Consider the following 57,671-nt stretch of genomic DNA (forward strand, 5'->3'; position numbering starts at 1 on the left):
AAATTCGAAGTGCATTCGGCTGGGCGCATATTCACCGGTCCGGACAACAAGAGCAGCCCGCTCGCGCTCGACGCCCCGGAATTGCCGGAAAACCTGCACTTCACGCTTGGCGCGCTACCTGGGGCCGCGAACCGGTACGTGGACGAGCCGTACGAATTGTTCAAGGGAACCGCAAAGATCGGAGAAGGTGTGACCGACGAGTTCGGGCGCGTGATCGTCATGAATCATCAGCCGGGAACAAGCGCGTATCGCGTCAAACTCAGCAACGGCGGTGAGTTCAATCTTAAGGTGCGCGATGCGCTTAATCACGATCCCGAGCATGTCGATCTGCGCTCGAATCGTGGCGAACGCGTGTGACGTGTGCTCGAAACGCTACGGGACAACTATATGGCCGACGACATCAAGACGCACAATCCAGTTGATATTGCAATCGACGAAGCTGGGCGTAGGGCGCAAGGCACCGTGCAATGGCTGCTGGAAAAGCGCGAGAAGAATCCGATTACCTACGGTAACTCATTGGATTTCTTTGTATGTGGCCGTGAAGGCTTCGAAAGAATCGAGAAGGACATCCGTGACGCCAAGGCAACCGTGGATATTGTCTGCTGGGGGTTCGATCCGGCGATGGAACTCGTCCGCTCTGGGGCGAAATGGAAGCGTGGGAAAACATACGGTGAGTTGCTGCATGAAGTCACTACTAGATCGCGGAATCCCGTTCGCGTTCGCTTGCTGATTTGGTATGACTTGCTCGCATCGACCAAGCAGAACAACATGCCTGGTTACACCGATGCGAAACACGGACCACTTGGATCGCCATACGCAAATCATGCTCGTCACGATTACTGCGTGAAGTGGTGGCAGGATCATCTCCCTTCGTCGCAAAGGGCGCAAGGAAGGAATCCGAATCTGCAGATTGTTTTGCGAAGTATTTCCAGATCAGATGTCAAGGCTTTAATCGATCAGGCTCCAAAGGAGCAAGATCCACCCGCGTTCGAATGGTATAACCCCGTAGACGAGGCCGGGCTTCTGTGGAATTTTCCGACGCATCACCAGAAGCCGATACTGATTGATTACGAGCATGAAGGAGGCCTTCATGCCATTGGATATGTCATGGGCCTCAACTCCGTGACGGACTACTGGGACAGCGAAAACCATCGAATCGACGACTCGTTGCGCGAGACTTGGTCGGCAAAAAATGTCGATGGCGAGCACGCGCAAGCACAAGCTACGCAGAATCCCGGAAATCGAACTGGTACGGGGCAATACAAGCATGCGAGGCCACTGCAAGATTACGCTTGCCGGGTGGTCGGGCCGGCACTCAAGCGTCTGCACCAGAATTTTGAGCAAGGCTGGAATTTGTTCGCGCCCAAAGCGTGGAAGACGAACGAGTTGGCAGCGTTGCCACCTCGGATCCCCACCTTGCCGAAAAATTCACGACAGGCTGTACAGATAGTTCGGACTCAGGCTCACGAGCGGGAAAAAAGCATCAAGGAGCTGTATTTCCAGGCGACAAGCTACGCACGTAACTACATCTATATCGAAAATCAGTACTTTTATTACCCGGAATTCGCGCGTCATTTGAAGGATCAGCGAGAAAAGTTCTGTGATGCTTGGGATCGCCTGTCCAAGAAGCCGATTGCCGAAGTCCCTAGGCTCCATCTGTTCATTGTCATTCCACATCCAGAGGACGACGGAATGGTGCCGCGTACCTTTGACACATTGACGGAACTCGGTCACGGAAAAGCGATGCCGAATCAGGCCGATTTGGTGGATTCTGGAAAGATGAGTCAGAACTATAAAAGAGCAAAGTATGTTCAATACGACCTGAATCTCAAGGATGAACACGGAAATCCGCTCAAGGTCAAGGCAAGGCACAAGGTGCTCGATCGTCCGAGCGTGGAGGCGTTGGAGGGCACGCTTGGCCTGAAAGTAAGCGTGGCGCGACTGCGCACAAGCGGGATGGTGGGAGGGAAGATGGCGTATCGCGAGATTTATATTCACTCGAAGCTGATGCTGATCGATGACGTATTCGTGACGCTCGGGAGCGCCAACCTGAATCAACGAAGTATGTCGGTGGATAGCGAAATCAATATTGCTGCGACTGGGGAGGAGTGGGCTGCGAAGTTGCGTGAGCGGGTGTTTGGATTGCAATCGGGGGGGAGGGTAAGTGGGGCAGGAGAGCGTGGACTTATTTCAGATGCTTTTGATGATTGGGTGAAGCAAATGGATGGAAATCGTCTTTTGATGAAAAATGGTATGGGGCTTAGAGGTTTTTTGCTGGATTTCGAGGATTATCGGGCCACTACAACAATGCATGCCTCAGTTACCGTTCCATCTAGTAGCGGAGTGGTAACTGTATGAGTGGAGTTTCTTATGATTTCTATGAATTTCGTTGTGTGTTTTTTATTTGTTTCCCTGTCAATTCAAGCGATCAACGTGTATGCCGGACTATTGACTCCCTTGACTAATAAACTGACTGATGCCATGTCTGACCAGCCTCGCTACGAAAAACTTCCGTTGTTTAATCCGCACCGCAAGGAATTCAAGTGCGTGTATCAGGATCAGCACGTGCCGCCGATCGATCCACAGGCAGAGCTTTGGTTCCAGCAGGCGTTGGCGCTCGACGATCCGGACGTGTACTACAAGCGGCGCGACTACGCGAAGATTTACCAACTATACGAACAGGCGGCGGGACGCAACCACTGGAAAGCGATGCTCAATCTTGCGGCGTTGATCTTGAGCAGCTATCCGGGCGTGCCCGAGCACAATCCGGAAGTGGCGATCCGTTGGGTGGAGAAGGCGATGATGCTAGGTGTGCCGGATGCGTACGATCAGATGGGTGTGTACCACCAGAGGGGGTTGGTCAAAGGTGGAAGCGCCACTAGTGCTTATGCGTTCTTCCAGAAAGCAGCGGATATGGGAAGTCCGTCGGCCATGACTTTCCTTGGCGACAAGCTGGGAGGTACCTATGATTCGCCGGACGGTGATTTTTGGGGTAATCGCCCAATTGCCATAGAGATGTTGCAATGCGCAATGGTCCAAGGGTATGGAAATGCCGCTTATGAGTTAGGTTTTTATCAGCAAAGTGGCTATTCTGCTGAGGTGAAAGTGCGAGCGTTGAGAACCTTCCATGAGGGTGTGAAATTGGGATGTGCCAAATGCGCTAATAATCTCGCATCAGAATTCCGCGGGTTTGGGTTGATTGATGGTGAAAATTTAATTGGATATGTAGATCGGTTTCGTGCTCAACGATACAAAGTGATCGGTAATGCGCTCGAGCACTATCAAGGCCGTTTAAAGCTGCCAAATCTCGACAAAGTTTTACCGCTCCCCCCGGCACCATTGCCGAAATGGGATGGTGACGTCAAGACGCTGATCGATGGAGCCAAGGCGGTGACACCTCCTCCCGAAAAAGACCCGGCATCCAAATTGGAAGGTCGAGCCCGCATGCCTGACGGGCAGGGTGTCATGTCGCTAGCGCAAAGTCCCTATGCCGTGAGCGGTGAAAAGGTGGTGCCGGAAAGCGGCTACTGGCTCGCGCTCTACGGCTTGTCGACCATGCGTAAGGACCAACTGAAATTTGCCCGCAGTGGTCACCCCGAACGCTATCGGGCCGGCGAGCGTTTCGACCCGCCGCACGTCAACTGGCTGGAAGCCGAACAGGTGCAGTGGCATTACCTGGGCGAATCTCGACCAGTGCCGCCGAGTCGATCGGTATTTCTGGCGCAACTGCGTGATGCCGGATTTTTGCGTCAACTTGAGACGCAGCCTGAGAAGTTGTCGTGCCACGGATTGGAGCGATGCCCGCACACGGGTATTTGGGAGGCAAGCGTCGGAGTGAATCATCCGCTCGCGGCCTTGTACAACCGCTGGGATCAGCAAGCATTCGTGCTGGAGGGACAGCCGTTTCCGAAACCAGTTGATCGTCACCTGGAGATTGACCCAGTGCATGTGCAGTGGACCTTCATGGGTAGCCCCAATGCACGGACGGACGACGGTTTCCAAAGGATTTCGCTGTGAGCAAATCCGGAACGAGCGTGGTCGGGCGGAGCTTGTGCGTTGTGGTCATGAGCCTTTGCCTGTTCGCGGTCAGCGTGCAGGCGGGGCCGCTAACTACCGTGACCAACAAATTGACTGCCGCGATGTCTGACCAGCCTCGCTACGAAAAACTTCCGTTGTTCAATCCGCACCGCAAGGAATTCAAGTGCGTGTATCAGGGTCAGCACGTGCCGCCGATCGATCCACAGGCAGAGATTTGGTTCCAGCAGGCGTTGGCGCTCGACGATCCGGACGTTTACTACAAGCGGCGCGACTACGCGAAGATTTATCGACTATATGAGCAGGCGGCTGAGCGCGGTCACTGGAAGGCGATGCTCAATCTCGCGGCATTGATTCTGAGTGGCTATCCCGGCGTGCCTGAACGCAATCCGGAAGTGGCGATTCGTTGGGTAGAGACGGCGATGACGCTGGGTGTGCCGGATGCATACGATCAGATGGGTGTGTACCACCAGAGGGGGCTGGTCAAAAGCGGAAACGCCACCAGTGCTTATGCGTTCTTCCAGAGAGCAGCGGATATGGGAAGTCCGTCGGCCATGACGTTTCTGGCCAGCAAGCTAGCCGGAACGTATGACGATCCGGGGGGCGAGTTCTGGGGGAATGTGACCGTTGCGACACAGATGCTTGAGTGTGCTTTGGCACAAGGGTATGGAGACGCTGCCCATAAGCTTAGCTACATTTATGCACGATCGGAAACGCCGCCGGCCAGGCGGCGTGCGCTAGAGACATTGCATGAGGGTGTAAAGTTCGGAAGTGCAAAATGTGCAAATGCGATTTTCACTCAGTTCGATGGATTCAACTTGGTGGAGGGGCGTAATCTTGCCGGCTATATTGATGTGGCTCGTGCCGAGCGTTACAGCAAGATTGCCGATATCTTGGAGCATTATCAAGGTCGCCTGAAACTCCCGAACCTAGACAAGATCCTTCCTCTCCCCCCGACACCATTGCCGAAATGGGATGGTGATGTCAAGACGCTGATCGATGCAGCCAAGGCGGTGACACTGCCTTCGAAGAAAGAACTATCCAAATTGGAAGATCGAGCGCGCATGCCCGAGGGGCAAGGTGTCATGTCGCTCGCGCAAAGTCCCTATGCCGTGAGCGGTGAAAAGGTGGTGCCGGAAAGCGGCTACTGGCTCGCGCTCTACGGCTTGTCGACCATGCGTAAGGACCAACTGAAATTTGCCCGCAGTGGTCACCCCGAACGCTATCGGGCCGGCGAGCGTTTCGACCCGCCGCACGTAAACTGGCTGGAAGCCGAACAGGTGCAGTGGCATTACCTGGGCGAATCTCGACCAGTGCCGCCGAGTCGATCGGTATTTCTGGCGCAACTGCGTGATGCCGGATTTTTGCGTCAACTTGAGACGCAGCCTGAGAAGTTGTCGTGCCACGGATTGGAGCGATGCCCGCAAACGGGTATTTGGGAGGCAAGCGTCGGAGTGAATCATCCGCTCGCGGCCTTGTACAACCGCTGGGATCAGCAAGCATTCGTACTGGAGGGACAGCCGTTTCCGAAACCAGTTGATCGTCACCTGGAGATTGACCCAGTGCATGTGCAGTGGACCTTCATGGGTAGCCCCAATGCACGGACGGACGACGGTTTCGAAAGGATTGCGCTGTGAGCAAACCTGGAATGAGTGTGGTCGGGCGGAGCTTGTGCGTTGCGGTCATGAGCCTTTGCCTGTTCGCGGTCAGCGTGCAGGCGGGGCCGTTAACTACCGTGACCAACAAATTGACTGCCGCGATGTCTGACCAGCCTCGCTACGAAAAACTTCCGCTGTTTAATCCACACCGCAAGGAATTCAAGTGCGTGTATCAGGATCAGCACGTGCCGCCGATCGATCCACAGGCAGAGCAATGGTTCCAGCAGGCGTTGGCGCTCGACGATCCGGACGTTTACTACAAGCGGCGCGACTACGCGAAGATTTATCGACTATATGAGCAGGCGGCTGAGCGCGGTCACTGGAAGGCGATGCTCAATCTCGCGGCATTGATTCTGAGTGGCTATCCCGGCGTGCTTGAGCGCAATCCGGAAGTAGCGATTCGTTGGGTGGAGAAGGCGATGACGCTGGGTGTGCCGGATGCATACGATCAGATGGGTGTGTACCACCAGAGGGGGCTGGTCAAGGGGGGGAATGCAACCAGTGCCTATACGTTCTTCCAGAGAGCGGCAGATATGGGAAGTCCGTCGGCCATGACTTTCCTTGGCGACAAGCTGGGAGGTACCTATGATTCCCCAGATGGCGATTTTTGGGGAAATCGGCCAATCGCTATGAAAATGTTGCAGTGTGCGGTTGCGCAGGGATATGGTGATGCTGCCTATGAGTTAGGATTTTTGCAATCGAGTGGGTATTCTGACGCGTCAAAAAGACTCGCACTGAAAACATTTCATGACGGCGTAAGGGTTGGTAGTGCGAAATGTTCAAATAAACTATCTGTCGAGTTCAATGGAACGTACCTAAAGAATGGGAAAAGTCTTGCGGAACGTGTCGACAAAGACCGCGTGGAACGTTATAGCAAGATTGGCGATGCCCTGGAGCACTATCAAGGCCGCTTGAAGCTGCCAAATCTCGACAAAGTTCTACCTCTCCCCCCGGCACCATTACCGAAATGGAACGGAGACATCAAGACACTGATCGATGCGGCCAAGGCGACGACACCATCGTCCACGAAGAACGCGGTGCCGCCTCCTGACGTTCGAGGACATATATCGCGGGACGTCGACGCATTACCGTTCGATCACGGTCTTGATGCCATATCAACGATTTATGTACTTTCCGCAGTCGATCGATTTCTTGTCTCTAATTGATTTAAATGGAGAAAAACATGTCCAGGCAGATCATTGTGGTCAGTGACACGCTGGCACCTCATGGCGGCGAGATATTAACGGGAAGTAGTTCGGATAGTATTGAAGGAAAAGCCATTGCGCGTAAATTCGATCTCGTCCGTTGCGCAGAGCACGGAGTGAATCGAATCGAGGAAGGGGACGAAACTTTCCTGGTCGATGGAGTGCCGGTTGCTCTCGAAGCACATCATGCTGGTTGCGGATGTGTGCTGGTGAGTCGATTGGAAACCATATCGGTATCGTGAATTAAATAAATTCGCATTGTTATGTAAATGTTATTAAAAATCGATGTTTCTTTATGACTAACCAATCAAGCGAGGCCTTGGCGCCCCTCGTCGATCAAATGCCATCACCGGATAATCGGCAAGAAGCTCCGGGAGCCATGGCGATCCCGTTGCCGAAAAGGCTGTTGGCGGTCCAGAGCGCACAAAACCGGTTGCTTGAAGCAGCAAGTGCACTCCTGCGTGCGCAGGCGGATATGCCGGAACATCTTGAACCTGAGCAGATACTTGCATTACACATGCTCCTCGATCAGGAAGTGCGCGTATTCGAGAAACTCTGCGAACAGGCAAACATCCGGCGAGATCACATGATCGGCGCGAGCTACTGTCTGTGCACGGCACTGGACGAAGCCGCAACACAAACCGCGTGGGGCAAGAAGGGCTCGTCGGCAATCGAATGGATCCAAGGAGGGCTTGCGACCACTTTTCACGGGGACCTCAAGGGCGGCGACAAGGTCTACCTGTTGATCGGCCGCTTGCTGGAGGACCCTCACGAGCATCGTGACCTCCTGGAAGTAATTTACCGGATTCTCAGCCTCGGTTTCGAAGGTCGCTACCGAGGCGTGACCGACGGCAAGCGCAAGCACGACGCGATTCGTCAGCGGCTCTACAACGTGATCACGTCGCAGCGCGAACCGGTGCCGCTGGCGCTATCGCCTCACTGGCAATCGACCGCGAAAGGCAAGCACCTGTCATTCACCGATTTTCCGGTATGGATCACCGTCACCGTCCTGGCGGTGATCCTGCTCGGATTGTTCGGCTGGTTCAAGTACGAACTGGTCAGCCGTAGCGCGGACGTTCAGAAACAAATTGCCGACATCGCCCGCATGACGCCGCCTCCCGCGCCGCCGCAACTGCACCTCAAGCAATTGCTCCAGGATGAAATCGCCGCCGGCACCGTCAGTGTCGACGAAGACGCTCGCCACAGCGCCGTCACGTTCCGCGGAGACGCGATGTTCAAGCCCGGCGGCGCTTCGGTTCAGGCATCGATGAATCCGCTGATTGCGAAGATCGCCGCCGAGATCGCCAAGGTGCCGGGCAAGGTAACGATCATCGGCTATACGGACAGCGTGCCGATTCGCAGCCGGCATTTCGCATCGAACCTGGCGCTGTCGGAAGAGCGGGCTATCCAGATCATGCAAATGCTGCAAACCGCCGGGGTGCCGACAAACCGGCTCGAAGCCGCCGGCAAGGGCGATGCCGATCCAGTCGGCGACAACCGCACCGCGCAGGGGCGCGCGCAAAACCGCCGCGTCGAGATCGACGTCGCACGCTAAGCCAGATCCGTTTCCGGAATACCACATGAAGAAGTTCCAGTTCCTGTCGTTTCTGGCCTCGCGCCAGTTCCTCGCGTTCCTCGCACTGATCGTCGTTGCACTGGTGATCTGGTTCGTCGGCCCGTTTTTCGCGTTCGGTGGGCTCAAGCCGCTCGCTGGCGCCGGTATGCGCGTGCTGCTGATCGCGCTGTTGCTTGCCGGCGTGCTGCTCTGGCTCGTGGGCTGGTCGACGAGCGTCGTGTTCGCCGCATTGCTTTGCTTGCTGCTCTGGTACGCCGCGCCGCTGCTCTCGTTCGGTCACGTGGCGCCATTCGAGCCGGTGTCGGCCCGACTCACCGCGATCGCGCTGGTGATGGCCGTTTTCGTTCTTTTCGGGATGTTTCGCCTGTGGCGGAAAATGCGCGAAGACGATGCGTTCCTGAAGAAGATGCTGCGCATGGATCGCGGCGAGAATGAATCGCCTGCCGCACCACGCTTGCGGAAAATCGAAGCGGTCGTGACGAGCGCGCTCGCGCGCCTCAAATCGATGCGTACCGGCGCGCGCGGTCTTGGCAAGCTGTTCCAGGGCAAGCGCTATTTGTACGAGCTGCCTTGGTACATCACGCTCGGCTCGCAAGGGGCCGGCAAGACCAGCGTACTGATGAACGGCGGATTGGCGTTTCCCGTTGCCGAGCAGATGCAGCGTGCGGCCGGGGCGCCGGCCGGCGATGCTGCCGCGGTGGACTGGTGGCTGACCAATGACGCGGTGCTGATCGACACGGCCGGCTACTACACGCATCATGGCATGTCGACGGCCGAGGACGTCGATGCGCCCGTCTCGGACACGGGAAAGCCGGCCACCGGCGTTCCGGGCAAGGACGGCGCCGATGCCCAGCCGGCTGCGAAAAGCGCTGAAGACGATACGAAGCGGAATGAGGCGTCGCAATCGAAAGCCGCCGCCGTGTCGACAGCCGGCGGTCCAGTCGTTCGGCCCGGTCACGGTGCGGGCGAACGCCGACAGAAGGTCGATCGCGCGGAATGGCTTGGATTTCTGGGCATGCTGCGCCGGCATCGGCCTCGCGCGCCGATCAACGGCGCGTTGCTGACGATCGATCTTGCCACGTTGGCCGGTGCCGACGAACAGGCGCGTGTGGCTGAGGCTGCCACGTTGCGCGCGCGGCTGGCCGAACTGAGGCAGGAGCTGGGTATTCGTTTCCCTGTCTATGTAATGGTCACGAAGATGGACCGTCTGACGGGTTTCGCCGAGTATTTCGGGGGGCTGACGGCCGAGGGGAGGGCGCAGGCATGGGGCTTCACGCTTCCGTATGGTAAGGAAACGGTTGCAAAGGAAGGGCTGCGTGCCCGCTGCCACGCGGAACTTGCCGAACTCGCGCAAAGGCTTGGCGCTTCGATCGATACGCACTTGCAGGATGAGTACGATGCGCTCAAGCGCCGGTCGCTTGCGGCGCTGCCCGAGGAGTTTGCTGCGCTGCTCGGACCACTGCTCGACCTGATAGACCGGGTGTTTCTCGATTCACGGTACGACGATACCCAGCTCCATTCGACGTTGCGCGGCGTGTATTTCACGAGTGCCCGACAACGGGACAGCGAGATAGTCGTGGAGCGCGGTACAGTCGTTCAACGTCTTCTGTCGACTCAGGACCACGCCCCCGTTTCACCGGCGCGAGCCGAGGGCAACCAAGGGTTCTTCCTACACGATCTGCTGACCCGTGTCGTGTTCCCGGAAGCGCATCTGGTGAGCCCCAACCTGCGGTGGGAATACCGCTACCGACTCTTGCGCCTGATCGGCCACACATTGGCGCTGCTGTTGTTCGTGTGGCTGGCGATCGGCTTGCGCGTGAGCTTCGGCCACAACGGGGACTATCTCGCCACGATTGGCCGAAAGGTACAGGCGCTTACGGCCCGCGTCACGGAGTTGTACAAGACGCCGAAACTGCAAGCCGTGCCCGATACGCTGACAGACGCGCGTTATTTGCCGACCTTCCCGGGACTCGACCTGTCCGATCCGGACAGCGCGTGGCGCTTCGGTCTCTACACGCCGCCGGACATTGCAACCGAAAGCCACCGCACCTACGACGCACTCGAAGACAACCTGCTGTTGCCGCAGATCGTGCATCGTCTGGAGAACGTCATGTCCGGCGCGATTGCGAGCAAGGATCCGAAGGCCGCCTACGATGCGCTGCGCGTGTACCTGATGCTGTACGACAAGGCGAAGTTCAATGCCGCCGACGTCAAGGCCTGGGTGCTCGACGACTGGGCTAAGACCGATAGCGCGGCGGCTTTCGGTGGAAGGGCGTCGATGATCGACCACGTGCAACAGCTTTTCTCCGGAGAGCGCGTGGTGCAGTCTCCGGTGATCCGCAATGACGCGCTGGTGCAGCAGGCGCGCGCTTTTCTCGAGGGTAGCAATGCCACCGACCGCCTTTACCAGCGCGCAAAGGCGGCCATGCTGAAGGAAGCGCCCGACGAGTTTACGTTGCTGCGCGCGGTAGGCCCGCAAGCCGGCACGGTATTCACGCGAGCAAGCGATGCACCGTTGTCGCGCGGCGTGTCGGGGCTCTTCACGTTCGATGGCTATCGGAATCTGTTCGACAAACGGCTGCCCGAGTTCGTGCAGATCGCGCGCGACGACGACGCATGGGTGATGGGGCGCTCATACCTGGGGGAGGCTCAAAAAAAAACGGCTGAGATCGTGAGCAACGCCGCCGGCGCGGACGATGCGTTGACCGACGCGGTGCGCCGCGAATATCTGATGGAATATGCCCAGCAGTGGGACGCGTTTCTCAACGACATCCGGACGGTAAGCGGCACGAGCCTTGCGTTCAATCTGAAGGTGCTGCGCAGCTTCGCGGCACCTGATTCGCCGCTCGTGCGGCTTGTCCGCGTAGCCGTGCACGAGACGACGCTCGCGCAGCCGATGACGGTGTCGGACGGTTCGCTGCTGCAGCGGGCCGCCGACCAGATCAATCAGAAGGCGGACAAGGCGCTGGGTATCCGGGCGTCGGAGCGCGTTGAACGGGAACTCGTCGACAATCACTTTGCGGCGCTGCGCGAGGTCGTTACCGGGAGCGTGGATGCGCAATCCGATACGCAACGTGCTGCCACACAGGCGGACAAGACGGGGCTGGATGGCGTTACCAACTTGCTGAACGACTATTACACGGCGCTCACCGTTGCCGACAATGCGTTGTCGAACAACAGCATGCCACCGGCGAGCGACGTAGCTGCGAAACTGAAAATGATGGCCGACACGATGCCGGCACCGTTTCGCGCCGTATTGCTGCAGCTTGCCGCCGATGGTTCGCGAGAAGTCAATCAGGGGATCGGCCAACTGCTGTCGCGCCAGATGCAGGCGGTGGTCGGCGACGCTTGCCGGCTGACGATCGAAGGAAATTACCCGTTTTCGCCCGACAGCAAGCGCGACGTCGGTATCGACGACTTCACGCGCGTGTTTGCGCAGGGCGGCGTGATCGATGATTTCTTCGTGAAGACGCTGGCACCGTTCGTCGATACGTCCGCGAAGCCATGGCGCTATCGGACGCTGCCAGGCGCGACCGAGCCCGTACAGGGGCCGGACCTGGAGCCGTTCGAGCATGCGAAGGCAATCCGCGACATCTTTTTCAACGATCCCGGCCACAAGCAACTGACCTGGAGGGCTGACATCCGAATTCCCGAACTCGACCCGACGATCATGAGTCTGTCGCTCGACATCGATGGACAGACTACGCTCTATCAACATGGCCCGGTCGCGCCTTTCACGGTCACGTGGCCGGGACCGCGTGGCGGCGTCCACACGGAAATCACGGCCAGCCCGCGCATCCGGCCGGACACGTCGACGATTTCAACCGATGGCCCTTGGGCGTTGATGCGCCTGCTCGAGAAAGGTCGCGTGACGGAGACGGCGACGCCGGGCCGCACGCGCGTCGCGTTCAGTTTCGACGGGCGTCAAGCGGCGCTCGACGTCGCGAGCGCCGGGAGTGTCGCGAATCCGCTGACGAGCGACGTGCTGAAGACGTTCCGGTGCCCCAGCACGATGTCGGCGTTCAACCTGCCGGATAGCGGCCCGCCGCCGGGGTTGCCGCGAGGCATGTTGCCGGGGAGCGCGGGAAGCGCTTCCCGCTGAACCGGGAGGGATCGATCAAGATGACTCTTTCGACAACCGATCCGCTGGGCCACGCAGGCGCCGTGGCGTCGCCGCCTGTTGCCGCGCGGCTCACGGCCGCGGAGCAGGCGATCAACCCGCTGCTCGAAGCGTCGCGCGTTCTGTTGCAGGCATTGGCCGATACGCCCGAAATGCTCGATGCCGACGCTATTACACGGTGGCATCGATGGCTGGGGCAGGAAGTTCGTCTCTTCACCCGGATCTCCGGTGAACTCCAGCTCCGCCCCGAGCATGTCCGGCGCGCAAGCTATTGTCTGTGCTCCGCGCTCGACGAGGCGGCGATGCAGACGTCGTGGGGAAAGGGCGAAACAACCGGCGTCGAATGGCAGGACAACAGTCTGGCGAGTGTGTCGGGGCATGATCGTCAGGGCGGCGACCGTGTTTTCCAGCTGATCGACGAGGCAATGCGCGATCCGCGCGAGAACCTCGATCTGATTGAGTTGTACCAAAACGTACTCGATCTCGGGTTTCGTGGGCGATACCGATTTGAAGCAGGCGGTCACAAGCGCTTGCAGGTCATTCGCGAACACGTGCACGACGCGGTTATGACGGGTGGGCTGAGCGTGAATCGCGTCAGCGAGCCGCCGAAACGTACGCGACAGACGGTCGATCCGTGGGTACGTCCGGTGGCGGTGCGTCGATCGCGAGCGAGGTTCGTGGGAGGTCTCGCTGTTGCGTTATTGCTGGGGGCCGGGGGCTACGCCGCGGCGGACCGTTGGGTGCGCACGAAAGAGACCCCCCGGGCTTTGCCGCTTGATGCGCTCGCTCGAAACCTGGAACAGCGGCTTCGCGACGAGGTTGCCGCGGGGAATGTCGAACTGATCCGCGCTCCCGGGAGCGATACGTTGACGCTGCGGTTTGGCGGCCTGTTTGCGCCTGGTGATGCGGCGGTGGCGCCGTGGGGGGCTTCTGTCGTGGCTTCGGCCGGGCGGGAAATCGCGGTGCTGACCGGCAGTGCAACCGTGCATGTGGCGGGTTACGCGGACAGCACGTCGGCCCGTTCGACACGCCAAGCGTCTAACCAGGCGCTTTCCGAAGCGCGTGCCCGGCACGTGGCCCAGATTCTCGTTTCGGCTGGCGTATCGGCGCCGCGTATCAGTGTCGAGGGAAATGGCGAGGCCGATTCGCTGGCGGACAACGGAACCGCGGCGGGAAGGGCGAGAAATCGCCGCGTCGAAGTGACCATCACGGATTGACGTTCGATTGCGGGTAATCATCGCTGCGCGTCGTGTTCGCGCAGCCGTTGATGTTCTATCGGAATATCGCCGGCGACTGGCATCGCGATGGCACGCGCGATCACGACATCACGGAGGGCAGCAACGTACTGAACGTGCTGTTGACCTGGACGGAGGATTTCCACGACCATCAGTTGCGCCAGCTCGGCGGCAAATGGCGTCAGACGTTTCGCTGGTCTGCGGGCGATGGCGAGTATCAGCCGCGCGCTTCGAACCTGACGCAGGAATCCGACATGCAGGTATTCAACGGCGGCATCGCCATGCGGATCGGCACGGTTCTGTGATCTTTATAGTCTTCGATTACCGGGCGGATGGCGCGACGCTCGCGAATTCGTCGACGACGGCTTCGATCACCGCCTGCACACGTGCGGTCTTGTACAGATCGGCATGCGCGACGAGCCACACGTCGAAATGATTGCATCGTCGGGGCATGAGGCGCACCAGTTCCGGCTCGGTTTCGGCGCGAAAGCACGGCAGCTCCGCGATGCCGAGCCCCGCAAGTGCGGCTTCGACCAGCATCATCGTCGACGATGTCTGGAACATCACGCGGCCGCGCGACGTCGATTCGCCGCACAGGGCGTCCCACATCGTGGGCACCACCGGCTGCTGGTACATCACCAGATCGTGTCCTTCGAACGCGCTGCCCGCGGCCGGTTCGCCACGCTCGGCCAGGTAGCGGCGCGATGCGTAGATGCCCGTTTCGAGATGCCCGAGCCGCCTGACGATCAGGTCCGGTGATTCCGGCCGCAACGTGCGAATCGCGAGATCCGCTTCGCGGCGCGTGAGATTGGCGATCTCGGCCGACGTCACGCACACGACGTCGATGCCGGCATGCCTGCGCCGCAAGCTGGCGATGGCGGGAATCACGAAGCGCTTGCCGAGCGTGTCGGTCGTGGCGATTCGCACGGACCCGGCAAGCTGCTCGTCGAGGCCCATCACGCGCCGCTCGATCGTGAGCGACGCCCGTTCCATCGTTTCGGCGGGCTCGAGCAACGCTTCGCCGGCGGTCGTCAGCACATAGAGGGCCGGCGTTCGGAGAAACAGGCGGGCCGAGAGTTCGTCTTCGAGCGCGGCGATCCGACGCCCCACCGTCGCCTGATCGACGTTCAGTTGCGCCGCGGCGCCGCGCAGCGTGCCGGTGCGCGCGAGGGCCAGGAAGAAGCGGGCGTTGTCCCAGTTCATGCGGGTCGGTAGTGTCATCGGGCAGGGTGGCGGCAGACAGTGGAGATGCATATCTGCATCAGGCAAATGCGAAATTATCACTTTTCTGCATCGCGTGCCGTTTCTAGACTCCCGGCATCTGCCTGGAGGTTTCATGCCCGATTGCAATCCTGTTTCCCTTCCCGTATCCATCACGGCAGCGGGCCGCCCGACGGCCCGCGAACGCCGCTTCACGCTTGCGCTCGTCGCGATCGGAATGTTCATGGCGGTACTCGATACGACGATCGTCAACGTTGCGCTGCCAGCGATGCGCGCGAGTCTCGGTGCGACGGTCGCGGAGCTCGCGTGGATCGTCGACGCGTACACGCTCAGCTTCGCCGCGCTGATTCTCGCGGGCGGCGCGCTGTCCGACCGGTTCGGCGCCAAGCACGTCTACCTCGCGGGGCTGGCGCTGTTCGTCGCCGCATCGGCGGGATGCGGCTTCGCATCGTCCGTGGCCATTCTCGTGGCCGCGCGATTCGTGCAGGGCATGGGCGCCGCGCTCTTTTTGCCCGCGTCTCTCGCGGTCGTGCGCAGCACCTTCGACGTGCCTGCCGAGCGGGCGCGGGCGATTGCGGTATGGGCGGGCATCGCGTCGGTTGCGGTGGCCGTGGGGCCGGTGCTGGGCGGTATCCTCGTGGACGATTTCGGCTGGCGCAGCGCGTTCCTGATCAATGTGCCGACCGGCGCGGTCGCGTTTGCCGGGGCGGCCGTACTCGTCCGGGCGTCGGTCGCGCGGCAAACGCGCCACTTCGATTGGGCCGGCCAGTGTGTCGGTGCGATGGCGCTCGGCGCGCTGTGTTTCGCCGTGATCGAACTGCCGACGCGCGGCCCGGGCGCGGCGGAAGTCCGGTGCGCGCTTCTGGTCGCCGGACTCGCCGCAGCCGCGCTGGTCGTCATCGAGCGGCGTGCTCGCGATCCGATGGTTCCGCTGGCGTGGTTTCGCAATCGCACCTTCGTCGCGATGAACCTGATGGGCAGCCTCGTCTATGTCGGCTACTTCGGCTTGCTGTTCGTGCTGAGCCTGTACCTGCACGGGCGCTTCGGCATGAGCGCGCGGCAGACGGGGCTGACGCTGTTGCCGTTCGCGCTGAGCCTGTCGCTCGGCAATCTGTTGTCCGGAAAATTGCAGGGCCGGGTGCACCCGGTCCGGCTGATGGCGAACGGTCTCGGGATGGCGGCGCTGGCCATTCCGGCACTCGCGGCCGCGCTTGCGCTGCGCGCGCCGTGGCCGGTGGCCTGGACGGCGATGGCCGCATTCGGCACCGGGACCGCGCTGTCCGTGGCGCCGATGATCTCGACCGTACTCGAACAGGTGCCCGCGGACGCGGCGGGTGTGGCGTCAGGATTCCTCAATGCGGCGCGACAGGCAGGAAGCCTGTTCGGCGTGGCCATCGCCAGCGCCGCGACGATGCTGTTGCCGAATCCGACCGCCGCGCTGTGGGCGATCGCGGTGGTCGGTGGTGTCGCCTATGCGACGGCCGCCCTTGCCGCGCGGACGGCAGGCACGGCGAAAACCGCGCAGCGAAGCCGCTGACGCGCGAATCGCGTGGTCTGCACGGTGGTACGGCGGCACGCAGGCCACCGCGCAGGCACGTGCGGCCGCGCGACTGGACGCCGCACGGAATGTGGAGGACCATTTCATCGACATGCCGCGAACGCGCGTGCGTCATCGCTGCCCGTTCGTGCCGCCCCCAATCCTGCCGAACCCGTCGAGCGAAACATCATGGAACCCGATCAACAGACTGCCGAGCCGATCCTGTTGCGCGAGGTGCGCGACGGCGTCGTCATGCTGCGGCTGAACCGGCCGCAGCAGTTCAACGCGTTGTCCGAAGCGATGCTCGCGAGCCTGTACGACGCGTTCGGTGCGCTGGCGGCCGATCCGCACGTGCGCTGCGTCGTGCTGGCCGCGCAAGGCAAGGCGTTCTGCGCCGGCCACGACCTGCGGCAGATGCGCGGCAAGCCGGAACTCGACTACTACCGCTCGCTGTTCGCGCAGTGCAGCCGCGTGATGCTCGCGATGCGCGCATTGCCGGTGCCGGTGATCGCGCGTGTGCAGGGCATCGCGACGGCCGCCGGCTGCCAGCTCGTCGCCGCGTGCGACCTGGCCATCGCGGCCGACACCGCGCGCTTCGCGGTATCGGGCATCAACGTCGGGCTGTTCTGTTCGACGCCGGCCGTCGCGTTGAGCCGCAACGTCACGGCGAAGCGCGCGTTCGACATGCTCGTGACCGGGCGCTTCGTCGATGCGGCGACGGCCGCCGCGTGGGGGCTCGTCAACGAGGCCGTGCCCGAGGACGCGCTCGACGCGGCCGTCGCGCGCAAGGTCGCGGAGATCGTCGCGAAGAGCCCGGCCGCGGTGCGCTACGGCAAGCAGATGTTCTATCGCCAGCGCGAGTTGCCGCTCGACGAAGCGTATGCGTATGCGGGCGACGTGATGGCGCGCAACATGATGGAAGAGGATGCCGGCGAAGGGATCGACGCGTTCCTCGAGAAGCGGAAGCCGACGTGGCGCTCGTAGTACCTCGCCGGATCGGCCGGTCGAGCGGAGCGGAAGGGCTGTAACAAACGCGTATTCCCCGGCTCCGGTTTCCCGTCCGCCGGCACGTAAACGGACCGCCCGAGGCGGCCCGCAAGTGAAGCGGCACGCGCGGCGGCGCGGTAGTGTGCGCCGCAGCATCGACCTCGGTCAGTGCCCGTAGCTCCCGGTCCGCAGCGCCGGCTGCGCGGTCGACGCGCCGGGCGGCACGATCACGACCGGCACGCGGCGCGCGAGCGCGCACATCAGCTCGTAGCCGATCGTGCCGCTGGCTTCCGCGACATCGTCCACCTTCACCTGGTCGCCCCACAGCTCGACGCTCGATCCGATGCCCGCGTCCGGGCACGGCGTCAGGTCGACGGTCAGCATGTCCATCGACACGCGGCCGACGACGCGCGTCATCACGCCGTCCACCGCGATCGGCGTGTCGGTCGGCGCATGGCGCGGATAGCCGTCCGCGTAGCCGCACGCGACGACGCCGATCCGCATCGGCCGGTCGGCCGTGAAGCGGCGGCCGTAGCCGACGGTTTCGTCCGGCGACAGCGTCTGCACGCCGATGATCCTGCTCGTCAGCGTCATCGCGGCCATCAGCGGCGTGTCGGCGATATGCCGCGCCGAGCCGGTCGGCGACGCGCCGTACAGGATCGTGCCGGGCCGCACCCAGTCGCGGTGCGCGCGCGGATGCCACAGCACGGCCGCCGAATTCGATACCGAGCGTTCGCCCGGAATCCCGGCCGTGGTCGCGTCGAATCGATCGAGCTGCCAGTCGACCTCGCCTTCGTCCGCGTTCGCAAAATGCATCATCAGCGTGATCCTGCCGATCGACGGTGCGCTCGCCGCGCGTTCCCACGCAGCGCGGAACGCGGCGGGCCGGTAGCCGAGCCGGTTCATCCCGGAATTCATCTTGAGCTGGATGTCGATCGGCTGCTGCGGCTTCGCGGCGATCAGCAGGTCGAGCTGCTCGTCGCAGTGCACGGCCACCGTCAGCCGATGGCGATCGGCCAGTTCGATGTCGGCCGGCTCGAAGATCCCTTCGAGCAGCAGCACGGGCTTGTCCCAGCCGAGCTCGCGCACGCGCACGGCTTCGTCGAGATCGAGCAGCCCGATGCCGTCGGCGGCCGCGAGGCCCGGGTAGATCCGTTCGATGCCGTGGCCGTATGCGTTGGCCTTGATGATGGCCCACACGCGCGACTGCGCAGCGGTGCGGCGGATGAAGTCGAGGTTGTGGCGGACGGCGTCGGGGCGGATATGGGCGACGATGGGACGGGGCATGGCGATGGCTCGGGTCGGATGTCGTTCGGCGCGCGGCGGCGCGCCCGGATCGGCAGGCTGGCGCGGTTATGCGCCAAGCCAGTGTTGAGCGCTATCTTATTGGTGTTCGACCAGTTTTAATTAACGTATTTGTGGATGATTTGGTGGAAATTGGGGTGGCGGACTACGCTGACCGCAGCCGTCGGCGGCACGTGCAGCCGAGTCTCCCGTCTAGAAAACCGGTGCGTGAACAGCGTGGCGCGATGCTAAGCTCTCGACGATTTTGTCATTGAGCAATGTAATCATCATAAAGGAGGAGACTTTGATGACGACGTCCCAGCTGTGCCTGTTCATCGTGGCGCTGTTGCCGTTCCCGCTGACGTTCCTGGCCAAGGCTCGCAAGGGCTACGACAACCGTACGCCGCGCGACTACCTGGCGAAACTCGAAGGCTGGCGTGCGCGGGCGCAGGCCGCGCACCAGAACGCGTGGGAAGCGCTTGCGCTGTTCACGGCCGCGCTGGTGGTCGCGTGGCACAACGGCGCGAACGCGCATCACGTCGACCAGCTCGCGATGGGTTTCGTTGCGATCCGCATCGTCTATCCGCTGATGTACCTGCTGAACTGGGCGTCGCTGCGTTCGCTCGTGTGGTTCGCCGGGATGGCGTGCGTCGTCGCGCTGTTCTTCGCCGCGCCGTGACCGGCCGTTGAAAGGCGGTGCCGGCCTCGCGTGCCGGCGCTGTTACGCGCCGCCCGCGCCGCGCGCGTGACTGTCGTTGGATGCGGGCGCAACGATCTTGGCGACGAACGGCGGCGCATCCGCTTCGCGGCGCAGGAATGCGATCAACGGATCGAGCAGCCGGTGCCGCGTCGACGGATGGCGGCGCAGCACGAAGCGCCATGACGCGTCGCGCTGGAGGCCCGGCACCAGCGGCACCAGACGTCCGCTGCGCAGTTCGGGCTCGATGAGCGGCACGCGGCCGAGCGCGTAAGCCGATCCGCGGGTGGCAGCGATGGCGCCATCGTCATCCTGCCGCCCGCATTGCACGGGGCGGCCGTCGTGCCGGCCCGCCGCCGCCGCCGCGATCTTCCCTTCAAGTTTCCGCCTTACGCCCGTCCGCGCGGCGCGCTTCGGCCCGAGCATTCCGCGCCGCCCATCTCCTCAGTTTCCTCCGATCTATCCGGCCCGCGCGGCCCGCGTTTGTCTCGATGCATTTTTCCGTTGCGCACTTTTTTGTTGTCGTAGTATCGCCATTGACAACACATGTTGCACTACGGTCTAATTCGACATCGCATGTTGCGGTGCGGCTTGATGTCGTCGTTCCCGCCGGCCGGCTGGCCGGCTACATCGCTCAATCATGCGGAGAGAAACCATGAGTCGCCGTTCCTTCCTGAAAGCCGTCGCGGTCGTTGCCGCGCTCGGCGCAAGCCTCGCGCACGCGGATACCAGGACGCTCGTCGTCGGGACCGATACGTCGTTCATGCCGTTCGAGTTCAAGCAGGGCGACAAGTACGTCGGCTTCGATCTCGATCTGTGGGCGGAGATCGCGAAGGACCAGGGCTGGAAATACACGATCCAGCCGATGGATTTCGCGGGCCTGATCCCGGCGCTGCAGACGCAGAACATCGACGTCGCGCTGTCGGGGATGACGATCAAGGAGGAGCGCAAGAAGGCGATCGACTTCTCCGCGCCGTACTACGACAGCGGCCTCGCGGCGATGGTGCAGGTCGGCAACACGACGATCAAGTCGATCGACGACCTGAACGGCAAGGTGATCGCCGCGAAGACGGGCACCGCGACGATCGACTGGATCAAGGCGCACCTGAAGCCGAAGGAGATCCGCCAGTTCCCGAACATTGACCAGGCCTACCTCGCGCTTGAAGCCGGCCGTGTCGACGCGGCGATGCACGATACGCCGAACGTGCTGTTCTTCGTGAACAACGAAGGCAAGGGCAAGGTGCAGGTCGCGGGGCAGCCGGTCAGCGGCGACAAGTACGGGATGGGTTTTCCGAAGGGCAGCGCGCTCGTGCCGAAGGTCAACGCGTCGCTCGTGAAGATCAAGGCCGACGGCCGCTACGCGCAGATCTACAGGAAGTGGTTCGGCGCCGAGCCGCCGAAGATGTGAGCGTGACGGCGCAACAGCGCGCGGCCGTGCGGCCGCGCCGGTCTTGAATCGAACGGGGAGCGACAAGTGAATTTCGATTGGTCGGCGATCTGGGCGGCGTTGCCGGACCTGATGGACGGGGTCCGGTTGACGGTGTTCATCGCACTTTTCGGGCTGGTGGGCGGCTTCATCGTCGGGATGATCGCGGGCATGTTCCGCGCATACGGACCGAAGGCGATGAACGTGCTCGCACAGGTCTACATTGAACTGATTCGCGGCACGCCGATCGTCGTGCAGGTGATGTTCCTGTATTTCGCGCTGCCGTTGCTCGCGCACATCCGCATCGATGGCCTGACGGCCGCGATCATCGCGATCACGGTGAATTCCGGTGCGTATCTCGCGGAAGTGGTGCGCGGCGCGCTGCTGTCGATCCCGAAGGGGCTGACGGAAGCGGGGCTCGCGATGGGCTTGTCGATGCCGCGCGTGCTGCTGAAGGTGGTCGGGCCGCTGGCGTTCCGGCGGCTGATTCCGCCGCTTGGCAACCAGTGCATCGTGAGCCTGAAGGACACGTCGCTGTTCATCGTGATCGGCGTCGGCGAACTGACGCGCAAGGGGCAGGAAATCATCGCGGGCAATTTCCAGGCGGTCGAGATCTGGAGCGCGGTGGCTGTCATCTACCTGATGCTGACCGGTGCGATGACGCTGACGCTGCGGCTCGTCGAAAAGCGGATGAGGATCCTTTGAGCATGATCGAATTCCAGAACGTGTCGAAGAGCTTCGGCCACGTGCCGGTGCTGAAGCACATCGACCTGAAGATCGACGCGGGCGAGGTGGTGGTCGTGATCGGCCCGTCGGGCTCGGGCAAATCGACGATGCTGCGCTGTATCAACGCGCTCGAGAAAATCACCGGCGGCGAACTGCTCGTCGACGGCCAGAGCGTGCGCGGCAACGCGACCACGATCCGCAACATCCGGCTCGAAGCCGGCATGGTGTTCCAGCAGTTCAACCTGTTTCCGCAAATGACCGCGCTCGAGAATGTGATGTTCGGGCCGATCCAGGTGCGCGGCGCATCGCGCGCCGACGCGCGCGACCAGGCGATGGCGCTGCTCGACAAGGTCGGCCTCGAATCGCGCGCGAATCATTACCCGTCCGAGCTGTCGGGCGGCCAGCAGCAGCGCGTCGCGATCGCGCGCGCGCTCGCGATCCGGCCGCGGCTGATGCTGTTCGACGAGCCGACGTCGGCGCTCGATCCGGAATTGCGCCACGAAGTGCTGAAAGTGATGCAGGATCTTGCAACCGAAGGGATGACGATGATCGTCGTCACGCACGAGATCGGCTTCGCGAAGCGGGTCGGCACGCGCCTGCTGTTCATGGATCAGGGCGGGATTGCCGAGGACGGCCATCCGGTCGACCTGATCGACCGGCCGCCGACGCCGCGCCTGAAGGAGTTCCTGAAACACGTGTCCTGAACGAAACCGATACATTCGACATGCCGCTTTCCCTTTCCCCCGTCATCGCCGGCGCGCCGTTCGATATCGGCGTGCGCCTCGGCGAACTCGCCCGTCCCGTGTTCGATGCGTACATGCAGCAGAGCAGCGCATGGCAGGCCGTGCGCCGCTGGCGCGGCCATCCGTTCGTCGGCGCGCTGCGGCAGGCCGCGCTGGCCGCATACCCCGATCTCGTCGCGGAACTGGACGGGATCGCGGCGGGCATCGGCTGGCCGGCCGAGGACATCTTCCTCTGGAACTGCCGCGGCGAGCTGATCCACAACGCGCCGGACGGCTGCACGACGTTCGCCGCGCGCGACGCGGACGGCACGCGCTGGATCGCGCACAACGAGGACGGCGACCCGTTCCTGCGCGAGCGCTGCCTGCTCGTCGACGTGCAGCCTGCAGGCAAGCCGGGCTTCATCAGTTTCTACTACCCCGGTTCGCTGCCGGGCCATACGTTTGCCGCGAACCGCGCGGGTATCGCGCAGGCGATCAACAACCTGCGGATTCGCACGCCGGCACCGGGCGTGCCGCGGATGATCCTCGCGCGTGCCGTGCTCGACGCGACGTCGCTCGACGCGGCGGCCGACGTGCTGCGCCTGCATGCCCGCGCGAGCGGTTTTCATCACACGCTCGGCGCGACCGGCGATGCGCGGCTGCTGAGCATCGAAGCGAGTGCCGCGCGTTGTTCGGTGATCGACGTCGCACGGCTCGCGGGCCATGCGAACCATCTCGTGCATCCCGGCTGCGAAGCAGAGGCGCAGATCGTCACGCAATCGTCGGCCGACCGCCAGCGGCGCGTCGACGCGCTGACGCCCGGCATCGACGCGATCGACGAAGCCGCGCTGCTGCGCGTGCTCGGCGATCGCGCGCCGGAAGGGCTGCCGATCTACCGCGACGACCCGGCCGACCCCGACGACGAGAACACGCTCGCGACCGCGGTGTTCGCGATCGGCGCGGCGGCGATCGATTTCATCATTCACCAGCACGGCACGCAGCGCTTCGCGACGCGCATCGTGCCGTCCGGGCGCGCGCACGGCGCGTCCTGATCCATGAGGCAACGCATGACGACCGTTTTCCATCGCGCCCCGCGCGCGACCTTGCCCGTCGCCGTCGCAGGCGACGGCATCGAGATCATCGACTCGACCGGCAAACGCTATATCGACGCATGCGGCGGCGCGGCCGTCTCGTGTCTCGGCCACAGCAACCAGCGCGTGATCGACGCGATCAAGCGGCAGGCGCAGCAACTGCCGTACGCGCATACGTCGTTCTTCACGACCGACGTGGCCGAGGAACTGGCCGACCGGCTCGTCGACGCCGCGCCGGCCGGCCTCGAACACGTGTATTTCGTATCGGGCGGCTCCGAGGCGATCGAGGCCGCGCTGAAGCTCGCGCGCCAGTATTTCGTCGAGAAAGGCGAGCCGCAGCGCCGCCATTTCATCGCGCGGCGCCAGAGCTATCACGGCAACACGCTCGGCGCGCTCGCGATCGGCGGCAATGCGTGGCGGCGCGAGCCGTTTCTGCCGCTACTGATCGAAGCGCATCACGTGAGCCCGTGTTATGCGTATCGCGACCAGCAGGCGGGAGAAACCGACGAAGCGTATGCGCAGCGCCTGGCGGACGAGCTCGAGCAGAAGATCGTCGAACTCGGCGCGGAAAACGTCGCGGCATTCGTCGCGGAAACGGTGGTGGGCGCAACGGCCGGCGCGGTGCCGCCGGTACGCATGTACCTGAAGAAGATTCGCGCGGTGTGCGACAAGTACGGTGTACTGCTGATCCTCGATGAGATCATGTCGGGGATGGGGCGCACGGGCTACCTGTACGCGTGCGATGAAGACGGCGTCGCGCCCGATCTGCTGACGATCGCGAAAGGGCTCGGAGCGGGCTACCAGCCGATCGGCGCGACGCTCGTCAGCGACCGCATCTACCGGACGATCGTCGACGGGTCGGGCTTCTTCCAGCACGGTCACACGTACCTCGGCCACGCGACAGCGTGCGCGGCCGCGCTCGAGGTGCAGCGCGTGATCGCCGACGAGACGCTGCTCGACAACGTGAAGGCGCGCGGCGAGCAGTTGCGCGCATCTTTGCGCGAGCATTACGGCGCACATCCGCATATCGGCGACGTGCGCGGCCGTGGGCTGTTCGTCGGCGTCGAGCTGGTGCGCGATCGTGACAGCAAGGCGACGTTCGATCCCGCGCTGAAGCTGCATGCGGCGGTCAAGCGCGAAGCGATGCAGCGCGGCTTGATGGTGTATCCGATGGGCGGGACGATCGACGGTGTCCACGGCGATCACATCCTGATCGCGCCGCCGTTCATCTGCACCGCGCAGCAGATCGATACGATCGTCGAGCGGCTGTCGGGCGCGATCGACGCGGCGCTTGCTGCGGCCGGCGCGTGACGGCATCGATGCACTGAACCCTTACCGGAATCACCATGACAGACAGACTGCCACCCTTCGACCCTGCGTCGGCCACCGACGCACAGAAAGCCGTGCTGGCCGATATTCTCAGCGGCCCGCGCGGCAACCTGAACGGGCCGTTTCTCGGCTGGATCGCGAGCCCCGAGCTGGCCCAGCACGCGCAGAAGCTCGGCGCATTCTGCCGCTATCGCACGGGTCTGCCGCTGCGGCTGTCGGAACTCGCGATTCTCGTGACGGCCGCGCGCTGGCGCTCGCAGGCCGAGTGGCACATCCACCATCCGATCGCGCTCGACGCGGGTGTACCGGCCGCGACCGCCGATGCGATCCGGCGCGGCGTCGAACCGGCATTCGAGTCGGACGACGACGCGTTGATCCATGCGTTCGCGAGCGAGCTGTACGATACGCGGCGCGTCAGCGACGCGACGTTCGCGCGTGCGCAGGCCCGCTTCGGTCACGAAACCGTCGTGAATCTCGTCGCGCTGCTCGGCTACTACGCGCTCGTCGCGATGACGCTGAACACGTTCGGCATGCGTGCGGACGGGCAAACCGATTTGCCGTTTCCGGAGTAATCGCCGTGCAAGTGGCCGCGCATTGATCGTGCCGGAACGGCGGCCACGATACGTCTGACGATCGCGCCGCCGGCATCAATGCAACCAAATGTATTCATGCGGGATCAACGGCCGATGGCCGCGTATCATGGCTTGTTCACGTCGATATGATCGGTGAGCAAGCATGACGAGTACCCGCAAGACCTTGATGATCGCCGGAGGGCTCCTGGTAGCCGCAGCCGGCACAGCATACGTGATGCTCCTGCGCGCGGACCACCGTGCGATCGAAGACGCCGGCATCGGCGATTCGGCCGCGCCGGTTGCCACGGCGCCAGCGAACAACGATCACGCGGTGCAGGGCGCCATCGCGCCGCCGGCACCGGCTGCCGCGACGGCAGCCCATCCCGATACGGCACCGAAACAGGCGGCTGTTCCGCCGCCTCCACCCGCACCGGTGACCGCGCCGGCGCCTGCACCGGCAGCACCCGCGCGCGTCAGCGCCGCACCTGCATCTGTCCCCGCCGTTCCGGTTGTCAGCGAGAAAGCGCAGCCGGTGACGAAACCGAGCGCGCCGCCGCCGAAGGTCAACGTCGTGACGGTCGATGCGCAGGATTCGACCCCGCCGGCTGCACAGCAGGCGCAACCGGCTCAGCCGGCCGCCCCGGCGCAGGTCACGCAACGCGCGCCGCGCAAGCGCGACGGCCTCGAACGCCACGCGGCCGCTGCGCCTGCCGCAACAAAATCCGCAACGAAAGCCGAAACGCCGGAGACGGCCGAACTCGTCAGGGAATCGGCGAAGCTCGATCCGTCGTTGCCGCCGCCGCCGATGTCGTCGATGTCGTCGACTTCCGGTTCGTATCGGCAGGGCGGTTCGTCGTCGGGCGCGAATCCGGTTGCCGCCGCGATGACCGAGCAACTGGTCAGGCAGTCGAGTAGTTTGAAGTCGACGACGCCAGTGCCGGCGAACGGCGATTCAACCGCGACCAAGTAACCACGCGTTCGGCTTCCGAATAAAAAGGACCCCGCACGCCGACCAAGGCATGCGGGGCCAAGAGAGACAAACCGTTGCGACGATGCGCTGAGGTGCGTTACGCGGCGACCGCTTCCTCGGCCTGCGGCTGAGCGGCTGCCGCCGGCGTCACGTCCTGCCGGATCAGGTGGTCGAACGCGCCGAGCGATGCCTTCGCGCCTTCGCCGACCGCGATCACGATCTGCTTGAACGGCACCGTCGTCACGTCGCCGGCCGCGAACACGCCGGGCACCGACGTCGCGCCGCGCGCATCGACGACGATCTCGCCGTGCTTCGACAGTTCGACCGTGCCCTTCAACCATTCGGTGTTCGGCACGAGACCGATCTGCACGAACACGCCTTCGAGATCGATGCGCTGCGTTTCGCCCGAGCGCAGATCCTTGTAGACGAGCCCGTTCAGCTTGCTGCCGTCGCCGGTCAGCTCGGTCGTCTGCGCCTGCGTGACGATCGTCACGTTCGGCAGGCTGCGCAGCTTGCGCTGCAGCACTTCGTCCGCGCGCAGTTGCGCGCCGTATTCGATCAGCGTGACTTCCTTCACGATGCCTGCGAGGTCGATCGCGGCCTCGACGCCCGAGTTGCCGCCGCCGACCACCGCGACGCGCTTGCCCTTGAACAGCGGGCCGTCGCAGTGCGGGCAGTACGCGACACCGCGATTGCGGTATTCGCGCTCGCCCGGCACGTTGATTTCGCGCCAGCGCGCGCCGGTGGCGAGCACGATCGTCTTCGCCTTCAGCACCGCGCCGTTCGCGAGGCGGATCTGGTGCACGTCGCCCGGGATCAGCGCGTCGGCGCGCTGCACGTCCATGATGTCGACGTCGTATTGCTTCACGTGCTGCTCGAGCGCGGTCGCGAATTTCGGCCCTTCGGTTTCCTGCACCGACACGAAGTTCTCGATCGCCATCGTGTCGAGCACCTGGCCGCCGAAACGCTCGGCGACGACGCCCGTCGCGATGCCCTTGCGCGCCGAGTAGATGGCCGCGGCCGCGCCTGCCGGGCCGCCGCCGACGATCAGCGTATCGAACACCGGCTTGTTCTCGAGCGACTTCGCGGCACGCTCGCTCGCACCCGTATCGAGCTTCGCGAGGATTTCCTTCACGCTGCTGCGGCCCTGGCCGAACGATGCGCCGTTCAGGAACATGGTCGGCACCGCCATGATCTGGCGCGACTCGACTTCATTCTGGAACAGCGCGCCGTCGATCGCGACGTGACGGATGCGCGGGTTGATCAGCGACATCACGTTCAGCGCCTGCACGACTTCCGGGCAGTTCTGGCACGACAGCGAGAAATACGTCTCGAACGCGTAGTCGCCGTCGAGCGCGCGGATCTGTTCGATCACGTCGTCGTCGAGCTTGATCGGGTGGCCGCCCGTCTGCAGCAGCGCAAGCACGAGCGACGTGAATTCATGGCCCATCGGGATGCCGGCGAAGCGGATGCCGGCCGGCTTGCCGGGCTCGCCGATCGAGAACGACGGCTTGCGCTCGGCGTCGTCGCGGCGTTCGGCAACGGTCACGCGATCCGTCAGCGACGCAATCTCGTTCAGCAGCGCCAGCAGTTCCTGCGATTTCGCGCTGTCGTCGAGCGAGGCGACGAGTTCGATCGGGCGCGTGATTTTTTCGAGGTACGCTTTCAGTTGGTTCTTGAGATTGGCGTCGAGCATGGCGTTTCGGATTCCGTATTAATGATCATGGTCGGGCACGTCGTGCCGGAGGAGGGCGCGGGCCGCGCGATGCGGCGGCCCGCCGTCGCGCGCCTCGTGCGAGGCGCGCGGCGCGATCGTCAGATCTTGCCGATCAGGTCGAGCGACGGGGTCAGCGTTTCCGCACCCGGCGTCCACTTGGCCGGGCACACTTCACCCGGGTGAGCCGCGATGTATTGCGCAGCCTGCACCTTGCGCAGCAGCTCGCCCGCGTCGCGGCCGATGCCGTTGTCGTGGATCTCGCACAGCTTGATCTCGCCTTCCGGGTTGATCACGAACGTGCCGCGCAGCGCCATCCCTTCTTCCTCGATCAGCACGTCGAAGTTGCGCGACAGCGTGAGCGTCGGGTCGCCGATCATCGGGTACTTGATCTTGCCGATCGTGTCCGACGTGTCGTGCCATGCCTTGTGCGTGAAGTGCGTGTCGGTCGACACGCCGTAGATTTCGACACCCAGCTTCTGGAATTCCGCGTAGCGGTCGGCGAGGTCGCCCAGCTCGGTCGGGCAGACGAACGTGAAGTCGGCCGGGTAGAACACGACGACGGACCACTTGCCCTTGAAGTTCTCTTCGGAGACGGGCACGAACTCGCCGTTGTGGTATGCGGTTGCCTTGAACGGCTTGATTTGGGTGTTGATGATCGGCATCTGGTGGTTTCCTTTGCGTCAGTGGTGAGTGGAGTGTTGCCAGTATCCGGGTTCACCCTGATTTTGGGAAATTGCTTGTTTCAATCCGGGGCATCGGGAATTTCTATCTGCTTCCGGCCCTTGATTGGGTGGGGTGGGTGCGGGTCGGGTGCCCGCTCGGTGAGAACGTGGGGGAATGTGTCCTTCGGGTTGAATCGGCATGTTTGCCGCGGCGGTGCGGGCGGGAAGGCATCAAACGACGCATGCGATGGCGGATCGAGTCCGGGCCCGCAGATCGCCGATCGGACAGTCGGCGCTTCTTTACCACTCGGCGCGCAAGCTCTCTTGACTGGCGACCGGACGGCCCTTCCATAGACCGAACACGTCGTCGACAGATGTCCTCGCGTGCTGCGCGATATAGGCATCGATTGCGTCGCGAATGATCTCGGTTTGGGAACTGCCTTTGATCGCCGCGATGGTGGTCAACGCGGCATGCTGGTCATCCGATAGATCGACCGGAATTCTGCTCATTGCAACCTCCGTTACGTGACTCGCGCATCATGACTATCCGGTTGGGCAAGCGCAAGGTTGCGGCGTAGCCGATGCGCGTGCAGCCTCCCTGATCAGTCGACCGACGGCGCAGCGGCGGCCGGGCCCGCTCAAATCCCCGCCATCTTCCGCAACCACTCCGCCAGCCGCCGCGCCCCGTCCGGCATGTCCGCGTCCTCGCGCGTGCACAGGTAGTAGTCGCGCCCGTCGTCGAGCGCGTGATCGAACAGCTTCACGAGTTCGCCGTTCGCCAGTTCGCGCTCGACCAGCGGCGCGCGCAGCAACGCGGCGCCGAGATCCGCCCGCGCGGCGCTCAGCGTCAATTGGCCATCTTCGAACATCGGCCCCACCGCATGCGACACATGCCGCACGCCGGCGCCCTGCAGCCAGTTGACCCACGTGCTGCGATCCTCGTCGTGCACGAGCGGCGCGCGCGAGAGATCGGCCGGCGTGCGGAACGGCCCGTGGCGCTTCAGGAACGACGGGCTGCACATCGGCACCATCGCGCCCGGCAGCAGCCGCTCGCAGCGGTAGCCGGGCCAGTCGCCGGTGCCGAAGCGGATCGACAGGTCCGACGCATCGCTTCGGTAATTGCGGTGATGCGCGTACAGCACGGTCACGTCGACATCCGTGTTGTCGGCCAGGAACGAATGCAACCGCGGAATGAACCAGCCGATGCCGAGCAGCGGAATCAGGCTGACGGTGATCTGCCGCAGCGACGAACGATCGCGCACGAAGCGCGTCGCGCTGCGCAGCACCGAGAACGCGGCGCTGATCGAGCGGTAGTAGTCGCGCCCTTCGTCGGTGAGCGCGAGCAGCCGGCCCTCGCGCACCGTCAGCGGCGTCTGGATGAACGCTTCGAGCAGTTGCAGTTGATGGCTGACCGCCGACGGCGTGATGTCGAGTTCGCCCGCCGCCGCGGTGACCGACCCGAGGCGTGCAAACGCTTCGAACGCACGCACCGCGCGCAACGGCGGATCGTGCGGCAATTGTTCGATATTTTTCATGTATCGAATTTTATCGAAAAGTCAGGGTAAGCGACAACAATAAAATGTCGTGTATTTACAATGTGTTGAGTTAATGTGTCGAGAGCGGCATAAGCATCCAACAATTGGATATTTGGGGTTTGGGTGCTGAATATTTAATATTTTTCATGTTTTGATTCGAGTCACCGATCCCCGCACATGAAAATCGCCTTCCTTCACGCCAGCCTCGTTTTCTCGGCGGCCGCCCTGGTCGCATCCGTTCCCGCGTTCGCGCAGTCCGCGCCGCAGACGGTCCTGATCGGTCTCGCCGCGCCGCTCACCGGCCCGTCCGCACGTATCGGCAAGGACTTGCAGAACGGCGCGCAACTCGCGATCGACGACGCGAACGCGAAGCATCCGACCATCGGCGGCAAGCCGGTGGTCTACAAGCTCGTCGCGGCCGACGACCAGTCCGATCCGCGCACGGCCGTCGCGGTCGCGCAGCAGCTCGTCGACCAGCACGTGATCGGCGTCGTCGGTCACTGGAACACCGGCTGCAGCGTGCCGGCGTCGCGTGTCTACCGCGACGCGGGCATTCCGCAGATCGCGCCGGCTTCCACCGGCCATCAATACACGCAGCAGGGCTACGCGACGGCCTTCCGCATCATGGGTCACGACGATGCGGGCGGCAACTTCACCGGCGCGTATGCGGTGAAGACGCTGAAGGCGAAGCGCATCGCGGTGATCGACGATCGCACGTCGTTCGGCGCGGGGCTGGCCGACCAGTTCATCAAGGGCGTGCAGGCGAACGGCGGCGCGATCGTCGATCGCCAGTACGTGAACGACAAGACGACCGACTTCAGCGGCGTGCTGACCGCGATCAAGGGCAAGCGCGCGGATCTCGTGTTCTTCGGCGGCCTCGATGCGCAGGCCGCGCCGATCGCGCGCCGGATGCGCCAGCTCGGCGTGAACGCGCCGCTGCTCGGCGCGGGCGGCTTCGTGAGCCAGACCTTCCTGTCGCTCGCGGGCAAGGACGGCGACGGCGTCACGGCGCTCGAACCGGGCCTGCCGCTCGACCGGATGCCGGGCGGCAACGCGTTCGACACGCAGTATCAGGCGCGCTTCCGCGCGCCGATCGAACTGCATGCGCCGTTCGCGTACGACGCGGCGGCCACGCTGATCGCGGCCGCGCAGAAGGCCGGCACGACGCAGCCGGCGAAGCTGGTCGCGGCGGTTCGCGCGATCGACCGGCCCGGCGTGACAGGCCGGATCGCGTTCGACGGCGAAGGCAACCTGAAGGACCCGGCGTTCACGATCTACCAGGTGCGTGGCGGCAAGTGGAGCGTCGTGGACGTGCTCGGCGGCTCGCGCACCGCAACGAAATAAACGACGCAAGGAGACGACCCCATGACCGACCCGATCCAGGCATCCGCCGCCGCACCCGAGGACACGCGCCTCGGAATCCTCGCGCGGCGCCGCATCGAAGCGGAAATCATCAAGCCGATCTACGAGATCATGAAGCGCGAGTTCGGCGCCGAGCGCGCGCAGGCCGTGATCGCGGAAGCCGTGCGCGGCGCGGCCGTCGACGCGGGCCGCACGTTCGCCGCGCAGGAGCCTGGCGGCACGAGCGTGAAGTCGTTCATCGCGCTGCAGGTGCTGTGGGAGAAGGACGATGCGCTCGATGTCGAGGTGCGGCGCGCGGACGACGCGCACTACGACTACGACGTGCATCGCTGCAGCTACGCGGAGATGTATCACGCGATGGGGCTCGGCGAGATCGGCCACCTGCTGAGCTGCGCGCGCGACAGCTATTTCATCCAGGGCTATGCGCCGAACATCGCGCTGACGCGCACGAGCACGATCATGCAGGGCGGCAAGCGCTGCGATTTCCGCTACGCACTGCAGAGCGCGCCGGAGAACGGCGATGCGTGACGACAACGTGAATGCGCCGCGCGTCGACAGCGATCGCCTGTGGGCGTCGCTCGAGCGGATGGCGCAGATCGGCGCGACGCCGAAGGGCGGCGTCTGCCGTCTCGCGCTGACCGATCTCGATCGCGAGTCGCGCGACCTGTTCGTGCAGTGGGCGCGCGACGCCGGCTGCACGGTGCGCGTGGACCGGATGGGCAACGTGTTCGCGCGCCGCGCGGGCCGCAATCCCGATGCCGCGCCGGTGCTGACGGGCTCGCATGCCGATTCGCAGCCGACGGGCGGCCGCTACGACGGCATCTACGGCGTGCTCGGCGGGCTCGAGGTCGTGCGCGCGCTGAACGACGCGGGCATCGAAACCGAACGCCCGATCGACGTCGTGATCTGGACCAACGAGGAAGGTTCGCGCTTCGCGCCGGCGATGATCTCGGCCGGCGTGTTCGCGGGCGTCTATACGCTCGACTACGGGCTGTCGCGCACCGACAGCGCGGGCAGGACGATCGGCGAGGAACTGGAGCGGATCGGCTACGCGGGCGCCGAGCCCGTCGGCGGTCATCCGGTGCACGCAGCGTACGAACTGCATATCGAACAGGGCGCGATTCTCGAGCGGGCCGGCAAGACGATCGGCGTCGTGACGGCCGGGCAGGGGCAGCGCTGGTACGAGGTGACGCTCACCGGTGTCGATGCGCACGCGGGCACGACGCCGATGGAATTCCGTCGCGATGCGCTGGTCGGCGCCGCTCGGATGATCTCGTTCATCGACGTACTCGGCCGCCGTTACGCGCCGTACGCGCGCGCGACGGTCGGGATGATCGAAGCGCGGCCGAATTCGCGCAACACGGTGCCGGGCGGATGCTTCTTCACGGTCGAGTTTCGGCATCCCGACGATGCGGTGCTCGACGAGCTGGACGCGGCGCTGCGCGCGGAACTCGCCCGCGTGGCGGACGAGACCGGCCTCGGCGCGCAGATCGAGCAGATCTTCAAGTACCCGCCGATCCCGTTCGCGCCGCGCTGCATCGACGCGGTGCGTGACGCGGCCCGGGCGCTCGGGCTGTCGCACATGGATATCGTGTCCGGTGCGGGGCATGACGCGTGCTACGTCGCGCGCGTCGCGCCGACCGGGATGATCTTCGTGCCGTGCGTCGACGGGCTGAGCCACAACGAGGCCGAAGCGATTACGCCCGAATGGGCGGCGGCGGGTGCCGACGTGCTATTGCGCGCGGTGTTGCAGAGCGCTCAGGAAGCGTGAGCCTGACGAAGGCGGCCCGGCGGGCGGGTGTTCGCCGGCAGTTCGCACGCGTTCGGATCGCCGTTCGGCAGGACCGTCGCCCTGAGCGGGTGCGTCTGCGCGGCCTCGATCGATGCGATGGTGAACGGCGTGTCGCCTGACGTCATCAACTCCTTTTATTGTCCGGCCGTGCGTTACTTGCCCGCCTTGCGCCGCGCCATATACGAGAGATACGCGACGATCTGGTCGAGTTCCCGATCGCTCAACTGATCGGGCGGAAACGCCGGCATGCTTCGGCCCGGCCAGTCGCGCACCGACGCCGGGTTGCGGATGTAGCGGCGCAGCGCGGCGGGCTGGAAGTAGTCGACCGGATTCATCGGTGCGTTCAGGTCGGGGCCGGCATGGCTGCTGCCCGCACCGTCGACGCGGTGGCACGCGAGGCATTGCGTGACGAACAGGTGCTGGCCCGCGCGGGCCGGATCGCTTGCAGGCAACGCGGGATCGACGGCGAGCGACGGCCAGCGGGCGACCGGCGACGATTCGATCGTGACGCGCACGATCTGGTAAGGCCACTGCTCGCCGCGTACCGACGACGCGTCCGGCCCGAGCCACACGAGATAGAACGGCCCCGCGCTGACCTGCTTGCCGGGCAGCTTCGGCCACGGATGGGCCGAATCCTCGATCGCGAGCCATGCGACGGCGCCGGCCGGCGCGCGGCGGCGCACGAGATCGAGCGGCAGTTGCGCGGCGAAGCCGTCGGCCGCGCGCGTTTCGAGCACGCCGTCGGCCGGCAGCGGCGTGTCGCCGAGCAGCGCGGCGAACGGCACGGCGCGGAACGTCATCGGCCGGCCGTACGCGATGTCGCGCGGCACGTGGATCTCCGTCGCATCGGGGCGCGCGAGCAGCGTCTGCCGCGTCAGGGCGCGGGCCGTGCCGTCGGTATCGAGTTCGAGCGTGGGCTGGGCCGACGCAGGTTGTCCGATCAGGCAAACCGTCAGCAGCACAAGCGAAAACCACTGGCGCTTCAGCATTCGTTCTCCGGGAAGGGGCGTTCCGGCGGCGGCAGGACGCGCAAGCCGCGGCCGATGGAAGGAATCGGGCGACAGTCTATCCGGTACGCGCGGCGCTGGCGACTTCGGCGCGGGAAAGGTGGGGCGGGCATGACGGACAGGCCCGCGACAGCGTGTCCGGCTACCAGGCGGCCTGGCGTTGTCGCAGCGCGGTTCGAGCAGCGGGAAACGAAGGGCAGGGTGGCGGACACGCGCACTGCCCGCGTTCACGAGATTGCCGTTACCGGACCGCCGTCAGCGATTCGCACACGGCACTTCGTTCTTCGACAACGGCGTGTCCCGCTGCGGTTCGAAATCGGTTTCGCGCGCGCCCGACGGTGTCAGCGACACGAAATGCATCGCCGCGCCTTGCGCCGGGAAACCGGCAATGCCCGTCGTGCCCCACGGAATCGGCGAGCGCTGCGCGCCGCTCACCGAAATGTCCGCCGGCGCAAGTGCCAGCGTCAGCAGCCGCCCGTCGCGGGTCGGCACGTACGCATGCGTGCCGGAGACACCGATGCCGGATTCGCGCACCGACGCCGGCAGGCAGTCGAGCGTCGCCGTGCGGCGGCCGTTCGGGTCGATCAGCATCGCGACGCCGCGATCGTCCGCCGTCGTCGTGACGACGATGAAGCGGTCGATCGCCGGCACGTAGGCCGACGAGTACACGTAGTACCGGATCGCACCGTTCAGCGCCCCGAGCTTGTCGAGCTTCGCCGTGACCGGATCGAACATTGCGTATTCGAGCGTCGCGTCCGTGCTGCCTTCGATGAATTTCTGCCAGACGAGCAGCGCGTTGCGCGGCGAACCGGCGATCACGGGCCACCACTCGCGGCGGTGCGGCGCGACCGCGACATGGTTCAGCTCGCGCCCGGCCGCATCGTAGGTCTTCAGGTAGACGCCGTTGCCGGTGCCGAGGTTGTCGACGCCGCCGCCGTCGATCCAGTCGGCGGAATAGAACACGACGAAGCGTTCGCCCGCCGTCGCGACATGCCCCGAGTGGCCGCCCGGCTCGACGTCGTTCGGGTAGGGCTTGACGGGCTTCAGGTCGCGGCGGTAGACGCCGTAGCGCTGGCTGACTTCCTGCGGCGCGTTCCAGCCGTCCTCGAACGTGACGAAGATGTCGCCGCGCGCGTTCTGCGCGATCGACACGGGCTCCTGCGCCTCGGGGCGGCTGATGAACGGTCGGACGCGCAGCAGGTGCGGCTTGCCGGGCAGCCACTCGCCGACGTACACGTCGTGCGGCCAGTTGCCGTTGGGCATCGCGCCGCGCGGCACGATGCCCGAACTGCTGAAGAACACCCAGCGTTTGCCGTTGCCCGCATCGGCCACGCCGATGCCGTGCATGAAGCGGCGCGAGTCGCCGGTGTCTTGCGGCGCTGCCGGGCCCTGCACGGTGACCGTATGCACGACGGGCGCGGCGGCCAGCGCCGACGGCGGTGTCGCGACGACGCAGCACGCGCCGCAGAGCGCAGCCGCGACGCGGCGAGCCGCGCTCGGCCGCGTGCCCGCCTGCGCCGCGTGCGTTCGCCCCGTCATTCGACGGTCACCGATTTCGCGAGATTGCGCGGCTTGTCGACGTCGGCGCCGCGCGCGCAGCCGACGTGATACGCGAGCAGCTGCAGCGGGATCACGTTGACGATCGGCGACAGCAGGTCGCCCGAATCGCGCACGCGGATCAGGTGCGTATCGCGATCGGCGTCGATCGCGAGCTGGTTGCCGGCGAGCACGTAGAGCCGCCCGCCGCGCGCGCGCACCTCGGCCATGTTGGACTTCAGCTTCTGGAACAGGCGGTCGTCCGGCGCGATCGTGACGACCGGCATCGCGCTCGTGACAAGCGCGAGCGGACCGTGCTTCAGTTCGCCGGCCGGATAGCCTTCCGCGTGGATGTACGACACCTCCTTGAGCTTCAGTGCGCCTTCCATCGCGATCGGGAAATGAATGCCGCGCCCGAGGAACAGCGCGTTCTCGGTGCGCGCGAACTTCGCGGCCCAGCCCATGATCTGCGTTTCCAGCGCGAGCGCGTGGCCGATGCGCTCGGGCAGCGCGTGCAACTGCTTCAGGTGCGTCGCGACCTGCGCGGCGTCGAGCCGGCCGCGCAATTGCGCGAGTGTCAGCGTCAGCACGAACAGCGCGACGAGCTGCGTCGTGAACGCCTTGGTCGACGCGACGCCCAGCTCGATCCCGGCCCGCGTCAGGAACCGCAGCGGCGCGTTGCGCGCGATCGTGCTGGTCGCCACGTTGCAGATCGCCATCGACAGATCCTGGCCCATCTCGCGCGCACGCGCGATCGCGCCGATCGTGTCGGCCGTCTCGCCCGACTGCGAAATGCCGACGACGAGCGTGCGCGGATCGGCCACGGTGTCGCGGTAGCGGAATTCGCTGGCGATCTCGACCTGCGCGGGCACGCCCGCGATGCTTTCGAGCCAGTACTTCGCGGTCAGGCCCGCGTAGTAGCTGGTGCCGCAGCCGAGCAGCAGCACGCTCCGAACGCGCGACAGCAGCGCGCGCGTGCTTTCGCTCTCGTCGAACAGCGCCGGCGAGATCGTGTCGATGCCGTCGAGCGTGCTGGCGATCGCCTTCGGCTGCTCGAAGATCTCCTTCTGCATGAAGTGCTGGTACGGGCCGAGCGCGGCGTCGCCGTCGCGCGCCTTCACGTGGCACAGCGGGCGCTGCGCTTCGTGCCCGCCCGAGTCGACCACGGCGATGCGCTCCGGCGTGATCAGCGCGACGTCGCCGTCTTCCAGGTAGACGAAGCGGTCGGTCAGGTCGCCGAGCGCCGCGCAGTCCGACGCGAGGTAGTTCTGTTCGGCGCCGATGCCGATCACGAGCGGCGAGCCGGCGCGCGCGGCGACGAGGCGCTGCGGCTCGCGCGCGCTCAGCACCGCGATCGCGTACGCGCCGTGCAGCCGCTTGACGGCGCGCATGACGGCGTCGAACAGGTCGTCGCGATAGAGGCTGTGGATCAGGTGCGCGATCACCTCGGTGTCGGTTTCGCCGCGAAACGCGTATCCGCGCTGCCGCAACTCGACGCGCAGCGCGTCGTGGTTCTCGATGATGCCGTTGTGCACGACCGCGATCGTGTCGCCCGACATGATCGGATGCGCGTTCATTTCCGACGGCGCGCCGTGCGTCGCCCAGCGCGTATGCGCGATGCAGGTCTGCGCTTCGAGACCGAGCGTCAGCACGCGATCCTGCAGGTCCGTCACGCGCCGCAGCGTGCGTTCGCTGAGCAGGCGTCCGTTGCCTTGCACGGCGATGCCGCACGAATCGTAGCCGCGATACTCGAGCCGGCTCAGCGCATTGACCAGTTGCGGCACCTGATTGCCGATGCCGCTTGCTCCGACGATTCCGCACATGATTCACCTCGTCCACAAGAAGTTGCCGGCCTGCCGGCGATGCACGGCAGCGCGGCGTCAGGAGCGGCGCCGCGCTGCACGGATGCCGTCCCGTGCGCGTCGGCGCGTCTCCGCTGACCTACTCGCGGGGCGGCGGCCCCGCATGGGCTACCCATTCGATGCCGGAAATCGACCCGTTCGCGTCGTGCGACGCAACGAGAATGCGCGTCGTGCGCCGCGCGCCGCGCCGGCGGGCGCCGGCCAGCGCGGTCGGCGGCACCGCGCGCACCTTCGCGCTGGCCGAGCGCCGCAGCATCTTCGACACGCGCAGCCGGTACGCGAGCGGATGCACGACGCGCCCCGCGATCAGCCACGTGACGGTCGTGCCCGCGATGATCGCGATGCAGGTCGCGTAGAACACGATCTGTTCGATCGGCATCTCGGCCTCGTTGAACGGCAGCAGGTAGCGGTACGTGTAGATGCAGATCGATGCCCACACGGCGCCCACCAGCGCGGGCCGCACGAGGCGGAACCAGCCGACCAGCACGAGCCCGGTGATGCGGCCGCGCTCGGCGATCATTTCGCGCGGCGTGCGCAGGGAAAGGTCAATAATCGGTGCGTTCTTCATGTTGAATGCCTCGGTCGGGGCTGACCCATACGGCCCGCTTGCCGCGGCCCCGCAATAGGACGGCGGGCAGGGCGACGACGGTGGTGATCATGCTGATCAGCCAGAAGGCCACGGGATACCAGACGGTGTCCAGGAAATACATCAGGAGTTTTTCGTCGTAACGACGGTCGATCATGCTGCCGATGATCAACTGCAGGATGCAGGTGGCGACCAGCAGCATCCCGTGCCAGTGCGGCACGACCGATACGTGCCAGTCCAGCGGCAAGGGATGGAAGACATCGACGAGCGCGAGCAGCAGGATGAACGACATCGAGTAGGCCCACGCGATGCCGATCAGGTATTCGACGAACAGCGGCCACATCATCATCTGCGTCGGCCGTGCGAGCGTGCCCGCATACTTCATCAGCACCTGGATGCCGCCTTTCGCCCAGCGCAGCCGCTGCCGGTACAGCCCCTTCACCGTTTCGGGCATCAGGATCCAGCTCAGCGCGTGCGGTTCGTATACAACGCGCCAGTCGCGGCACTGCAGCTTCCAGCTGATGTCGATGTCCTCGGTCAGCATGTCCGAGCTCCAGTAGCCGACGTCGGCGAGCGCGGTCTTGCGGAACATCGTGATGACGCCCGACACCGTGAAGATGCGGCCGTACACCTGCTGCGTGCGCTTGATCAGCCCGACGATCGACGAGAATTCGCCGACCTGCATGCGGCCGAGCAGCGACGTGCGCGTGCGGATGCGCGGGTTGCCGGTCACGGCGCCGACGCCGGGATCGGTCAGGAAGTGCTCGAGCATCCAGCCGATCGCGTCGTGCGCGAGCAGCGAATCGCCGTCGATGCACAGCAGGTATTCCGCGTTCGATACGGCCGCCGCGGTCGTGAGCCCGACCGCCTTGCCTTCGTTGCGCGCGTGATGGATCACGAGCAGCCGCGGGATCTCCACGGCCAGTTCGTTGAGGATCTCGCCGGTGCGATCCTTGCTGCCGTCGTTGACCGCGATGATGTCGTAGTTCGGGTACTGCATCGCGTTCAGGTGGCCGATCACGTCGCGCGCGTTCGCGGCTTCGTTGAAGCAGGGCACGACGATCGAGATCTTCGGGATGCCGCTCGACGCGATCGTCCGCGTCGACAGCTCGCGCCCCTCTTCGAGCAGGAAGTAGTGCACGACACCGCCGATCATCCACAGATACGACATGAAGAACGGGTAGTAGAAGACGAAATCCTGCAGGCGCTGGATGATGCCGTGGGTCGTCATGGTGTCTTCGTTCCTTGCGGACGCTGCATCTGCATCAGCGCGTTGATCGACGTCGGATCGAGACGCGACTTCAGCGACATCACGTCGCGCATCGTGTCGAGATCCGGCTGGTTGTTCAGGAACTTGTCCGGGTAGTAGCCGAAGTTCACCGCGCCCTTGCTGCGCAGCCGCCGCATCTGCGCGATCAGCGCGCTGCCGGAAATGTCCTTGCGCTCGCGCCAGTCGTACGACTGCAGTTCGAACACGGTGCGCGCGAGGCCGCGCTGTTTCGCGCGGACGGCGTCGACGAGCTGGTCCATCCAGCGCTGGGGGTCCGGCGCCTGTTCCATGTACGGCATCGCCATCAGCGCGACGAAGTCGTAGGTGGCGAGGAAATCGTCGTAGTTCTGCGCGTACCATGCTTCGGACTCGGGCTTCAGTACCGGCAGCGCGAAGATGTTGCGCGCGGTCAGCACGTCGCCCGCGTTCTGGTTCGCGAGCACGATCTGCTCGAGCTGGCGCGTCAGCTCGATCAGGTAGCGCGTCTTCTGCCGCGTCCAGCGGCTCATCAGGTCCGGCGTCGCGCGGATCTTGCCGATGTCGGCCGGCAGCCCCCACTGCGAATACGTGCTCAGCGCGTGCCGGCCCGCATCCTCGTAATCGTCGAGCACGGCATCGTCGCTGAACAGGATGCCGTTGAACGACGCGTACTTGCCGAGATCCTCGTAGATCTGCTCGATCATCAGCCGCGCTTGCGGATCGAACGGGCTCAGCCGATACACGCGCGAGCCGTTTTCGCGCGCGGGCGCGCCGCTGTACGCGCTGACGGCCTCGAGCCCGCGATGCTTGTCGGCCGGCGGGCGGAACGCCAGCACCGGCATCCATGCGTACACCTGCACGTTGGCGCGCGTGTTGAGCTGCCACGCGGCGCGCGAGAACAGGTCGCCACGCATCGGCAGGTGCCGGTTCGGGAAGTACAGCGATTCCGCGACGCCCGTGCCCTTCGGATCGGCGAACGCCTGCAGGTACACCGATTTCGGCTGCATCCGGTGGATGCGCTCGATGAGCTTGCCGAGATTCGTTTCCTGCCGCCCCGGATCCGGATCGTAGACCTGGTCGAGATCGACCTGCACGACGCGCTCGGGGATATCGACGTCGCCGCGGTTGGTCGCCGGCTCGCGCATCGACCGCTCGAACCCGCCGATGTCGACGTCGTACATCATCAGGATCCGCCGCAGCCGGTCGAGCGGCACGTCCGGCGTATTCGGGCCGGCGTCGAGGCTGAACTGGATGTCCATGCCGAGCGACGTCGAAATCTTGCGCACGGGCTGGTTTTCCGCGCCGTATGGCCAGACCATCGAGCGTGCGACGATGCCGGTGCGTTCGCGAATCTGCCGCACGCATGTGTGAAGGTCGTCACGCACGCGGGCTTCGAACTCCGCATCGGTTTCATAGCGCTTCTCGTTCTGGAGGTACAGGTGCGACGTGGTGGCCGGCAACTCGTTGCCCTGCGGATTCGCGACCGCGCCGTGATGGAGGTTGTGCGTGTGGCACGCGAGCTCGACGAGATTCGACTTGCCGACCTTTTGCACCTCGTCCCACGACATGAAGTAGTCGCGCGGCATCTGGATCCTGTCGCTGATGCGGATCGGCGTATTCGGTGGTGCGTCGATCCACGCGGTGACGATGCCCATCACGGCCGGATACTTGAAGCGTTCGAGCAGCGGCAGGACTTTCGTGTAGTGGCTGCGGTAGCCGTCGTCGAACGTGAGCAGCACCGCGCGCGGCGGCAGCGGCTTGCCGCCGTGCCGCGACGCCTCGATCTGCTTGACCGTGATGGTGTGATAGTTGTTGGTCTGCAGCCACGAGAAGATGGCGGTGAGCGTACCGGTATCGACCGCGTACGGATCGACCATCGTCGACGAGGCGAACGTCGACAGCAGGTTGTCGCGCACGTCGTGCAGGCAGATCACGCGGAACGTCTTGCCGTCGACGGGATCGGACGGTGGCAGCAGGTCGATCATCCGCGCATTCGTCACGCCCGGGAACAACGAACAGGCTGCAAACGTGCCGAGGCATCCGCACATGAAGAACCGTCTGGATTGCATCGTTCGAGCTCCTTTCTAAAACGGCAGGTTGAGCGACAGGAAGCCGGTTTCGGAACGCTCGCGCTGGCCGTCGTATGCGTGGCTGCTGACCTCGACGCCGTAGGTCAGCGTGATGTCGTGCTTGAACGTCCACGTGTGCGCGAGGCGGGCGCTCCACAGCGGACTGGTGCCGAAGCCGCGCTCGTTGTACACGCCGCCGGACGCCGACAGACGCTGCTGCAACGACATGTCGCCCTTCTTCCACAGCGTCAGCTGATGCATGACGGTCGCCGCGGCCGCGTAGTCGCGGCCCGGGCTGAAGTAGGGCGCGTCCCGCCGCGTGTTGCTGTCGGTGCCGAGATTCAGCGATACGTTGACGAGCTGGTTCGCGGACGTGTACACGCGCTGCGTGCCGGTCGCGGAAATCTCCTGGTGCAGGTTCGAATCGCTGTAGCGGCTCACGCCGTAGCTCAGCTTGACTTCGCGGCGGTCGTTCTGGCGATACACGACCTCGACGTTCGCCGAGCGGCCCCAGATGTGCGCGAGATACGCCTTCCACGGCAGCGAGTTGTCGTTGGAATCGAGCGCGCCGCTGACCGTCCAGTAATCGTTGAGGTTGTACGTGATGGAGCCGCGGCCGCCCGTGCGTCCGTCGCCGCCGAACGAGCGCGTGACTTCGCCCAGGATCGTGAGCGGCCCGTGCCGGTAGTCGCCGCCGACACCCGTGCGCGTGCGGCTGACGCTGCCGGCGTCGGTTTGCGCATGGCCGAAGAACGTGTGGGAAAACACGCGCCAGTTGTCGCCGAACGGTTGCGAATACACATAGCTGTCCGACGAGAAGCTGTTGTCGGCCAGTGCGCTGTTGCCGTGCTCGAAGCTCAGGTCGGTCGTGAACAAGGGGCTGCGGTACGCGTTGTAGTCGCGCTTGAACGCGCGCACGGCGCCGCTGTCCGGGAACGTGTTGCCGACGGTCTGGTCGACGCTCTTCGCGCTCGCGTAGTCGTCGGCCGTCAACGATGCGCGGCCGAGCCCCGCGAGCATTTCCACGTTGTCCGGGTGGTCGGTCAGCGACGCGCGATACATCGCGATCGCCTGGCGCGGATGCGACTGGCCCGATACGGCGTCGGCGTGCGCGGCGCGGACCTCGGCATTGAACGGCACTTCCTTCTCGAGCTTTTCCAGCGCGGCGATCCCTTCTTCAACCCGGCCCGTGTAGATCAGGTATTGCGCCTGCAGCCGGTAGTAGCGCAGGTAGTCGTCGTTTTCCGGCCCCCAGGTCCGCACCTGGTTGGCCGGCGGCAGCGATTTGCCCATGTCGTCGAGCACCCGGCTCGCGTCAGCCGCGCGTGCCTGGTCGACGTACGACCAGAACAGTCCCTCGCGCAATTCGATCGGACGCGTGCGCGCGCCGTACAGGAAGCCGCGCGTCGCACGGTCCGTCGGCGACGCGGTCGCCTGCGTCAGCGCGCGCTGGTACACGGCGTTGGCCTTGCCCGGTTCGCTCAGGTACAGGTACGCGTCGCCGACGGCCGCCAATGCGTCGATCGAGATTTCCGCATCCGGCGGAATCGTCTCGAACGTCGCGACGGCCGTCTTCATTTCGCCGCGCGCGGCGTAGGCGATCGTCCGGTCGCCGGCGAGCGCCGTCCTGACCTGCGAATACTCGGGCGTGGCCGGCATCCGCTTGTCGAGGTCGTCCGCGGCGCGCAATGCGCTGTCGAGCCCGTCGAAGCGGTCGGCGCTCGTCATCGAGCGCGACTTGTCGCGTCCGCCGCGCACCTGCTGGCGAATCGACAGCTCCTCGAGCTGCGCGAGATCGACGGCGGAGAAGACGTCGGGGCGGGCTTTCGCTTCCTCCAGCGCCATGACCGCGCCGCCGCTCGACGCGAGCCCGAACACGTCGTTGCGGACGGTGGCCGGATCGGCGGTGCGGAGGTCGGGCATCTGCGCGTTCGGGGTTTCCGCGTCGGGGATCTGGGCGCCTGGCGGTTGGGCACTCGATGGTTGAGCACCCGGCGCCTGCGCATTCGGCATCGGCGCGCCGGGTGTCTGCGGTGTCGGCGTCTGGGCAGCGGGTGCCTGGGCGTTCGGCATCTGGGCACCCGCGGCCTGCGCGATCGGGGTCGGCGCATTCGGCGGCGGCGCGTCCGGCGCGAGCGCGCCCGGTGTCGGCGCGCCCGGCGGCTTCGGATCCGGCGCGCCGCTGGTCCCGGCGATTTCGCCGATGCTGCCCGGTTCCGTGTCGCCTTCGGCGGAGAAGCAGGGGCCGGACGCGACGAGCAGCAACACGAGCGGCGCATGCAGGAGGATCCGCCGGCTGGACGGGGCGATGGTGGTGCATTGTTGTTTACGATTGTTGGCCACGGTATGTCCTCACTTCGAAACGATCACATCGGTTGCCCCCGACGATGCGCGCCGCCGCTCGCCATGCTGCCGGACGGCGAGGGCCCGGTCATGCGGAACCGGCTCACAGACGATTGCGGATCGCCTGCCCGAGTAACGCACGCGATTCGCTGTTCGTCGGGTCGATCGCGAGCGCCCGGCTTGCGTTTTGCTCCACACAGTTCCATTCGTCGATCTGTGCGCACCAGCGCGCCTTTGCCAGCGCGCGGGCGCCTTCCAGTTCCGCGTGCGTGACGCTTGCCGTCTGCATCCGTGCCGTGTCGGTGCTGTACGACTGCGGCTTCGGCGCGAGGTCCATGCGCTTTCTCGTGCCCGCCAGCGTCTCGGTTCGCGGTGCGCGATGCGCATCGCCGAGCCGTGCGTTGGCACGGTCGTGGGCCGGCGCGGCATGCGTATTCGCCGCGAGTTTCACGGGCGGCGCGTGCGACGGTTGGCGGTGTTTCGCGGCGGCGCGGGACGCTGCCCGCGGCGCGGCTTCCGGTTCGACCGCGAGCTTGACGGGCGGCGCTGCAGCAGCGGATGGCGCCGGTGGCGCGAGCGGAGTGGCCGGTGCGATCATCGGCGCCGGCCCGGGGGCGGCCGATGTTCCGGACACGCCGGACGCACCGGTTGCGCGGGACGTCGCGGCCACGATCGCGTTGCGGTATTTCCCGACGGCGGTTGCGATCACGCCGGAGAGGTCGTGCGTCACGCTCGCATGGCGGAGCGCCGTGTCCCGCTCGGCATACGCGAAGATGCCGAAGATCGTGGCAAACGCGACGAAGCTGAGTGCGGCGTTCTTGCCGGGACCCCAGGAGGGTTTCGACTGGCGGGCCGGCGGGTCGCCCGGTCGTTCTGCGCGAGCCATTCAATGCTCCTCGATTCGATACGCTGCGGTGAATGACATTGTCGGAGCGGGTTCAGGCGGCGCTCACCATCGCAATTGCGTGGTGAGTACGCCCGTTTCGACGATCGCGAACTGCGTGGCGCCCTGATAGGTCCCTTCGACCCGGTAGCTCGCCTCGGGCACGCTGAACAGGCAGCGCGATCCCGATGCGTTGAATTCGACGAGCACGCGGCCGTGTCGCCTCAGGCGCACCTGTACGTTGGCAAGCGGTTGCCCGGTCCGGGCCGACGCGAACGACACGCCGAGGTTGTACGGACGGCCGTCGGGGGGCAGCGGCGCCGTACCGTCGATTTGTGCATCGCCGCAGATATACGAAATGACGTAGCGGCCTGAGCCGGAACCGGACGCGGGTGTCTGGGCCGTGGCATTCAGGCAGAGCGCGGATATGACGACGCTCAGGAAAGGGCGAGCATGTTGTCGAAACGAGGAAGACATTGCAACCTCCCGTCCGGAATCAATGGCAGCGCATTCATTCCGGGTCTCCGAGTCAAGTTTGCCGACGTTCTTTTTGCGACACGCTATTGATACACGATGGATTTTGAATCAACAACCGCGTGTGGCTTGAATGGAACGGCGGCGAAAGATATTATCTAAACAGGATTGCGACGGATTTGTACGCCCCGCTTACCGCTGAAGAAAGTCGATATTGCCAGATATGAATATTGCTTTCGGTACGTATGATCGAGCACGCATTGAATCAAGTCGGAGGTATCGAAATTCGTACCGAAAAATAACGACTGATAAAAGAAAGTTTTGCGCCTGTGTTCAAGGCGAATCGATGAATTTTAGACACAGATTACGCGATTTTAAATGGGGCGCGACGTCTTTTTTGATATTCGTTTCGTTACATGCAAATAGAAACTTTTTATTTGTTCTGTAACAGGGTATTTCTGATATTAAAATAAGAAGAGATATTGGAGGTCGACGCGACGAGATTAAAAGATGCGATTTTTAATCGCAAACGTTTGCATTTTATTTGATATCGATTCCAGGCCTGAAAAGTGATTTCGAGGGTTGCGGCGGGATTGCCGATTGCTGCGGGAAAGGAGGGCGCGTTCGATATGAAGCGGCGCGACCCACAGGCACGCGGACACCGCATTGCCCGGGATCGCATCCGCACCCGCGCCGTTGACGCGCACGGCGCGGACGCGAATGTCAGCGGCTGCCGCCCGCGCTTCGCCGCGCGATGCGCATCGCCGGCGCGGCCGCTTGCTCGGCAGCGCTCGCGCCTTCGGCCGCCGTGCGCGGCCGGTTCATGATGTAGGTCCACAGCTGCTCGGCCGCGAGCCCGCGCTTGCGCGCGGATCGATACAGGCGGATTTCGAGTTCGGTGATCCAGTCCCCGGAGCCCGCGCACACGAGCGTGCCCTCCGCGAGTTCCTTCTCGACGCAGCTTTCGGGCAGCCAGCCGATCCCGTGCCCGGCCACGACCATGCCCTTCAATGCCTCGGACATATGCGTCTCGAAGCATCGGTGGAGTACGTACGGCTCGGTCGCATTCAGCAGCAGCATCTCGACGATGTTCCCGAGAAACGCGCCCGACGAATACGCGAGCAGCGGCAGCGGGGCATCGGGCGTGCCCGGCAGCTGGAACACGGGCTTGCCGCGCGCGTCGGGCGTCGACACCGGCAGGATCCGCTCGACGCCGAGGCTGACGAACGGGAAGTGGTTCGGGTCGAGCACGATCGGCAACTGCGGATGGTGATAGCCGAGCAGCAGGTCGCATTCGCCTTCGACGAGCTGCTGCACGCCTTCCGGCACGTTCACCGCGTTCACGCGCGCGGTCACGTGGCCGACCTCGCCGTTGAGCTGCTTGAGCCATTCGGGAAACAGCGTGAAGACGAGCGTATGCGCGACGGCAAAACGCACGACCTGGTCGCTGGCCGCGAACTGGTCGTAGCCGTTCACGAGATTGCGCGCCGCATACATGCTGCGCAGGATGTCCGCGGCGAGCCCGCGGAACATCTGTCCGGCCGGCGTCAGCGTGATCGGGTTGATGCTCCGGTCGACCAGCTTCGCGTCCATCCAGGTTTCGAGTGCGGCGATTCGTCTGCTGAATGCAGACTGCGTCAGGTGCCGGTTACGCGCGGCACGGGAAAAGCTCTTGGTATCCGCAAGGCTCAGGAAATCTTCCAGCCACTTTGCTTCCATTTCGATCTTCGCTTTTTATAGTCGGGCGCCGGGAGGGCGGCGGCGGCGCCGCTTCGCTGCAACAATTTTCTAGCGTACCGCGCCTCGCGCCGGTCGTCCCGATGTTTTTTTTCGATGGGTGTCAGTCGAAATATGCATGGGCATTGTCGGCGGGATTACGGCTGCATAGCGTTGAGGTGCCGGACCCGGCTAACCGGTTAGTTCATCGCGTCGAACTGCCGGTGCCGCCGCAGACGGTACTTCCCCAGGGCCTGGCCGCGCGGTGCGCGTGCCGGCCCGCCTTCCCGCCCTTCGGTTCAGGCGGCCGGCGATCCGGCGGCCGGCGCTGCGGCGCTCCGGGCGGGCCGTCTTTTTGTGCAGTGCAGATTGCGCATTCATGACGCGCGGGAGAACTATGTTCGGCAGACGCGGTGCAGCATCGGGCCGTGCGCGATCGCGGCGCATCGATGCCGCCATCGGCGTCGCGCGCTGCACCGTAATGGTGCGGCAGGCCGCGCGGGCATGCCCGGCGCGGCGCAAAAGGGGGGATATCGCAAGGCACGGTCCTTGCAGAGTAGTCATTACGCCGGTCCGGCATGCGCAATGCCGGGGAAAACGATCGATGGAGAAAAGATCGATGAAGCCATTCGATGAAATGCTGCAATCCGGCGACATGGTAAGGGCGCCTTACGCGCGCCTGAAGCAATGGCTCGACACGCAGAATCCCGCGAGCCTCGCCCAGAAAGCCCACGACGCGGAGGGCGTGTTCCGCAAGACGGGCATCACGTTCGCCGTCTACGGCGACGCGGAGGCCGCCGAGCGGCTGATTCCGTTCGATATCGTCCCGCGCATCATCTCGGGTTCGGAATGGAGCCGGCTGTCGCTCGGCATCGAGCAGCGCGTGATGGCGCTCAACGCGTTCCTCGACGACATCTACCACCGCCAGGAGATCGTGCGCGCGGGCATCGTGCCGAAGCACCTGATCGCGCACAACGAAGCGTTCATTCCGGAGATGATCGACTTCCGGCCGCCCGGCAACGTTTACACGCACATCATCGGCGTCGACATCGTGCGCACCGGCGAGAACGAGTTCTACGTGCTGGAGGACAACGCGCGCACGCCGTCCGGCGTGTCGTACATGCTGGAAAACCGCGAGACGATGATGCAGCTCTTCCCCGAGCTGTTCCAGCAGGTGAAGGTGCGTCCGGTCGAGACCTATCCGCAGATGCTGCGCCAGTCGCTCGCGGCCGTGTGCCCGCCGGGCGGCAACGCCGACAACCCGACCATCGCCGTGCTGACGCCCGGCATCCACAATTCCGCGTACTACGAACATTCGTTCCTCGCCGACCAGATGGGCGTGCACCTCGTCGAGGGCAGCGACCTGCAGGTGATCGACGGCCGCGTCGCGATGCGCACGACCGAAGGCTTCCAGCCGATCGACGTGCTGTACCGGCGCGTCGACGACGCGTTCCTCGATCCGCTCACGTTCCGCCCCGATTCGGTGCTTGGCGTCGCGGGGATCATGGACGTGTACCGCGCGGGCAACATCACGATCGCGAACGCGCCCGGCACCGGCATCGCCGACGACAAGGCGATCTACTCGTACATGCCGGAGATCGTCGAGTTCTACACGGGCCGCAAGGCGCTGCTGGAGAACGTGCCGACCTGGCGCTGCGGCGATGCGGACAGCCTGAAATACGTGCTCGAGCATCTGGACGAACTGGTCGTGAAGGAAGTGCACGGCTCGGGCGGCTACGGGATGCTCGTCGGGCCGTGCGCGTCGAAGGCCGAGATCGAGGCGTTTTCCGCGAAGCTGCGCGCGCGGCCCGCGAACTACATCGCGCAACCGACGCTGGCGTTGTCCACGACGCCGATCCTGACCGAAGCCGGCCTCGCGCCGCGCCACGTCGACCTGCGCCCGTTCGTGCTGGTGTCGGACCGGATCCGCATCACGCCGGGCGGGCTCACGCGCGTCGCGCTGAAGGAGGGCTCGCTCGTCGTCAACTCGAGCCAGGGCGGCGGCACCAAGGACACCTGGGTGCTGGCCGACTGAGCCGGACACGACCGCGCGCGCCGGAGCCGGCGCGCCAACCGAACGAAGACGGAGTGGACACGAGATGCTTCTGGGACGTACTGCAAGCGGTCTCTACTGGATGTACCGCTATATCGAGCGCGCGGAGAACATCGCGCGCATCGTCGATGCCGGGCTGCGGATGGCGCTCACGCGCACGTCCGATGCGCCGGCCGAATGGTCGTCGGTGCTCGTCAGCTCGGGCGCCGACGACGGCTACCGGCAGAAATACGATGCGTATGCGGCCGATACCGTGACTGACTACCTGCTGCGCGACCGCGACAACCCGTCGAGCGTGCTGTCGTGCATCGAGGCCGCGCGCTCGAACGCGCGGATGGTGCGCACGGCGCTCACGCGCGAGGCGTGGGAGAGCGTGAACGGCGCGTGGCTCGCGCTGCGCCGCGCATTCGAGCGGCCGGTGCCGGAGAGCGAGCTGCCGGCGGTGCTCGACGCGGTGAAGCGCGAAACCGCGCTGATCCTCGGCAGCTTCTACAGCACGATGCTGCGCAACGAGATCTTCGATTTCGCGCAGATCGGCGCGTTCGTCGAGCGCGCGGACAACACCGCGCGCATCATCGACGTGAAGTACCACCTGCTGCTGCCGTCGGTGTCGCACGTGGGCACGATCCTCGACAACTACCAGTGGGAAACGATCCTGCGCTGCGTGGCCGCGCACCGTTCGTACCGCTGGGTGTACGACGTGCAGTACAAGCCGATGAACATCGCCGACTACCTGATCCTGAACGGCCGCATGCCGCGTTCGCTGCGTTATTGCTACGGGCGCGTCGTGTCGAGCCTGAACCTGCTCGCGAAGGATTACGGCGTGACACACCCATGTCACGACACGGCCGCGAAGATCCTGCAGATGCTGTCCGATACCTCGGTCGAGCGGATTTTCAAGAGCGGCCTGCACGAGTTCCTGACCGACTTCATCGGCCGCAACAACAGCCTCGGGCTCGAAATCGCCCAGGCCTACAACTTCGACTGAGGCTTGCCATGCGACTCGCCATCCGACACATTTCGCGTTATCAGTTCGACGATCAAGCCACCCATGCGCTGCAACGGCTGCGGCTGCGCCCGCAGTCCGGGCCCGGGCAGACGGTGCGCGCGTGGCAGGTCACGATCGACGGCGTCGAGCCGACGCTGTCGTACGCCGACGGGCTCGGCAACCGGATCGACCTCGTGCGTCACGACCGCGGCGCGAAGGCCGAGATCGTCGTCGTCGCGGCCGGCGTCGTCGAGACGCAAGACCGCGCGGGCATTCTCGGCAATCCCGAAGGTTATGCGCCGCCGTGGATCTTCGAGCGCGAGACCGCGCTCACGAAGGCGGGCGACACCGTGCGCGCGCTCGCGCAGGCGCTGCCGATCGAGCCGTACGGCCTCGACGCATTGCACTGGCTGATGACGGAAGTGCACGGCCGCATCGCGTACGCGCCGAACCTGGCCGCCGACGCGCCCGTCGATGCGGAAACCGCGCTGCAAAGCGGCGAGGGCACGAGCCGCGACCATGCGCACGCGTTCATCGCGGCCGCGCGCGCGCTGAAGATTCCCGCCCGCTATATCTCGGGCTACGTGCTCGCCGACAGCGCGATGCAGCGCATCGCCGACGCGAAGCAGAACGCGGGCGACGACGAAGACGAGGAAGCGCTCGCGTTGCAGAGCGGCGAGGGCATGCAGCAGGCGCTCGGCGCGTCGCATGCTGCGCAGTCGCAATCGCAGGGCCAGTCGCAGGGCCAGTCGCAGGCGGCGCTCGGCGCGCAGCCGCAAGCCGCCGCGCTGATGCAGCAGCCGGCCGGCCATGCATGGGCCGAGGCCTATGTCGAAGGGCTCGGCTGGGTCGGGTTCGATCCGTTCATGAACCGCTGCCCGGACGAGCGCTACGTGCGCATCGCGGTCGGCCTCGACTATCGCGACGCGCAGCCGGTGACGGGGCTCGGCGCGACGGCTGTCGGCGTCGAGATCAGCGTCGTGCAGACGCCCGAACTCGTCTGACCGGACGCGCGCTTTCGCCGCATCCGCCATGCCGGGCCGCCGCGTCGACAGCGACGCGGCGCGCGCGGCCGATCCAACCCGAATCGAGCTCCCATGTCCATCCACGTCGCGCTGCATCACACCACCCGCTACCGTTACGACCGGCTCGTCAACCTCGGCCCGCAGGTCGTGCGGCTGCGGCCCGCGCCGCACTGCCGGACGCCGATCCTCGCGTATTCGATGACGGTCGAGCCCGCGCAGCACTTCATCAACTGGCAGCAGGACCCGTTCTCGAACTATCTCGCGCGGCTCGTGTTTCCGGAGCGCACCGAGTACTTCGAGATCACGATCGATCTCGTCGCCGAGATGTCGGTGTACAACCCGTTCGACTTCTTCCTGGAAGCGAGCGCGGAGCAATATCCGTTCGACTATGACGACGCGCTGAAGACCGAGCTCGCGCCGTATCTCGTATGCGATCCGCAGACGAGTGCGTCGCCGCTGTTCCGCGCGTATGTCGATGGCGTCGACCGCACGCCGGCCGGCACCGTGAACTTCCTCGTCGCGCTGAACCAGCAGCTTCAGCACGACATCGGCTACCTCGTGCGGATGGAGCCGGGCGTACAGACGCCCGAACAGACGCTGAAACTCGCATCCGGCTCGTGCCGCGACAGCGCATGGCTGCTCGTGCAGCTTTGCCGCCATCTCGGCATCGCCGCGCGCTTCGTGTCGGGCTACCTGATCCAGCTCACGCCCGACGTGAAATCGCTCGACGGCCCGAGCGGCACGTCGGTCGACTTCACCGACCTGCACGCGTGGTGCGAGGTCTACCTGCCGGGCGCCGGCTGGATCGGCTTCGATCCGACGTCGGGCCTGCTTGCCGGCGAAGGGCATATCCCGCTCGCGTGCACGCCGCAGCCGACCAGCGCCGCGCCGGTCGAAGGGCTGATCGACGAATGCGAGGTGTCGTTCGAGCACGAGATGGCCGTGACGCGCGTGTACGAATCGCCGCGCGTGACGAAGCCGTATACGGAATCGCAGTGGGATGCCGTGCGCACGCTCGGCACGCAGGTCGACGGCGCGCTGGCGGCCGGCGACGTGCGGCTCACGCAGGGCGGCGAGCCGACCTTCGTGTCGATCGACGATCGCGACGGCGCCGAATGGAACACCGATGCGCTCGGCCCGACCAAGCGCGGCTATGCGACCGAGCTCGTGCAGCGGCTGCGCGCCGAATACGGCGACGGCGGCTTCCTGCATTTCGGGCAGGGCAAGTGGTATCCGGGCGAGCAACTGCCGCGCTGGGCGCTGTCGATCTTCTGGCGCGCGGACGGCCAGCCGGTATGGCACGATCCGTCGCTGTTCGCCGACGAGCGCGAGCCGTCCGCGTATACGACCGACGACGCGAAACGCTTCATCGACGCGCTGGCCGCGCGGCTGAACCTGACCGACGAATTCATCCGCCCCGGCTACGAGGACGTCTGGTATTACCTGTGGCGCGAACGCCGGCTGCCCGTCAACGTCGATCCGTTCGACTCGCGCCTCGACGACGAGCTCGAACGCGCGCGGCTGCGCAAGGTGTTCGAGCAGCAGCTCGACAGCGTGGTCGGCTACGTGCTGCCGGTCAAGCGTACGGACGACGAGCGGGGCCGCCATCGGCCGGGCCTCGACGGGCCGCGCTGGCAGACGGGCCCGTGGTTCTTCCGCGACGAGCGGATGTACCTCGTGCCCGGCGATTCGCCGATGGGCTATCGGCTGCCGCTCGATTCGCTGCCGTGGGCCGCCCGCGCCGACCATCCGTACCTGGTCGAGCGCGATCCGTTCGCGCCGCGCGCCGCGCTGCCGGAAGCCGCCGCCATCCGCGCGCGCTACGCGGGCCCGGCCGACGCGCCGCGCTACCTGTCCGGCGTGCATCGCGAAGCGTCCGCGCAGACCGTGATGCAATGGCGCGGCGACGACACGGCCAGCGGGCGGCATGCCGCGCATGCGCACGACCCGCAGCGCCGGCCCGAGCGCTTCGAATCGGCCGCGTGGATCACGCGCACCGCGCTGTGCGTCGAAGTGCGCAAAGGCATCCTGTACCTGTTCATGCCGCCGCTCGCCGCGCTCGAGGATTATCTCGAACTGCTCGGCGCGATCGAGCTGACCGCGCACGCGCTCGGCGTGAAGCTCGTGCTCGAAGGTTATCCGCCGCCGCGCGACGCACGGCTGAAGCTGCTGCAGGTGACGCCCGATCCCGGCGTGATCGAGGTGAACATCCATCCGGCCGCGAGCTTCGACGAGCTCGTCGATCACACCGAATTCCTGTACGACGCCGCATGGCAGTCGCGGCTCAGCAGCGAGAAGTTCATGGTCGACGGCCGTCACGTCGGCACGGGCGGCGGCAACCACTTCGTGCTCGGCGGCGCGACGCCGGCCGACAGCCCGTTCCTGCGCCGCCCGGACCTGCTTGCGAGCCTGATCTCGTACTGGCACAACCATCCGTCGCTGTCGTACCTGTTCTCCGGGCTTTTCATCGGGCCGACGAGCCAGGCGCCGCGCGTCGACGAGGCGCGCAACGACCAGCTCTACGAACTCGACATTGCGTTCGCCGAGATCCAGCGCAACAAGCTGCTCTACGGGCAGGACATGCCGCCGTGGCTCGTCGACCGCGTGCTGCGCAACCTGCTGATCGACGTGACGGGCAATACGCACCGCAGCGAGTTCTGCATCGACAAGCTGTATTCGCCCGATTCGTCGACCGGCCGCCTCGGCCTGCTCGAACTGCGTGCGTTCGAGATGCCGCCGCATGCGCGGATGAGCATCGTGCAGCAATTGCTGCTGCGCGCGCTGGTCGCGCGCTTCTGGGCCGCGCCGTACACGACGCCGCTTACGCGCTGGGGCACCGCGCTGCACGATCGTTTCATGCTGCCCGCATTCCTTCAGATGGATTTCGACGACGTGCTGGCCGAACTGCGCGACGCCGGTTTCGCGTTCGATCCGGCATGGTTCGCGCCGCACTTCGAATTCCGCTTCCCGCTGTTCGGCCAGATCGCGGTGAACGGGATGCAGCTGTCGCTGCGCGGCGCGCTGGAGCCGTGGCACGTGATGGGCGAGGAGGGCGCGCCCGGCGGCACGGTGCGCTACGTCGATTCGTCGGTCGAACGGCTCGAAGTGCGCGTGACGGGGCTGAACGACAACAGGCACGTCGTGACGGTCAACGGCCGCGCGCTGCCGCTGCAGCCGACCGGCACCGTCGGCGAATACGTCGCGGGCGTGCGCTACAAGGCGTGGGCGCCGCCGTCGGCGCTGCATCCGACCATCGGCGTGCACGCGCCGCTCACGTTCGACATCGTCGATACGTGGCTGCAGCGCTCGCTCGGCGGCTGTCGTTATCACGTCGCGCATCCGGGCGGGCGCAACTACGCGACGTTTCCCGTCAATGCGTACGAGGCCGAGAGCCGCCGGCTCGCGCGCTTCGTCGAGATGGGGCATACGCCGGGGCGGATGAGCGTGTCGGCTGCCGCGCCGAGCCGCGAATTCCCGTTCACGCTCGATCTGCGGCGGCCGTGACCGGCCGATGACGGGGCGGACGACGATGCGCGGTTCGCGATTTCCCGGCGCGCCGGCCGATCGCGGCCCCGCCGGAATGCTAGGATGCGGGCAGATTGCGGCCGCGCGCCGCGGCCCGCCGCCGGTGCGGCGGCGTGCATGCGCGGCCGCGCCCTGACGACGAAACGACACCGTGCAGCCCATTTACTCCGACCATCTCGCCGACCCCGACGCGATGCCCACGCTATTCGATACCGGCGCGCAGCCGGACGCCGCCGAACTGGCCGCCGCGCTTGCGGCGCCGGCGGCCGCCGGCCGTTACGACGAACTGCGCGGCAGCGCGGCCGGCCTGAACGCGCCTGCGCTCGCGCCCGCATGGCGCAGTTTCTTCACATCGATCGGCAGCGACGGCGTGGCCGACCTCGATCGCCGTGCCGACGCGCTGCACCGGCGCATGCGCGAGAACGGCCTGTTCTACCAGTTGCACGAGCAGCGCGCCGGCGACGGCGCGGCCGGCCCGTGGTCGCTCGACCTGCTGCCGCTGATCGTCACGCCCGAGGACTGGGTCGCGATCGAGCGCGGCGTGCTGCAGCGCGTGCGGCTGCTCAACGCGACGATGGCCGACCTGTACGGGCCGCAGACGATCCTGCAGCGCGGGCTGCTGCCGCCCGCGCTCGTGACCGGCCACCCGGGCTACCTGCGCGCGATGCGCGGTGCGCGCGTGCCGGGCGATACATGGCTGCACGTCGTCGCGTTCGATCTCGCGCGCGGCCCGGACGGGCAATGGAGGATCGTCGCGCAGCACACGCAGGGCGCGGCCGGGCTCGGCTATCTGCTCGAAAACCGGCTGATCGTGTCGCGGCTCTTTCCGCGCGGGTTTCGCGGGCTGCGCGTGCAGCGGCTCGCGTCCGCGTACCGCGCGCTGCTGCAGAGCATGCAGGCGCTCAGCCCGGCCGCCAGGAATTCGCGGATCGTGCTGCTGACGCCGGGGCCGCACAGCGCGACGTATTTCGAGCATGCGTATCTCGCGCGCTATCTCGGCCTCACGCTCGTCGAAGGCGGCGACCTGACCGCGCGCGACAACCGCGTATTCCTGAAGACGCTGCGCGGGCTCGAACCCGTGCACGGCATCCTGCGGCGCGTCGACGACGCGTGGCTCGATCCGCTCGAACTGCGGCCCGATTCGATGCTCGGCGTGCCGGGGCTGCTGCAGGCCGTGCGCGCGGGCAACGTGCTGCTCGCGAACGCGCCGGGCTCGGGTTTCCTCGAGTCGCCAGCCATGCTCGGCTTCATGCCGCGTCTCGCGGAAGGCCTGCTCGGCGAAACGCTGACGCTGCCGGCCGTGCATTCGTGGTGGTGCGGCGAGGCGGCCGCGTGCGACGACGCGCTGCCGCAGCTCGCGCGCGGCATCGTGAAGGCGTCGTATCCGGCCGACGTGCAGGCGGGCGGCCCGTTCGACCCGGTGATCGGCGCGCGGCTCACGCAGGCGCAGCTTGCCGACTGGCGCGCGCGGATACTCGCGCGGCCCGAACACTACACGGTGCAGGCCGACCTGCCGCTGTCGCAGGCGCCGACCTGGCCGGGGCACGGCACGCCCGACGGCAACGGCGGCGCGCGCATCGTGCCGAAGCCGCTGCTGCTGCGCGTGTTCGCGCTCGCCGACGGCGCGCAGCGCTGGCGGCTCCTGCCGGGCGGGCTGTCGCGGGTCGGCACGCGCGACACGCTGTTCAACGCGCCGATGCCGCACGGCGGCAGCACCGTCGATACGTGGGTGATGACCGAAGGCATCGTCGATTCGACGACGCTGCTGCAAACGTCCCTCGGCCCGGACGACCTCGTCGAGCGGCCGCGCGCGATCGCGAGCCGCGCGGCCGAGAACCTGTTCTGGCTCGGCCGCTACACCGAGCGCGCGACCAACCTGATGCGCCTCGCGCGCGCCGCGCTCGAACGGCTGCGCGGCGAGGACGACGTCGACAGCCCCGCGCACCTGGAACTGCTCGACACGCTGTGCCGCGACACGGGCCTGATCGCGGCCGACGCGCCGAACGCCGTCGATGCGCCGCGCGCGTTCCTGCACGCGCTCGCGACGTCGCTGACGCGCGGCGCGGATCGCACGTCGGGAATCGCGTCATGCCTGTTCGGGATGCGCGGCGCCGCCGCCGCGATTCGCGAACGGCTGTCGAGCGATCAGTGGCGGTTGATCGACGACGCGACGCAACTGTTCGCGGACAGCGCCGACCATCCGGAAGCCGACGAGCAGATCGGCAACGAGGCGCTGCAGCTGCTGGAGCGCCTCGGCCTGCTGCTCGGCGCGATCACGGGCGCGCAGACCGACCACATGACGCGCGACGACGGCTGGCGGCTGCTGTCGATCGGCCGGCAGATCGACCGGCTGGACTTTCTGTGCAGCGTGCTGAAGTTCGCGTTCGACGAAGGCGCCGTGTACCGGCAGGACGGCTTCGAGCTCGTGCTGGAGCTGTTCGACAGCACGATCACGTTCCGCTCGCGGTTCCAGCGCGGCTTCGACGTCGCGCCGCTGCTGTCGCTCGTCGTGCTCGATACCGACAACCCGCGCTCGCTCGGCTGGGTCGTGCAGGCGCTGCGCGGCCGGCTGGCGAAGGTCGAGCGCAGCGAAGGCTATGCACTGTCCGAGCTGGCCGAGACGATTCCGGACGTGCCCGCGTGGTCGCTGCACGAGCTGTGCGAAACCGCCGACGGCGGCCGGCACGACAAGCTGCTCGGCATGCTCGATGCGACGGCGAAGGCGGTCTGGGAGCTGTCGAACCGGATCGGCGAGCGTTATTTCAGCCACGTGCGCGAGGCGGGCAGGACGCTATGGTGACGACGAAAGGCACGACGAAAACGCCGCCGGGTTCCGGGAACGGACGACAGGCAGCGGCGCCGGCCGCGCCTGCTGCACCCGCCGCCATTGCGCCCG

The 57,671-nt window shown here is 65.3% G+C and carries 45 protein-coding genes and 1 pseudogene (2 of these 46 running past the window's edge); 29 read left to right on the top strand and 17 right to left on the bottom strand.

Features of this window, described 5'->3' with window-relative positions; genetic code table 11:
- The 10 genes in view from AC3WLY_RS30715 to AC3WLY_RS30760 are tightly spaced (at most 53 nt apart) and all read left to right on the top strand, a layout consistent with a single transcriptional unit that may run on beyond the window.
- Nucleotides 1-357: the end of a type VI secretion system Vgr family protein gene (locus tag AC3WLY_RS30715; RefSeq protein ID WP_244137176.1), read on the top strand. Its footprint begins 2,373 nt before the window's first position; the window shows 357 of its 2,730 coding nt (coding positions 2,374-2,730); the start codon falls outside the window, past its left edge; it ends in the stop codon at nt 355-357.
- A 30-nt stretch (nt 358-387) separates the two neighbouring features.
- The gene (locus AC3WLY_RS30720) at nt 388-2,358 is read left to right on the top strand and encodes a phospholipase D-like domain-containing protein (protein ID WP_492310579.1); all 1,971 of its coding nucleotides are present in this window, start codon (nt 388-390) and stop codon (nt 2,356-2,358) included.
- 12 nt (nt 2,359-2,370) lie between these two features.
- Nucleotides 2,371-4,017 carry an SEL1-like repeat protein gene (locus AC3WLY_RS30725; RefSeq protein WP_492310580.1) on the top strand — a complete coding sequence of 549 codons (1,647 nt, stop codon included), beginning with the start codon at nt 2,371-2,373 and terminating at the stop codon, nt 4,015-4,017.
- On the top strand, nt 4,014-5,672 hold the full coding sequence (locus AC3WLY_RS30730) for an SEL1-like repeat protein (protein WP_492310581.1): 1,659 nt from the start codon (nt 4,014-4,016) through the stop codon (nt 5,670-5,672). Before AC3WLY_RS30725 ends, AC3WLY_RS30730 begins: the two co-directional genes overlap by 4 nt.
- A complete protein-coding gene (locus AC3WLY_RS30735) occupies nt 5,669-6,859 on the top strand; it encodes an SEL1-like repeat protein (RefSeq protein ID WP_492310582.1) in 1,191 nt (396 codons plus the stop codon). The genes AC3WLY_RS30730 and AC3WLY_RS30735 overlap by 4 nt, the downstream gene beginning before the upstream one ends.
- A gap of 17 nt (nt 6,860-6,876) precedes the next feature.
- On the top strand, nt 6,877-7,140 hold the full coding sequence (locus AC3WLY_RS30740) for a PAAR domain-containing protein (RefSeq protein WP_175958843.1): 264 nt from the start codon (nt 6,877-6,879) through the stop codon (nt 7,138-7,140).
- Between the two features lie 53 nt (nt 7,141-7,193).
- Nucleotides 7,194-8,453: a type VI secretion system protein TssL, long form gene (gene tssL, locus AC3WLY_RS30745; protein ID WP_175958844.1), complete on the top strand. Its 1,260-nt coding sequence runs from the start codon at nt 7,194-7,196 to the stop codon at nt 8,451-8,453.
- A 25-nt stretch (nt 8,454-8,478) separates the two neighbouring features.
- Nucleotides 8,479-12,576, top strand: a complete 4,098-nt coding sequence (tssM, locus tag AC3WLY_RS30750) for a type VI secretion system membrane subunit TssM (RefSeq protein ID WP_492310583.1) — start codon at nt 8,479-8,481, stop codon at nt 12,574-12,576.
- A gap of 20 nt (nt 12,577-12,596) precedes the next feature.
- Complete coding sequence (gene icmH / locus AC3WLY_RS30755) at nt 12,597-13,811, top strand: type IVB secretion system protein IcmH/DotU (RefSeq protein WP_492310584.1); 1,215 nt, start codon at nt 12,597-12,599, stop codon at nt 13,809-13,811.
- A gap of 32 nt (nt 13,812-13,843) precedes the next feature.
- Nucleotides 13,844-14,134 (top strand): hypothetical protein, encoded by a 291-nt coding sequence (locus AC3WLY_RS30760; protein WP_492310585.1) that lies wholly within the window; start codon nt 13,844-13,846, stop codon nt 14,132-14,134.
- 16 nt (nt 14,135-14,150) lie between these two features.
- On the opposite strand, the gene AC3WLY_RS30765 is transcribed toward AC3WLY_RS30760, so the two are convergent.
- Nucleotides 14,151-15,032, bottom strand: a complete 882-nt coding sequence (locus AC3WLY_RS30765) for a LysR substrate-binding domain-containing protein (RefSeq protein WP_310143692.1) — start codon at nt 15,030-15,032, stop codon at nt 14,151-14,153.
- 133 nt (nt 15,033-15,165) lie between these two features.
- Here AC3WLY_RS30765 and AC3WLY_RS30770 point away from each other — a divergent pair, with 133 nt between their 5' ends.
- Complete coding sequence (locus AC3WLY_RS30770; RefSeq protein WP_492310591.1) at nt 15,166-16,587, top strand: MFS transporter; 1,422 nt, start codon at nt 15,166-15,168, stop codon at nt 16,585-16,587.
- 189 nt (nt 16,588-16,776) lie between these two features.
- Nucleotides 16,777-17,571, top strand: a complete 795-nt coding sequence (locus AC3WLY_RS30775) for an enoyl-CoA hydratase (RefSeq protein WP_175958848.1) — start codon at nt 16,777-16,779, stop codon at nt 17,569-17,571.
- Between the two features lie 168 nt (nt 17,572-17,739).
- Here AC3WLY_RS30775 and alr read toward each other — a convergent pair whose 3' ends face one another.
- Entirely contained in the window at nt 17,740-18,861 is a 1,122-nt protein-coding gene (gene alr / locus AC3WLY_RS30780) for an alanine racemase (RefSeq protein ID WP_492310586.1), read from the bottom strand.
- 304 nt (nt 18,862-19,165) lie between these two features.
- Between alr and AC3WLY_RS30785 the strand changes: the two genes are divergently transcribed.
- A complete protein-coding gene (locus tag AC3WLY_RS30785) occupies nt 19,166-19,537 on the top strand; it encodes an MAPEG family protein (RefSeq protein ID WP_492310587.1) in 372 nt (123 codons plus the stop codon).
- A gap of 42 nt (nt 19,538-19,579) precedes the next feature.
- On the opposite strand, the pseudogene AC3WLY_RS30790 reads toward AC3WLY_RS30785, so the two are convergent.
- Nucleotides 19,580-19,831: pseudogene (locus tag AC3WLY_RS30790) on the bottom strand (LysR family transcriptional regulator); the annotation flags it as partial.
- A gap of 379 nt (nt 19,832-20,210) precedes the next feature.
- Here AC3WLY_RS30790 and glnH point away from each other — a divergent pair.
- The 7 genes from glnH (at nt 20,211) to AC3WLY_RS30825 (ending at nt 26,391) form a co-directional block, all read left to right on the top strand.
- Entirely contained in the window at nt 20,211-20,963 is a 753-nt protein-coding gene (gene glnH, locus AC3WLY_RS30795; RefSeq protein WP_175958851.1) for a glutamine ABC transporter substrate-binding protein GlnH, read from the top strand.
- Nucleotides 20,964-21,029: 66 nt separating this feature from the next.
- Nucleotides 21,030-21,686 (top strand): glutamine ABC transporter permease GlnP, encoded by a 657-nt coding sequence (gene glnP, locus AC3WLY_RS30800; RefSeq protein WP_175958852.1) that lies wholly within the window; start codon nt 21,030-21,032, stop codon nt 21,684-21,686.
- Nucleotides 21,683-22,411: a glutamine ABC transporter ATP-binding protein GlnQ gene (gene glnQ, locus AC3WLY_RS30805; RefSeq protein ID WP_059237091.1), complete on the top strand. Its 729-nt coding sequence runs from the start codon at nt 21,683-21,685 to the stop codon at nt 22,409-22,411. Before glnP ends, glnQ begins: the two co-directional genes overlap by 4 nt.
- Before the next feature lie 20 nt (nt 22,412-22,431).
- A complete protein-coding gene (locus AC3WLY_RS30810; RefSeq protein WP_492310588.1) occupies nt 22,432-23,481 on the top strand; it encodes a C45 family autoproteolytic acyltransferase/hydrolase in 1,050 nt (349 codons plus the stop codon).
- 15 nt (nt 23,482-23,496) lie between these two features.
- Complete coding sequence (locus AC3WLY_RS30815; RefSeq protein ID WP_492310589.1) at nt 23,497-24,831, top strand: aspartate aminotransferase family protein; 1,335 nt, start codon at nt 23,497-23,499, stop codon at nt 24,829-24,831.
- 35 nt (nt 24,832-24,866) lie between these two features.
- On the top strand, nt 24,867-25,421 hold the full coding sequence (locus tag AC3WLY_RS30820) for a carboxymuconolactone decarboxylase family protein (protein ID WP_096474652.1): 555 nt from the start codon (nt 24,867-24,869) through the stop codon (nt 25,419-25,421).
- Between the two features lie 163 nt (nt 25,422-25,584).
- The gene (locus AC3WLY_RS30825) at nt 25,585-26,391 is read left to right on the top strand and encodes an extensin (protein WP_492310590.1); all 807 of its coding nucleotides are present in this window, start codon (nt 25,585-25,587) and stop codon (nt 26,389-26,391) included.
- Between the two features lie 97 nt (nt 26,392-26,488).
- Here the strand turns inward: AC3WLY_RS30825 and ahpF are convergent, their stop codons facing one another.
- The 4 genes from ahpF to AC3WLY_RS30845 form a co-directional block, all read right to left on the bottom strand.
- Nucleotides 26,489-28,087, bottom strand: coding sequence for an alkyl hydroperoxide reductase subunit F (gene ahpF, locus AC3WLY_RS30830; RefSeq protein WP_072436529.1), 1,599 nt, complete (start codon nt 28,085-28,087; stop codon nt 26,489-26,491).
- 119 nt (nt 28,088-28,206) lie between these two features.
- Nucleotides 28,207-28,770, bottom strand: a complete 564-nt coding sequence (gene ahpC / locus AC3WLY_RS30835; RefSeq protein WP_034179823.1) for an alkyl hydroperoxide reductase subunit C — start codon at nt 28,768-28,770, stop codon at nt 28,207-28,209.
- Between the two features lie 300 nt (nt 28,771-29,070).
- Nucleotides 29,071-29,280, bottom strand: coding sequence for a ribbon-helix-helix protein, CopG family (locus AC3WLY_RS30840; RefSeq protein ID WP_175958857.1), 210 nt, complete (start codon nt 29,278-29,280; stop codon nt 29,071-29,073).
- Between the two features lie 128 nt (nt 29,281-29,408).
- Nucleotides 29,409-30,305: a LysR substrate-binding domain-containing protein gene (locus tag AC3WLY_RS30845; RefSeq protein ID WP_034179820.1), complete on the bottom strand. Its 897-nt coding sequence runs from the start codon at nt 30,303-30,305 to the stop codon at nt 29,409-29,411.
- A 177-nt stretch (nt 30,306-30,482) separates the two neighbouring features.
- On the opposite strand from AC3WLY_RS30845, the gene AC3WLY_RS30850 reads away from it, so the two are divergent.
- The 3 genes from AC3WLY_RS30850 to AC3WLY_RS30860 are packed head-to-tail and all read left to right on the top strand — an operon-like array spanning nt 30,483 to nt 33,438.
- The gene (locus AC3WLY_RS30850; protein WP_072436532.1) at nt 30,483-31,649 is read left to right on the top strand and encodes a branched-chain amino acid ABC transporter substrate-binding protein; all 1,167 of its coding nucleotides are present in this window, start codon (nt 30,483-30,485) and stop codon (nt 31,647-31,649) included.
- 21 nt (nt 31,650-31,670) lie between these two features.
- Nucleotides 31,671-32,195, top strand: coding sequence for an L-2-amino-thiazoline-4-carboxylic acid hydrolase (locus AC3WLY_RS30855; RefSeq protein ID WP_175958858.1), 525 nt, complete (start codon nt 31,671-31,673; stop codon nt 32,193-32,195).
- A complete protein-coding gene (locus tag AC3WLY_RS30860) occupies nt 32,188-33,438 on the top strand; it encodes a Zn-dependent hydrolase (RefSeq protein ID WP_492310673.1) in 1,251 nt (416 codons plus the stop codon). The genes AC3WLY_RS30855 and AC3WLY_RS30860 overlap by 8 nt, the downstream gene beginning before the upstream one ends.
- Nucleotides 33,439-33,611: 173 nt before the next feature.
- Here AC3WLY_RS30860 and AC3WLY_RS30865 read toward each other — a convergent pair whose 3' ends face one another.
- From AC3WLY_RS30865 to AC3WLY_RS30910, 10 genes are all read right to left on the bottom strand, one after another.
- Nucleotides 33,612-34,448 (bottom strand): c-type cytochrome, encoded by an 837-nt coding sequence (locus AC3WLY_RS30865; protein ID WP_492310674.1) that lies wholly within the window; start codon nt 34,446-34,448, stop codon nt 33,612-33,614.
- Between the two features lie 273 nt (nt 34,449-34,721).
- Entirely contained in the window at nt 34,722-36,005 is a 1,284-nt protein-coding gene (locus tag AC3WLY_RS30870) for a hypothetical protein (protein WP_492310675.1), read from the bottom strand.
- The gene (gene glmS / locus AC3WLY_RS30875) at nt 36,002-37,825 is read right to left on the bottom strand and encodes a glutamine--fructose-6-phosphate transaminase (isomerizing) (RefSeq protein WP_492310676.1); all 1,824 of its coding nucleotides are present in this window, start codon (nt 37,823-37,825) and stop codon (nt 36,002-36,004) included. The genes AC3WLY_RS30870 and glmS overlap by 4 nt, the downstream gene beginning before the upstream one ends.
- A gap of 118 nt (nt 37,826-37,943) precedes the next feature.
- Nucleotides 37,944-38,432, bottom strand: coding sequence for a Biofilm PGA synthesis auxiliary protein PgaD (locus tag AC3WLY_RS30880; protein WP_175958863.1), 489 nt, complete (start codon nt 38,430-38,432; stop codon nt 37,944-37,946).
- Nucleotides 38,410-39,681 (bottom strand): poly-beta-1,6-N-acetyl-D-glucosamine synthase, encoded by a 1,272-nt coding sequence (pgaC, locus tag AC3WLY_RS30885; RefSeq protein WP_175958864.1) that lies wholly within the window; start codon nt 39,679-39,681, stop codon nt 38,410-38,412. The genes AC3WLY_RS30880 and pgaC overlap by 23 nt, the downstream gene beginning before the upstream one ends.
- Nucleotides 39,678-41,768, bottom strand: a complete 2,091-nt coding sequence (gene pgaB / locus AC3WLY_RS30890) for a poly-beta-1,6-N-acetyl-D-glucosamine N-deacetylase PgaB (protein WP_492310677.1) — start codon at nt 41,766-41,768, stop codon at nt 39,678-39,680. The genes pgaC and pgaB overlap by 4 nt, the downstream gene beginning before the upstream one ends.
- 15 nt (nt 41,769-41,783) lie before the next feature.
- Nucleotides 41,784-44,111: a poly-beta-1,6 N-acetyl-D-glucosamine export porin PgaA gene (gene pgaA / locus AC3WLY_RS30895; RefSeq protein WP_310143578.1), complete on the bottom strand. Its 2,328-nt coding sequence runs from the start codon at nt 44,109-44,111 to the stop codon at nt 41,784-41,786.
- Nucleotides 44,112-44,214: 103 nt separating this feature from the next.
- On the bottom strand, nt 44,215-44,997 hold the full coding sequence (locus AC3WLY_RS30900; protein ID WP_492310678.1) for a hypothetical protein: 783 nt from the start codon (nt 44,995-44,997) through the stop codon (nt 44,215-44,217).
- A 63-nt stretch (nt 44,998-45,060) separates the two neighbouring features.
- Entirely contained in the window at nt 45,061-45,471 is a 411-nt protein-coding gene (locus tag AC3WLY_RS30905) for a hypothetical protein (RefSeq protein ID WP_175958868.1), read from the bottom strand.
- Nucleotides 45,472-46,191: 720 nt separating this feature from the next.
- Nucleotides 46,192-47,187, bottom strand: a complete 996-nt coding sequence (locus tag AC3WLY_RS30910) for a LysR substrate-binding domain-containing protein (protein WP_310143572.1) — start codon at nt 47,185-47,187, stop codon at nt 46,192-46,194.
- 616 nt (nt 47,188-47,803) lie between these two features.
- Here AC3WLY_RS30910 and AC3WLY_RS30915 point away from each other — a divergent pair.
- The 6 genes from AC3WLY_RS30915 to AC3WLY_RS30940 all read left to right on the top strand — a co-directional run.
- A complete protein-coding gene (locus tag AC3WLY_RS30915) occupies nt 47,804-49,219 on the top strand; it encodes a circularly permuted type 2 ATP-grasp protein (RefSeq protein WP_172902987.1) in 1,416 nt (471 codons plus the stop codon).
- A 64-nt stretch (nt 49,220-49,283) separates the two neighbouring features.
- Nucleotides 49,284-50,225, top strand: coding sequence for an alpha-E domain-containing protein (locus AC3WLY_RS30920; protein ID WP_072436547.1), 942 nt, complete (start codon nt 49,284-49,286; stop codon nt 50,223-50,225).
- An 8-nt stretch (nt 50,226-50,233) separates the two neighbouring features.
- Nucleotides 50,234-51,229 carry a transglutaminase family protein gene (locus tag AC3WLY_RS30925; RefSeq protein ID WP_310143566.1) on the top strand — a complete coding sequence of 332 codons (996 nt, stop codon included), beginning with the start codon at nt 50,234-50,236 and terminating at the stop codon, nt 51,227-51,229.
- A 93-nt stretch (nt 51,230-51,322) separates the two neighbouring features.
- Nucleotides 51,323-54,754 carry a transglutaminase family protein gene (locus AC3WLY_RS30930; RefSeq protein ID WP_310143563.1) on the top strand — a complete coding sequence of 1,144 codons (3,432 nt, stop codon included), beginning with the start codon at nt 51,323-51,325 and terminating at the stop codon, nt 54,752-54,754.
- Between the two features lie 214 nt (nt 54,755-54,968).
- A complete protein-coding gene (locus AC3WLY_RS30935) occupies nt 54,969-57,575 on the top strand; it encodes a circularly permuted type 2 ATP-grasp protein (RefSeq protein ID WP_425130832.1) in 2,607 nt (868 codons plus the stop codon).
- A protein-coding gene (locus AC3WLY_RS30940) for a transglutaminase family protein (RefSeq protein ID WP_492310679.1) crosses the window boundary here: on the top strand, nt 57,569-57,671 show its beginning. 941 nt of this gene lie beyond the right edge of the window; the window shows 103 of its 1,044 coding nt (coding positions 1-103); it begins with the start codon at nt 57,569-57,571; its stop codon lies beyond the right edge, outside the window. The genes AC3WLY_RS30935 and AC3WLY_RS30940 overlap by 7 nt, the downstream gene beginning before the upstream one ends.

This window comes from Burkholderia sp. FW306-1C-G01B (assembly GCF_058781685.1).

What these genes read in the sequence shown, in the direction of transcription:
- alr (WP_492310586.1), bottom strand. Translation starts at nt 18,861, where the DNA reads ATGCCCCGTCCCATCGTCGCCCATATCCGCCCCGACGCCGTCCGCCAC.
- tssL (WP_175958844.1), top strand. Translation starts at nt 7,194, where the DNA reads ATGACTAACCAATCAAGCGAGGCCTTGGCGCCCCTCGTCGATCAAATG.
- AC3WLY_RS30725 (WP_492310580.1), top strand. Translation starts at nt 2,371, where the DNA reads ATGATTTCTATGAATTTCGTTGTGTGTTTTTTATTTGTTTCCCTGTCA.
- AC3WLY_RS30880 (WP_175958863.1), bottom strand. Translation starts at nt 38,432, where the DNA reads ATGAAGAACGCACCGATTATTGACCTTTCCCTGCGCACGCCGCGCGAA.
- AC3WLY_RS30915 (WP_172902987.1), top strand. Translation starts at nt 47,804, where the DNA reads ATGAAGCCATTCGATGAAATGCTGCAATCCGGCGACATGGTAAGGGCG.
- AC3WLY_RS30775 (WP_175958848.1), top strand. Translation starts at nt 16,777, where the DNA reads ATGGAACCCGATCAACAGACTGCCGAGCCGATCCTGTTGCGCGAGGTG.
- AC3WLY_RS30740 (WP_175958843.1), top strand. Translation starts at nt 6,877, where the DNA reads ATGTCCAGGCAGATCATTGTGGTCAGTGACACGCTGGCACCTCATGGC.
- glnH (WP_175958851.1), top strand. Translation starts at nt 20,211, where the DNA reads ATGAGTCGCCGTTCCTTCCTGAAAGCCGTCGCGGTCGTTGCCGCGCTC.
- AC3WLY_RS30770 (WP_492310591.1), top strand. Translation starts at nt 15,166, where the DNA reads ATGCCCGATTGCAATCCTGTTTCCCTTCCCGTATCCATCACGGCAGCG.
- AC3WLY_RS30865 (WP_492310674.1), bottom strand. Translation starts at nt 34,448, where the DNA reads ATGCTGAAGCGCCAGTGGTTTTCGCTTGTGCTGCTGACGGTTTGCCTG.
- AC3WLY_RS30845 (WP_034179820.1), bottom strand. Translation starts at nt 30,305, where the DNA reads ATGAAAAATATCGAACAATTGCCGCACGATCCGCCGTTGCGCGCGGTG.
- ahpF (WP_072436529.1), bottom strand. Translation starts at nt 28,087, where the DNA reads ATGCTCGACGCCAATCTCAAGAACCAACTGAAAGCGTACCTCGAAAAA.
- glmS (WP_492310676.1), bottom strand. Translation starts at nt 37,825, where the DNA reads ATGTGCGGAATCGTCGGAGCAAGCGGCATCGGCAATCAGGTGCCGCAA.
- AC3WLY_RS30855 (WP_175958858.1), top strand. Translation starts at nt 31,671, where the DNA reads ATGACCGACCCGATCCAGGCATCCGCCGCCGCACCCGAGGACACGCGC.
- pgaB (WP_492310677.1), bottom strand. Translation starts at nt 41,768, where the DNA reads ATGCAATCCAGACGGTTCTTCATGTGCGGATGCCTCGGCACGTTTGCA.
- AC3WLY_RS30820 (WP_096474652.1), top strand. Translation starts at nt 24,867, where the DNA reads ATGACAGACAGACTGCCACCCTTCGACCCTGCGTCGGCCACCGACGCA.
- AC3WLY_RS30785 (WP_492310587.1), top strand. Translation starts at nt 19,166, where the DNA reads ATGACGACGTCCCAGCTGTGCCTGTTCATCGTGGCGCTGTTGCCGTTC.
- AC3WLY_RS30840 (WP_175958857.1), bottom strand. Translation starts at nt 29,280, where the DNA reads ATGAGCAGAATTCCGGTCGATCTATCGGATGACCAGCATGCCGCGTTG.
- AC3WLY_RS30850 (WP_072436532.1), top strand. Translation starts at nt 30,483, where the DNA reads ATGAAAATCGCCTTCCTTCACGCCAGCCTCGTTTTCTCGGCGGCCGCC.
- ahpC (WP_034179823.1), bottom strand. Translation starts at nt 28,770, where the DNA reads ATGCCGATCATCAACACCCAAATCAAGCCGTTCAAGGCAACCGCATAC.
- AC3WLY_RS30810 (WP_492310588.1), top strand. Translation starts at nt 22,432, where the DNA reads ATGCCGCTTTCCCTTTCCCCCGTCATCGCCGGCGCGCCGTTCGATATC.
- AC3WLY_RS30720 (WP_492310579.1), top strand. Translation starts at nt 388, where the DNA reads ATGGCCGACGACATCAAGACGCACAATCCAGTTGATATTGCAATCGAC.
- AC3WLY_RS30925 (WP_310143566.1), top strand. Translation starts at nt 50,234, where the DNA reads ATGCGACTCGCCATCCGACACATTTCGCGTTATCAGTTCGACGATCAA.
- AC3WLY_RS30860 (WP_492310673.1), top strand. Translation starts at nt 32,188, where the DNA reads ATGCGTGACGACAACGTGAATGCGCCGCGCGTCGACAGCGATCGCCTG.
- AC3WLY_RS30870 (WP_492310675.1), bottom strand. Translation starts at nt 36,005, where the DNA reads ATGACGGGGCGAACGCACGCGGCGCAGGCGGGCACGCGGCCGAGCGCG.
- AC3WLY_RS30765 (WP_310143692.1), bottom strand. Translation starts at nt 15,032, where the DNA reads ATGAACTGGGACAACGCCCGCTTCTTCCTGGCCCTCGCGCGCACCGGC.
- AC3WLY_RS30910 (WP_310143572.1), bottom strand. Translation starts at nt 47,187, where the DNA reads ATGGAAGCAAAGTGGCTGGAAGATTTCCTGAGCCTTGCGGATACCAAG.
- AC3WLY_RS30920 (WP_072436547.1), top strand. Translation starts at nt 49,284, where the DNA reads ATGCTTCTGGGACGTACTGCAAGCGGTCTCTACTGGATGTACCGCTAT.
- AC3WLY_RS30815 (WP_492310589.1), top strand. Translation starts at nt 23,497, where the DNA reads ATGACGACCGTTTTCCATCGCGCCCCGCGCGCGACCTTGCCCGTCGCC.
- AC3WLY_RS30930 (WP_310143563.1), top strand. Translation starts at nt 51,323, where the DNA reads ATGTCCATCCACGTCGCGCTGCATCACACCACCCGCTACCGTTACGAC.
- AC3WLY_RS30900 (WP_492310678.1), bottom strand. Translation starts at nt 44,997, where the DNA reads ATGGCTCGCGCAGAACGACCGGGCGACCCGCCGGCCCGCCAGTCGAAA.
- pgaC (WP_175958864.1), bottom strand. Translation starts at nt 39,681, where the DNA reads ATGACGACCCACGGCATCATCCAGCGCCTGCAGGATTTCGTCTTCTAC.
- AC3WLY_RS30935 (WP_425130832.1), top strand. Translation starts at nt 54,969, where the DNA reads ATGCCCACGCTATTCGATACCGGCGCGCAGCCGGACGCCGCCGAACTG.
- tssM (WP_492310583.1), top strand. Translation starts at nt 8,479, where the DNA reads ATGAAGAAGTTCCAGTTCCTGTCGTTTCTGGCCTCGCGCCAGTTCCTC.
- icmH (WP_492310584.1), top strand. Translation starts at nt 12,597, where the DNA reads ATGACTCTTTCGACAACCGATCCGCTGGGCCACGCAGGCGCCGTGGCG.
- AC3WLY_RS30905 (WP_175958868.1), bottom strand. Translation starts at nt 45,471, where the DNA reads ATGTCTTCCTCGTTTCGACAACATGCTCGCCCTTTCCTGAGCGTCGTC.
- AC3WLY_RS30825 (WP_492310590.1), top strand. Translation starts at nt 25,585, where the DNA reads ATGACGAGTACCCGCAAGACCTTGATGATCGCCGGAGGGCTCCTGGTA.